Here is a 57,671-nt window from a genome sequence, read left to right as displayed (position 1 = left end):
CCGATAAACTTCGGTGAGTCAAACGCGCCGATATCCCCTTTACGGGCATTCACGAAATAGTCCGTGCTGCCGCGGTGGAACGTTTTGTCCGTCGACGGAATAAAGAAATGCTCGGTACGACCGGCCGACGCGCGCGCCAGGTCACCGCGATCTTCGATGATGGCGTCCAGCATCTGGCGATAGTGCGCGGTGATATTCTTCACGTAGCTCATATCTTTATAGCGCCCTTCAATCTTGAAGGAACGCACGCCCGCGTCGATCAGCGCGCCCAGGTTGGCGGTCTGGTCGTTATCCTTCATCGAGAGCAGGTGTTTTTCAAATGCCACCACGCGGCCCTGATCGTCTTTCAGGGTATACGGCAGACGGCAGGCCTGAGAGCAGTCGCCGCGGTTGGCGCTGCGGCCCGTCTGCGCGTGGGAAATATTGCACTGGCCGGAATAGGCCACGCACAGCGCGCCGTGGATGAAGAATTCAATCGTCGCGTCTGTCGCCTGGTGAATATCGCGGATTTGATTCAGGTTCAGCTCGCGCGCCAGAACGATCTGCGAAAAGCCGACGTCGGAGAGGAACTTCGCCTTCTCTACCGTGCGGATATCACACTGGGTACTGGCGTGCAGCTCAATGGGCGGAATATCCAGCTCCAGCACGCCCATATCCTGAACGATCAGGGCATCCACCCCGGCCTGATAGAGATCGGTAATCAGACGTTGCGCAGGCTCCAGCTCATCATCATGAAGAATGGTGTTCAGGGTGACGAACACCTTCGCCCCGAAACGGTGGGCGAACGGCACCAGCTCAGCAATATCGCTCAGGCTGTTGCTGGCGTTATGGCGGGCACCGAAGCCCGGGCCGCCAATGTAGACGGCATCTGCGCCATGAAGGATCGCTTCACGGGCAATGGCGGCGTCACGGGCCGGGCTTAAAAGTTCAAGATGATGGGATTGCAGGCGCATACTTCGTCGTTATCCGTTATGGTCAAAATGGCGGCTATTGTAGTCAGAAGTCTGCGTCAGCGAAACAGTTTTGCGTAGCCTCAGCGGGGATAATGAATGAGGGAGTGAAAATGCACCGTCCGGTCGCTGCTGTTGCGGTAGGCGTGCGGTTTATCGCCGGCAAAACGGACGCCGGAATCGGCAGAAATCGTCTGCCATTTGCCCTCGAGCTTCATCTCCAGCTCGCCGCTGACCACCACCACATGTTCAATCACCCCCGCCTCATGCGGCGTGGATTCACTCAGGGCGCCGGGGGCCAGGGTAATGGAGAAATAATCAAACCGGAGCGCCTCGTCCCACGGAAAGAGCGGCTTGACGACCATCGCCTGCTGCTGCGGGTCAAACACCGCCTGCCGGTCCGCCTCCGGCGTGATGAAGGCGGAAAACGGCACGTTCAGTCCCGTGGCAATTTTCCACAGCGTCGACACCGTGGGGCTGGATTCATTTCGCTCGATTTGCCCGAGCATGGCCTTTGATACGCCGGTTTCGTCCGCCAGTTTCGACAGGCTCCAGCCCCGTGCCTGGCGTAATGTTTTCAGTGTTGCTGCAAGGTGTTGTGTGATGTCCATATTTCCTCCTGACGACGAGCATACCACTTGTACGCTATAACGCACAGTGTTACCTTACCCCGGACGTTATAACGCACAACGGAGTTTTCATGCGCCCTTCCTCTCATCTTGTTCCGGTCGTACTGGCTGGATTTGTCGCCGTTCTCGTGGGTTACGCCAGCTCGGCCGCCATCATCTGGCAGGCCGCCGCCGCGGCTGGCGCCAGCGCGCAGCAGATCGCAGGCTGGATGACCGCACTGGGGATTGGGATGGGCGTCAGCACGCTGGTGCTTTCCTGGTGGTACAAAGCGCCCGTGCTGACCGCCTGGTCGACGCCCGGCGCGGCGCTGCTCGCCACCAGCCTGCACGGCGTCACGCTGGCGGAAACCATCGGCGTGTTCATCTTTGCCAACGCGCTAATTTTGCTCTGCGGCATCACCGGGCTTTTCGCCCGTCTGATGACGCTGATCCCCCATTCGCTTGCTGCCGCCATGCTCGCCGGGGTACTGCTGCAGTTTGGCCTGCACGCGTTTGCGCATCTTGAGGGGCACTTTCTGCTGTGCGGCAGCATGATTGCGGCATGGCTGATCGCAAAAGCGCTGTCGCCGCGCTATGCCATCGTGGTCACGCTGCTGGTGGGCGGTATCGTGGCCTGGGCCGGTGGTGACGTTGTCACGGATAAGCTCACCCTTTCTCTGGTGATGCCCGAATTTATTGCGCCTGACTTCACCTTCACCAGCCTGGTGAGTATTGGCTTGCCCTTCTTCCTCGTGACCATGGCCTCGCAAAATGCACCGGGTTTCGCCACCATGAAAGCCTCCGGCTACCCGCTGGCGGCCTCACCGCTCATCATCGTGACGGGTGGACTGGCGCTGCTGTTTTCTCCGTTTGGCGTCTTTTCTATCTGCATTGCGGCCATTACTGCCGCCATTTGTCAAAGCCCGGATGCACATCCGGACGCGGAAAAACGCTGGCTGGCAGCCATCGCAGCCGGCGGGTTTTATCTGCTGGCGGGAATTTTCGGTGGCTCCATTACCGGGCTGATGGCCGCCCTGCCGCTCAGCTGGATCCAGACGCTCGCCGGTCTGGCGCTGCTGGGCACCATCAGCGGGAGTTTATACCAGGCGCTGAGTCACGAAGCGGAGCGCGACGCGGCCATCGTCACGTTTCTGACGACCGCAAGCGGCGTCACGATCCTGGGCATCGGTTCGGCGTTCTGGGGGCTGGTGCTGGGCGGGGTATGTTACGCCCTGTTTTCACGCGCTCGCCGCGCGTAGCTGCGACGGCGTCATGCCCGTCGCGCTGCGAAAGCGGTTGCTGAAGTGGCTGGCGGAGTTAAAGCCGCAGGCCAGCGCAATGTCCGTCAGTGGCATGGAGGTATGCTGCACCAGCTCTTTCGCCTTGACAATTCGCCTGTGCATCACGTACTGGTGCGGCGCCAGCCCCGTCGACTGGCGGAACATGCGGGCAAAATGGTATTCGCTGAGGGCGGCCTGCGCCGCCAGCTCGGCCAGCGTCAGGGGCTGCCCCAGGTTCTCTTCGATAAAGGCGAGGACGTTGCGCAGCACGAACGGGGACAACCCTCCCGTAACGACCGGCAGCTTCCACTGCACGTTTGAGTAGTTTTGCAGCAGATGGGTCAGCAGCAGCGTGGAGGCCGTGCTCAGGGTGAGCTGGTTGGCGTGCTGCTGCCAGTCACAGCCCAGTAAAAACTGGCGATACAGCGTGGTGATCTTCGGGTCGCTGCCAAAAATACGCTCGTCCAGGGTCAGCGAAAGCGGCCGCTTATCCCAGATTTTTTCTCCCACGTCGCGCAGGTGTTCATCGGTGCAGTAGAGATGCACAAACGACAGGTCATCGCGGATATCCCACGTCGATTCGCTCTCTTTGGGCATCAGGCAGAAACGGTCCGGCCCCCCGCCGTTCTTCCAGCCGCCCGGCGTTTTTTGATAGCTTTCGTAGCCGTCCGCCACGTACAGGCTGAGGGTATGATGGTTGCTCTTTACGGTGATCGTGTCGTGCTTGTTGTACCACGCGGCCAGCTGAATACCCGAATTCAGCGAGACGGTTTCCCGCAGGACTGCATTCTGTTGGCAAAGCGTTTCAAAGGTATCGTAAGCGTGAGACATAACCGTTAGCGCGTGAAGAATCGGAATATCAGTCTAAGAAGAGTTGCCGCCCGTTGCCAGTCCCTCCAGAAGAAAAAAGCGCAAGATTTTGCAAGTCTGCCGCAAGCGGGTGAAAGCCCGTTACGCATCTCAGCGTCATACTGCGGGCTTCCGCGGTTTAAGAAGAGACAACTATGAACGCATTATTATACGGACTCGTGGTCATTATCTGGGGAACCACCTGGATTGCGATTTTCCTGCAGCAGGGCCCCGTCGCGGCGCCGGTGTCGATCTTCTGGCGCTTCGCCGTCGCCAGCCTCACCATGATGGTGGTGTTACTCGCCCTGCGTCGCCTGCGCACGCTGGCGCTTCGGGATCATCTTTTTTGCCTGCTTCAGGGATGCTGTGTTTTCTGCTTTAACTTCTGGTGTTTTTACACGGCAGCGGCCCATATCAATACCGGGCTGGAGTCGGTGATCTTCTCCATGGCGGTACTCTATAACGCCATTAACAGCTTTATTTTCTTCGGCCAGCGCCCGCCCGCGCGTTTCTGGACGGCGGCGGCGCTGGGGCTGGTCGGGATTGTCACCCTCTTCTGGGACGATCTGCTGGCCAGCGGCTGGAGCGCGTCACTCCTGACGGGCATTGGCCTTTCCGCACTCGGCACGTATGGGTTCTCGCTGGGTAATATGATCAGCATGCGCCATCAGCGCAGAGGCCTGGAAACCATGACCACCAACGCCTGGGCGATGCTCTATGGCACGCTGGTGATGGGCTGCATTGCGCTGTTCAGAGGCGATAGCTTTGTACCGGAATGGACGGTGAGCTATCTCGGCGCGCTGGTGTATCTGGCCCTGTTTGGCTCGGTGATTGCCTTTGGCGCCTACTTCACGCTGGTGGGACGTATTGGCCCGGGCAAAGCGGCCTACAGTACGCTGCTCTTCCCGCTGGTGGCGCTCTCCATCTCCACGGTCTATGAAGGCTACGTCTGGCATGTCAACGGTATCGTGGGATTAGTGCTGATTCTGGGAGGAAATATGGTGATGTTTACCAAACCGGAAACCTGGTTCAGACGCTTACGAATGGCATAAATAAAACGGCCTGCATTACGCAGGCCATTTTATTTTATTTCGCGGTCTTTTTCACATCAAACATGGTGGCGTCCGTCGCCATGTCATCAACAACCTGCTTCAGCGTCGCAAAGGTCATTGGTGTGTTTTCGTTATTCAGCTCTTTACCTTCGCCTTTACGTACCACCTTCATGACCGGTTTGTTGGTGGCCGCATCGATCAGCTCGCCTTCAAAGAAGAGATGCGTATCCATGGTGCGGTGTCCGGTTGCCATCTGCGTCCCGGCAACCACCAGCGCAACAGGCACCACTTCATAGAACTGAAGCCCCTCTTTCTGCGAACTCACCCCGGTAATCGCGCCTCGGAAAATCAGGCTGTGTTTACCCGGCGTGGTCACAACTGGCTTACGCGTACCAATCGCCGTTTTCATTTTGTTATTGGTGTAATTCAACAACTCATCAAGCGTTTTTTGCCCAATTTGCGTGGTGGGTTTTGGCGTTGGATAATAGGTAATTGGCGTCCAGAGAATGCTGTCGTAATTGGCTTCGTTATACGAAGGATCGACCCAACGCAGCGTTGGTTTTCCCGTCGCCGAGGTCGTTTGCTGTAAGCCTGAATAATCTTTTAAAAAGCCGGAGTATTGTTCCGGAGCGGCGACTTTTGAAGAACAGCCCGCCAACGCCAACAGACCAGTAAGCACTGCAACTTTAAAAAAAGTTTGAGTACGCATGATAGTTTTCCATGTTATCTGCAAGTATGCATTTGAAGTTATAGCAAAAGTCTGGCGGGTTTGTTGTGACAAAAAATGATGCCGGGAGCACAAATTGCAAAAAGATTGCCCGGACGCATGCCGGGCAGTGAAAAATTACTGATTTATATCCACTTGCCAGAACAGATGTTTGCCAAACGGGTCGATTTCATAGCCCTTCACCTCCTTGCGCACCGGTTCGAAAATCGTTGAATGCGCAATCATCACCGCAGGCATCTGGTCATGCATCATCTGCTGAGCCTGTTTATACAGCGCCACCCGTTTATCATGATCGGTTATCGATTTGGCTTCAGCAACGATCTTATCAAACGGCTTATAGCACCATTTCGCCGAATTTGATCCACCGTTTGCCGAGGTGCAGGTAAACAGCGGGCCGAAGAAGTTGTCAGGATCGCCCGTTGCGGTCGTCCAGCCCATCAGCGCAGCCTGATGTTCCCCGCCCTTCACACGCTTAAGGTATTCGCCCCACTCGTAGGTAACGATTTTGGTCTGTACGCCAATTTTCGCCCAGTCCGCCTGAATCATCTCCGCCATGCGTTTCGCATTCGGGTTATAGGGACGCTGGACCGGCATCGCCCATAAATCGATGCTGACGCCGCTGGCAAAGCCGGCCTCTTTCAGCAGCGCTTTGGCTTTTTCAGGATCGTAGTCGTAATCCTTAAGCTCGCTGTCGGCGCTCCAGACGCCCGGCGGCAGCAGGTTCTTTGCCGCCGTTCCGGTACCGTGGAACACCGCGTCAATAATGGCCGGTTTGTTGATGGCCATCGCCAGCGCCTGACGGACCTTCACGTTATCCAGCGGCGGCTTCTGCGTGTTGAACGCCAGGAAGCCGGTATTCAGCCCGGCTTTGCTCATCAGGTTGATATCTTTATTGGCCTTCATGCGCGGCAGATCGGCCGGGTTCGGGAACGGCATCACCTGACATTCGTTCTTCTCAATTTTGGCAAAACGCACGGAGGCATCCGGGGTGATGCTAAACACCAGCCTGTCCAGCTTCGATTTCCCCTGCCAGTAGTCGGCAAACGCCGTGAACAGGATCCGGGAATCCTTCTGATACTGCGCCAGCTTAAACGGCCCGGTGCCGATGGGCTCCATATCCACCTTCTCCGGCGTGCCCGCTTTCAGCATCGCGTCGGCATACTCCGCCGAAAGGATTGAGGCAAAATACCAGGCCAGATCGGCGACAAACGGCGCTTCCGGGTGCGCCAGGGTAAAGCGCACGGTGTGGTCATCGACTTTATCAATGGCGGTTATCAGGCTGCCGAACTCCAGGCTTTCGAAGTTGGAGTAGCTGCCGTTAGAGACGTTGTGGTAGGGATGATTCACGTCTTTCTGGCGCATAAACGAGAAGATCACGTCGTCGGCGTTAAAGTCGCGGGTCGGCGTGAAGGATTTATTGCTCTGGAACTTCACGCCCTGACGCAGATGGAAGGTGTAAACCTTGCCGTCGTCGCTCACCTCCCAGCGCTCCGCCAGGCTCGGCACCAGCTCCGTGGTGCCGGGTTTGAAATCGACCAGACGGTTATAGACCGGCACGGCGCTGGCGTCGACGCTGGTTCCCGAGGTGTATAGCTGAGGGTTAAAGTTTTCCGGCGATCCTTCGGAGCAATACACCAGCGTTTTCGCGGCGACGGCGGAACTGACCGTGAGCGCCGCAAGCGCCAGCGCAATAGTTGTGAGTTTGCTTGTCATCATTTATTCCTGTCTTTTTAATTCGACGGCTAATTAATTCTTTTGCCATTTCATAAATAACATTAAAGTGAAGTGGCAAACACCCGAAAAATAAATAAGGAACAAATCACTATGGGCTCGCCGCTTTCCAGACAATTAACGCACCGTTTTTTCCGCTATCTCGCGATCACCAGCCAGAGCGATCCCAGAGTCAAAACCCTGCCCTCAACGCCGGGCCAGCACGACATGGCGCGCGAGCTGGCGCAGGAGCTGGCACAGCTGGGGTTAGACGACATTGTGATTGATGAATTTGCCACGGTAACGGCGGTAAAAAAAGGCAACGTGCCCGGTGCGCCGCGCATCGGCTTTATTACCCATATTGATACCGTCGACGTGGGACTTTCACCGGATATTCATCCACAAATATTAACGTTTACCGGTGAAGATCTCTGTCTGAATAAAGAGAAAGACATCTGGCTGCGGGTAGAGGAGCACCCTGAAATTCTGGCTTATCCGAACGAGGAGATTATTTTCAGCGACGGAACCAGCGTATTGGGTGCCGATAATAAATCGGCGGTCACGGTGGTCATGACGGTGCTGGAAAACCTGACGGCGGAACATCAGCATGGGGATATCGTCGTGGCGTTTGTGCCTGACGAAGAGATCGGCCTGAACGGTGCAAAAGCGCTCGATCTTAAGCGCTTTGACGTCGACTTCGCCTGGACTATCGACTGCTGCGAGCTGGGGGAAATTGTCTACGAAAACTTTAATGCGGCAGCCGCTGAAATCCGCTTTACCGGCGTGACGGCGCATCCGATGTCCGCGAAAGGCGTGCTGGTGAATCCCCTGCTGATGGCGACTGACTACATCAGCCATTTTGACCGCCAGCAAACGCCCGAGTGCACCGAGGGACGTGAAGGCTATATCTGGTTTAACGGCATTCAGGCCGGACAGAACGAGGCCGTTCTTAAGGCCAATATCCGCGACTTTGACAAGGAGCGCTTTGCCGCGCGCAAGCAGCAGATTGCCGACGTGGCCGCGCTGATTGCCGCCCAATATCCGACGGCCAGCGTGGACTATCGCATTGAAGATACCTACAGCAATATCAGCAATGCGATTGGCGAAGACCGACGCGCCATCGATCTGATGTTCGAGGCGATGGAATCGCTCGGCATCACGCCGAAACCGACGCCGATGCGCGGCGGCACCGACGGCGCGGCGCTCTCGGCTAAAGGGCTACTCACCCCGAACTTCTTCACCGGGGCGCATAACTTCCACTCGAAGTTTGAATTCCTGCCGCTGTCGTCGTTTGAGGCGTCTTATAAGACTGCCCTGCAGATCTGCCTGCTCGCCGCCCGTTAAGCGGGCTTGCGTGCCAGCATCGTGGCAAAGCGCAGCTTGATGCGGTTGCCGTTTTCATCGGTGCGGTGCAGTTCGCCAACGTCTTCGTTGTATTTGAGCAACTGCCAGCCTTCATAGTAGTTGCTCAGCTCACCGCTCCTGAACGCAAACGGGAAGCCGACCGTGCAGGGGTAGTCTGCCGTATCCATGGCGGCAACGATCAGATTGTAACCGCCCGGCGTCGTGCAGCGCTGCATATTGGCGATAAGGCCCGGGATGGTTTTTGCCTCCAGGAACATCAGCACCACGGTGGAGAGAATAAAATCGTACTGGCCGTCAAAGCTCAGGTTGTTCAGATCCTTAATCACGGTATGCAGATTAGCGATCCCTTCTTCCGCCTTGATGCGCTCGATATTGTCGATGCTCATCGGGTTCTTGTCCCACGCGGTGACTTCGTAGCCGTTGGCTGCAAGATAAAGGCTGTTACGGCCGTTGCCGCAGCCCAGATCCAGCGTTTTACCGGGTTTCACGATCTCTGCGCTGTACAGCACTTCTGAATGGGTACGCGTTAAGCCATATTTCTCAGTGAAGTAATTCTCATCGACGGTCATTATTGTTCCTCGGATTGCATAAGCTGCGCTTTATCAGCACGAACCAGAAGTTTGCCCTGAAGCAGCAGAATCAATGTACGCACCAACAGCCACCCAATAATCGCGTTGGTGAAGATAAACAGCGGCACGGCAATGGCGTGAAAAAAGCCCGTCGGACTGCTTTGTCCCAGATGCAGACCCGTGGTTGCCAGGGCCGATACGCCAAAGGAAAAACTCCAGAATGAGGCATTGAACGGCTGGGACAAATACCATGGCATCAGGCGGAGCATAAATAGCAGCTGCAGCAGACCATAGCCGAACAGCATTTTCGCAAACGTATCTGCCTGACCGCCATTTACGCTGAACCAGGCGCTACATGCCACCAGCGCGGGCGCCAGTTGAATACCCAATGAAGTACGCAGTGCGGAGGGCAGTTCTCCTGCACTACGAAGACGCTGAAGAATAACCGGTTCCAGGCTGAGCCAGGAAAAGACGCCCGCGCCAAGGAAGACTAACCCTGCATCGTTGAAGCCCAAGGCACCGCATGCCATCGCGCTGATAAAATTATTCGCCACCGTAGGCAGATATAATCCAGGCGTGGTCGCCTCTTGCGGATGTTTCCCGCGCCATAACCCGGCGCTTTGCCAGGCGGAGTATGCAAGCTGCACCACCACGCCAATGCCAAACAATGCCAGTGACACCGCGCGAAACCAGGGGACAAAGCCGATGGCGACCAGCATCGTGGTGGCCGGGAAAAGGCTGACAAAACTGCTCATCACCGGGTGTCGCATCTCTGCCAGCACGCTGCGGGGGAAACGGATCGCACGCATCACAAACGCGACCGTTAAAAGAAACCAGCATATCACCGCAAGGGCTACGAGGCCCTCACCCGGCCAACGCGTCACTGGCCAGAGGGTGCTGGCGTATCGCCAGGCGAAACCCATCCCGATGATGCCAAGCACCATGCCAAAATACCCTGCGGGCAAGTTAAGTACCTGTTGGGGTTTGTTAAATTTATTCATTTATTTTAATTTTTAAAATGTATTTTAAATGCCATTTTAAGCGGTTTCTGCAGCGGATGCCAGCAAAACGAAAAGCCGAAAATTTGCTACGTTTAGTTGAGATGCTTACCAGAGATCAAACGATGAAAAAGTACCGGCTCAGCGATGAAACCCGCCTCTGGCAATGGAAAAACGGCGAAACCACCCACGCCGCCACGCTGCGGCAGATCATCGCCACGGCGGACTTTAACGACGTGACGGTCGGCACGAGAGGCGGCTGGATTGACGATGAGCGCGCCCTCGCACAGGACGGCGACTGCTGGATCTACGATGAAAACAGCGTGGTGTTCGCCGGGGCAACCGTATCCGGCAACGCGCGTCTTACCCTTCCATGCATCATTAGCCATGACGCGCATATCGGCGACAGCTGCTGGCTGGACGGCGCGGAGGTCAGTCACGGGGCGCGAATAAGTGACAATGTCACTATTCAGCAATCCTGCGTACGGGGCGAGTGCCATATCTACGGCGACGCGCGCGTGCTGCATCACAGCGTGGTCATTGCTGCCAAAGGGCTGACGCCGGACCATGAACAGATTCTGCAAATCTACGATAAGGCGACGGTGAGCCAGTCGCGCATTGTGCACCAGGCGCAAATCTACGGCGAGGCGATGGTTAATTTTGCCTTCGTTGAACACCGGGCCGAAGTCTTCGACAACGCGATCCTGGAGGGTAACGAACTCAACAACGTCTGGGTGTGCGACTGCGCGAAAGTCTACGGCAACGCCCGCGTGATAGCCGGTTTCGACGACGATGCCATCCCGACGGTGCGCTACAGCTCGCAGATTGCGGAGAATGCCGTGGTTGAAGGCAACTGCGTCATCAAGCATCACGTCCTGATTGGCGGTCAGGCATGGCTGCGCGGCGGGCCGATCATGCTGGATGATAAAGTGGTGATCCAGGGGCGCGCGCGAATCAGCGGGGACGTGCTTATCGAGCATCGGGTTGAAATCACCGACGATGCGGTCATAGAAGCGTTTGCTGGCGAGAGCATTCATCTGCGCGGCGAAAAAGTGATAAACGGCGACCAGCGCATCACCCGCACGCCGCTGCTGGGTGCGTTATAGGGTATAAATCCTGCCGTAGATATTCACGTCGTCAAAGCGGCCATTCAGGTATTCCGCTTCCCGCAGGCAGCCTTCCAGCGTAAAACCGTTGCGCACGGCAACGCTGTTGCTTTGCTGATTCGCCACCCGACACTTGATCACAAAACGGCGGATCTCACCGCGTTCAGCGTAGTAGCGCATAAACGCCTGCAGTGACTGAGAGAGAATGCCCTGACCCTGGTGGGCTTCATCCAGCCAGTAGCCGATGTAGCCGGCTTTGTTGGTCGGTTCAATCGTGTTGAACGACAGGACGCCAACCAGCGCATCATCCTTGAAGATCAGAAACATTTTGGCGTAGCCGCGCTGGTGAAGCATCTGGTTGCTCTGCACGTTGCGGCGGGTATCCTCTTCGCTGCCCACGTGCTGCGCCCAGTCAAAGGCTGTTTGCAGAAAGGCTCTGTTTTTAACAACGAGATTGTGCAGGTCGGCGGTGTAGCGCTCTTCGACGGCGCGAAGTTCGATATCCTGGGTGACGGGGATGATTTCTGAAGACATGGTGCCTCTCAATTGCCGGGTGGCGCTAGCGCTTACCCGGCCTACGTTTCGAAACTGTAGGCCGGGTAAGGCGAAGCCGCCACCCGGCACAATCCCACAAGGGTTAACGCATTACCCTGTCGTCAACGTACTGACGTTTATCCGGCGCCGGAGGGAAATACTGGTACAGCCAGGTTTCACTGATGGCGTCGCCCTGGCAGCGCAGGAACAGGCGCATATCCACCGGCTCCGTCGAATCCGACGTCGGGTACCAGTCAAACAGAATGCGATAGCCGTCAAACGGCTCAACGTAGAGGATCTCTACCTGCTTCGCTTCACCGCTGGAGAGCGTAATCACCGGCTCGATGCCTTTTGGCGCAGCGGCCTTCAGGTCGCCACCGACGAAGTCAATCGCAAAGCGACGGGCCCACACTTTCGGGTAGTTTTCCCCTGGAGCCCAGCCTTCCGGGAAGCCGCCCATGCCGGTGCGGGTCGCATAAACGTTCGCCAGCGGGGAGCGCACCGGCGGCATCGCGCTCCAGTAGAGACGATATTTGAAGTCCAGCTCGTCGCCTGCTTTGACGGCTTTTTCCGGCTGCCAGAAGCAGACCACGTTATCCAGCGTTTCACCGGTGGTCGGGATCTCCATCAGGCCAACCGCGCCTTTACCCCAGTCGTTACGCGGTTCCACCCACAGGCTTGGGCGTTTGTTATACCACCCCATCACGTCCTGATAGTGCGAGAAATCGCGATCGAGCTGCAGCAGCCCGAACCCTTTCGGGTTTTTATCCATATAGGCGTTGAACTGCAGCTTCTGCGGGTTGTTCAGCGGACGACAAATCCACTCCCCGTTGCCGCGCCACATCGCCAGGCGGTCGGAGTCGTGAATTTGCGGGTGAATGGTGTCGCACATGCGGCGTTCGTTATTGCCGCAGCTGAACATGCTGGTCATCGGCGCAATGCCGAGCTGCTTGATGTCCTTACGCGCATAGAGGTGGTTTTCCACCTCCATGATCACCTGGCTCTTCTCGCAGTGGATCACGAACTTATAGGCGCCGGTGATGCTCGGGCTATCCAGCAGCGTATAGACGGTAAAGGTGGTGTCGCCGGGCTTGACGGTTTCAAACCAGAAGGCGGTAAAGTCCGGGAACTCTTCCGGCGTGTCGGTAAAGGTGTCTACCGCCAGACCGCGGGCGGAAAGGCCGTACTGGTAGGTGTCGTCCACCGCACGGAAATAGCTGGCCCCCAGGAAAGAGACGATATCGCGACGCGCCAGCTCCGGCGCCTTAAACGCGCGGAAGCCCGCAAAGCCGAGATCGCTTTGCCCTTCCAGCTGTTTGGTATCCACGCCCGTTTCACCGTAGCTGAACAGCTCAGGACGGAAGTGGATCTCGCGCGCCATAGCGGTTGACTGGTCCAGCGAGAACATCCGCACGCGGCGGCGGAACCCCATTCCCATGTGGAAGAACTGCACGTCCAGCTGACGTCCTTCAATGTTGTTCCACAGAGACTGCTTTTCGTCGTAGCGAATGGCGTTGTACGCCTGCGGCGTCATGGTTGCCAGCGTCTCCGGCAGCGGACGCGGCGCGCCACCCCACGGGGTTTTCGCCAGGTCATGCGCCATGGATTGCAGTACGGAGAAGTCAAAACGACGGCTCTGGCCGTCAGCAATGTCAGAGTCGGCAGCGTATGCCGCTTTGGAAAACAGGGAAGCAAGGCCGGATGTGCCGCTCAGGGCTGCCACTGCCAGCGAGCCTTTTAGAAAACGTCTGCGATTCATGCCTGGAAAAACGTCCTTATGGTCGTGTGAATGTGTTCCGCGCTCGGCGAAATGACGGCAAGAAAGAACGCACAGCCTAAACAAAAATGGTTAAGAATCCAATTGTTGGCCGGTGATTATATGAACAAAGTGAGAAATATTTTCTGTCGACCAGAACGGCCCGAAAGTGGTGTAAAGAAAGCCTGGAAAATGTGTATAAAAATGCCCCGTCAGGACATCAGCTGACGGGGCCAATGAGGCGGTTATTTTACGCTGACATCGATACCCGGGAAGTACTTATCAGCGAGTTTGGCGATCGTGCCGTCGGCACGTACCTTATCAATTGCGGCATCAAGCTGCTTTTTGGTGGCCTCATCACCTTTGCGCAACCCAAAACCGATCCCACTGCCGAGGATGGTGTCGTCAGACACCGGTTTGCCGATGAAGCCAAACCCTTTTCCCTGCGGCTTGCTGAGGAAACCTGCCTGCCCGGCCGCGGACATGACCAGCGAGGCGTCGATACGGCCATTCAGCAGATCGCCCCAGGCCATATTCTGATCTTTATACGACACCACGGTGACACCCTGCTTTTCCCAGTGCTCTTTGGCATAGGTTTCCTGAATGGAGCCCTGCAGCACGCCGATGGTTTTCCCCTTCAGCCCTTCAGGCGTCGCCTCGACCGCCGTCCCGGCCTTGCCGACCAGCTGCGACGGAATACGGTAGATCGGCTGGGTAAAATCAATGCTCTTGCGGCGCTGCTCGGTGATATTCATCGCCGAGTTGATGGCGTCGAATTTCTTCGCCACCAGCCCCGGGATCAGCGCATCAAACGAGGTTTCCACCCAGCTGCACTTCAGCGCTGCCGCTTTGCAGATGGCATTCCCCAGCTCAACGTCAAACCCTTCCAGTTCGCCTGCCGCATTGCGGCTTTCAAACGGCGGATATTCGGCTTCCAGACCGTAACGCAGCTCGGACGCTGCGAAGGAGGAAAAGGTACACAGCAATCCCATGCCGACAACTAGCGCGCGTAATTTCATCTCAAACTCCTTAGCGTGGTTTAACCCGACACAGGGCCTGGGCACCTGCCCGTAACGTCGCCTCATCTTTCGCAAAAGAGAGACGAATCAATTTATTATCCGTACCGTCCGCATAAAACGCCGACAGCGGAATGGTGGCTACACCGTACTCAACGATCAGCCGTTTCACCAGCTCGCTGTCGCGCTCGTCGCTGAACTGGCTGTAGTCCGCCAGCATGAAGAACGAGCCGGCGCTTGGCAGCAGCGTAAACGGCGAATCGGCCAGCAGACTCTGCAGCAGATCGCGCTTGCGCTGGTAAAACGCCGACAGCGACAGCCAGGTTTGCGGGTCGACCATATGTTCAGCAAACGCGTGCTGCATTGGCGTATCGGCAGAGAACATTAAAAATTGATGGACTTTACAAATCTCGTCCATCAGTACCGCCGGTGCAACACAGTAACCCACGCGCCAGCCGGTGACGTGATAGGTTTTTCCGAAAGAAGAAATAATCACGCTACGCTCCGCCAGCTGCGGGTGCGTAGCCATCCCGTGGTGCGGCTCACCGTCAAACACCACGTGTTCGTACACTTCGTCAGACAAAATAATGATGTCAGTATTGCGGGTCAGCGCCGCCAGCTGCTGCAGATCGTCGGCGGAGAAGACCTGACCGCTCGGGTTGTGCGGCGTATTGATGATAATCATGCGCGTGCGCGGGGTGATCGCGGCGCGAACCTCGTCCCAGTTGACGGCAAAATCCGGCACGGTGAGCCTGATGGCAACCGGCGTTGCCCCCTGCAGGCGGACAATCGGCGCGTAGCTGTCAAATGACGGTTCAAAATAGATCACCTCATCGCCCGGATGCACCAGCCCGCTGATTGCCGAGTAGAGCCCTTCGCTGGCGCTGGCGGTCACCAGCACCTCGCGGCCCGGGTCATACTGCGTGCCGTAAAGCGTGGCAATTTTATCGGCAATGCGCTCTTTGAGCGTCTGCAGGCCGGTCATCGACGCATACTGGTTATGCCCTGCCTCCATCGCGCGGGTGACGCCCGCAACAAGCTTCGGGTCGCAGGAAAAATTCGGTGCGCCCTGAGAAAGGTTTATCGCGTTATGCTGCGCCGAGAGCTGGCCGATAACGGTAAAGATCGTGGTGCCCACATCGGGCAGTTTGGAGCGCGTTTGCACAGGCGTTTGTAAAGTCATCCTCTTTCCCTTCTCATGGACATTGCATAACTATTCAAACAACATCTCTGTTGTCGGGACAATCGAATTGTTGTCATAATAGCCATGAGAAAAATGCATAGCTGAGGTGTTTTCATGTCGCGCCGTTCGCTCCCGCTCAATGCCATCGACGCATTTTTAGTCACCGCGCGTCACCTGAATCTGACCCATGCTGCCGCAGAGCTTTGTCTGACGCAGGGGGCCGTGAGCCGCAAGATAGCCTCCCTTGAGGCCTGGTTTGGCTTTCCGCTTTTTGAACGCCACGCGCGCGGCCTGCGCCTCTCTTCACAGGGCTGCGCCCTGCTCCCGGAACTGCAGTCTGCGTTCGAACACTTGCTGACCGTGGCCGACCAGGCCCGCAGCCAGCAAACCGTGATCCGGCTCAAGGCGCCCACCTGCGCCATGCGCTGGCTGGTGCCGCGCCTGCTGGAGGTGGAGCGTGAGCAGCCGGATCTGCAGATCGCCCTGACCACCACCACCGATCATAACGTCAATTTCAAAACCGAATCTTACGACGCGGCCATCGTGTTCGGTACGCACATGAGCGCAGGCGACCTGCTGTTCGAAGAGGCGCTCACCCCGGTGATAAGCCCGGTGCGGGCGGGTGCAACGCTGGGATCGCTGACGTTCCTGCATCCGACAAGGGATAAAACAGACTGGTCGCTGTGGCTGACGAAACAGGAAGGTCCGGGCTTTGCCATGCACAAAAATCAACACTTCGACACGATGGATCTCGCCATCACGGCCGCCATTCAGGGGCTGGGCGTCGCCATTGCCGACGAAACGCTGGTGGCCGAAGATGTCCGCGCGGGAAGACTGATGCGGCCTTATGAAACCAGCATAAAAACCGGCGCGAGCTACCGGCTGGTGCTGCGCGAAACGCCAGGGGAGGAAAATGGGCTGGCGGCGTTTCGCGCCTGTTTGCTTAATCGAGGCTGACGTGGTGCTTCATCACCCGTTTGAAGAGGCTCATCCGGGCGCGCATAAAGCGGTTTTCAAGCCTGAAACCTGCATGTTTATTCACGCCAATGCGTAATAAAACGTCCCGCCCTTTACGGCATGCGGGCCAGTGCGTCGGCCCGGGCAGGATCTCGCGAGGTCCTGCGTCTCGCGCAAAGCTCACCCAGTAATCGGCCACCTGAGCAGCAAACTGCACATCCCGTTCGTTGACATACTGGCGTGAAGGCTCCACCTGGCCGAGGGTATCAAAGACGTAAGGCACTTCATTGCCGTGCCACGCGCCGTTGATATAGGTGGCATGTTCCGCTTCCGCGACATAGTCAAACCAGTAACGCCAGCATAATCCGCCGACGCGCTGCTGCGCCTGCATCACGACGTAGCCCATCGTGGTGAACGCCATGTCGCGGCACACCTGCCTGCCCAGCTCCTCATCGCCTTTGACGCCCGGATAGAGCAGCTTAATCAGCCCCAGCCCGAAGCGTCGCTCCCGGCGAAGCTTCTGGATTTGCCCGGCGAGATCGATGCCAAACACCGCCATCACGCTGGCCTCATCGCTGTTCGAGCCGATCATTACCGGCACGGGGTGCTGGCGAGCGGCGAAAAAGACGTCCAGCATCGCTTCAGGCAGAACGCAATCACCGACGATGGGGGCCGGAGCAATGTTCAGCGGCGCGGTGAGCGGCCAGAACGCCTCCGGCGGAATGGCGCGCAGTTGTTCGGCTGTCGCCTTTTCCAGGCCAAAATGGGCGGCCAGCGCCTCCCCTTTTTGCAACGCCTGCTCTCGCGGCGTGTCCGGCAAGGTGTACCCGCTTTGCACAATCGCCTTATGGAACAATCCTTCTGCAAGCGGGGAGGCCAGCAGAGAGAGCACGCTGCGCGCGCCCGCGGATTCGCCAAACAGGGTCACGTTAGCGGGGTCGCCACCAAATGCGGCGATATTGTCCCTTACCCATTCGAGGGCGGCGATCTGATCCAGCAGGGCAAAATTATGCACCACGCGATCTTCTTCGCCTTCCAGCGCGGGATGGGCAAAAAAGCCAAGATGACCGAGACGGTAGTTGATCGTCACCACAACCACGCCGCGCGTGGCCAGCGCTTTGCCGTTATAGGGCGGTAAGCCACCCGCACCGATGGTAAAGCCGCCGCCGTGCAGCCAGACCATAACCGGAAGCGGCCCGGCGCGCTCTGTGGGAGACCAGACGTTCAGATAGAGGCAGTCTTCCGAGAACTGACCGGGATCGCCCCCGCCCAGCTCCTGGCAATATTCGCTGCTTTGCCAGCTTGAGGCCGAAAAAGCGGTAGCCTCTCGAACGCCATCCCACGGCTCAGGATGCCGCGGGGAGCGCCAGCGCCACTCGCCAACGGGCGGTGCGGCATAAGGAATACCGCACCAGACGTGGACATTTTCATCGGTTAAACCAGACAGTGCGCCCTGGCGCATTTCAACCACAGGGGCGGAAGGATTTTGCATAACGACCTTATTTTTTCCATCACACCCCAGCAGAGTAACGCTTTCAGAGCAAACCGCAACGCTGTTTGCTGCGCGTTTCAGCCTCCTCATAGAGGGTAAATTCGTCATACACCGGGCAGCCGAGGGCCGCTTCAAACGCATCGCGGCTGGCGTTACCGTGGCTGCGGGCCTGGGTTTCATTCCCGAGATTGGACTGGAAAATCCCCGCGGCGCTGACCGGGAGGAAATCTTCGTAGGTGATCGGCTGTGCGACGACCCATCCGCGCTCGATCAGCGGCTGCGGATCGTCGCCCGGCCGGAACGCATGCCGATGCGCTTCACCCGCTGGCGTCAGACGGTAGCGGAAATACGCCAGCTCCTGACGGCGCATTAACAGTTCGCTATCAGGGAAGGCGCTAAAGATCTCCTGCAGATGCAGCTGGTGCGTCAGGTTATCTTTGCCGGTACCGGCCTGGGCAAGGAGGCTATCGTACAGTTCCCGGCCTTTCGGGGTCAGCGCCACGCCGCGCTGCTCAATCTCACCGAAGCGCGCGGTGTGGGTGCCTTTGTGTTCACCGGCAAACAGCACCGGCTCTTCCAGCGCCTTGAAACTGGTTTGACGCAGCAGGACGGGCACCTCGCGACGCGGCGGCCCTTCAATCAAAATTTTCGGCTCGATACCGTACTTCGGCATCAGCTCCTGCACCCGGTCAATATCCAGCGTACGCGGGGTCAGGTGGTTGATGTGGCAGCCCGGGAAGCAGACCACATCGGCGATCAGCCGGTGCTCGTTATGCAGCGCGAGATAAGTCTCCTGATCGACCGTCGCATGGCGGTGCCAGCGGAAGGTTTCCAGCGCTTCCTGCACAAACTCCTGCGCTTGCTCGACGGTAAACTGCCCTTCCGATTCATACAGATCGAGAAGCGCCAGACAGCGCGGGGTGAAGATGTTTCGGTGAGACAGAATTTCCGCCGCACGTTCGCGCAGCGCGACGTTTTCAATCAGCTCAAGGCGCAGCAGCGAAGTAAAGATGCGGAACGGATTACGGCACAGCGCCGCATCATCAATCGGCCGAAATGCCGTTGAGTGGACCGGCACCCCCGCCTGGGAGAGATCGTAATAGCTGACCGGGTACATCCCCATAATGGCAAACATACGGCGCAGGGTTGAAAGTTCTTGCGCACTGCCGACGCGAATAGCCCCGTGACGCTCGACGTTCAGACGCGCAAGCTCATCAGCGTTTGCCAGTTGTTCATGTAATAGTGGATCATTTTCCAGCACCGCCAGGTTTACGTCCGCTACCAGTTCAAGCAAGGTGCCGTACTGCGGAACTTCCTGCTGGTACATCGCCGACATAGCCTGCGAAAAGTGTTCCCGAATGTCATCAGCCGTGATGGTGTTCGCCATGATGTCATGCCTCCAGTGAATATTACCTGGAGTGTAGAGAAACCCGTACCTTCCGGGGGGAAAGATTTCTGATTTGTGATCTTAAGACGACAGTGGTCAAACCGTGTGCGACTGGCCTCTGAACAAGCCTTAACGAAACCGCCCTTTCGCGCCTGGCGCTTTTTATCCAGGATTTTCCTTATAATTATTTATGGTTTCGCTTTCTAGCTATAAAGGAGTATTTTTTATTTTCCCCTGGCTGCAAATCAACCAATTTGAGTGCGTCATTATTTTTATCCTCAGCTTTCAAATTTTTAGCTCAAAGTTAGGAATAATCTGAACAGTTGTTTACAAGTCCTTCCTGTCTATCCATATTTCCAACGCAAGCGAAGCGCAAATTTACAAATATTTAAAAATAACGCAACCGCAAATAGCAAAACGCATTTGACGGATCGCACACAGCGACTAGAGTTATTACTCGAACGACGAGTGATACGGAATATTTTCGTATCGTACTGACATAACCAATATATGACTATGAGGTTTAATATGGCAGAGCATCGTGGTGGTTCCGGTAATTTCGCTGAAGACCGTGAAAAAGCATCAGAAGCTGGACGTAAAGGTGGCCAGCACAGCGGTGGTAATTTTAAAAACGATCCGCAACGCGCATCTGAAGCGGGTAAGAAAGGGGGACAGAACAGTCACGGCGGAGGCCGTAAATCTGATAACTCCTGATCTTATTTAGTACTCTTTTAATAAAACCAGAGAGCATGCTGCGGGCTGAAAAGCTCGCAGTACCCTTTCTTTATTTTACCGGAGCGTAATAATTATGAATATGAAAAGTGTAGAGGATGTATTTATTCATCTTCTGTCGGATACCTACAGCGCAGAAAAGCAGCTTACCCGAGCGTTAAGCAAACTTGCCCGCGCCGCCTCCAGCGAGAAGCTGAGCGCCGCCTTTACCGCACACCTTGAAGAGACGCAAGGTCAGATCGAACGTATCGACCAGATCGTGGAACAGGAAGACGGCATCAAGCTCAAGCGCATGAAATGCGTCGCAATGGAAGGCTTAATTGAAGAAGCTAATGAAGTCATCGAAAGCACGGAAAAAAATGAAGTCCGTGATGCCGCCTTAATTGCCGCTGCGAAAAAAGTAGAGCATTACGAAATAGCCAGCTACGGTACCCTTGCCACTCTAGCAGAACAGCTCGGCTATAAAAAAGCCGTTAAGCTTCTTGCCGAAACGCTGGAAGAAGAGAAAGAGACCGACCTTAAACTCACCGACCTGGCCGTTGGCAATATTAACCAAAAAGCGCAGAAATGACGCGATAATACAGGTTAAATAAAATGAGCATCAGTCCCAGGACAATTAAACGGTGCCATTTAGCGGCAGCGATAATATGGTTCATTCTCGCTATCCCTTCCGTCATCTGGTGGAAGAACAGCGTGCTATGGGTCATTATCATCAGTATTTATGCCAATATTGTCGGCCATTTATCTGGCTACAGTGCCGCACGTGCCGATCAGGCTGCTGAAAGTGAGACCAAATAAGCGAACCCCTAATGAGGATACAATGATGAATCACGTAGAACACTACCATGACTGGCTACGCGATGCCCATGCAATGGAAAAGCAAGCCGAATCTATGCTGGAATCCATGGCCAGCCGTATCGATAATTATCCTGATGTTCGCGCCAGAATTGAGCAACATATTAATGAGACAAAACGGCAAATCACATTGCTGGAGGAAATCCTCGACCGTAATGATATTTCTCGTTCGGTCTTAAAAGACTCGATGAGCAAAATGGCGGCGCTGGGACAATCCATCGGCGGCATGTTCCCTTCTGACGAAATCGTGAAGGGCTCGATCAGCGGCTATGTTTTCGAACAGTTTGAAATCGCCTGCTATACCTCCCTGCTGGCGGCGGCCAAAAAAGCGGGTGACACCGCCTCGATACCCGCTATTGAGACGATCCTCGCCGAAGAGCGCGAAATGGCCGACTGGCTGATTCGTCATATCCCGCAAACGACGGAACAGTTCCTGCTGCGTTCAGACGCGTCGGGTGTCGAAGCGAAAAAATAACCCACAGGAGAGTGAGCATGTTTCGACACGTCAAACAGCTGCAATACACGGTTCGCGTCGCCGAACCGAATCCCGGCCTGGCCAACCTTTTACTGGAACAATTTGGCGGACCGCAGGGTGAACTGGCCGCCGCCTGCCGCTACTTTACGCAAGGGTTGAGCGATGACGATCCGGGCCGTAAAGACATGCTGATGGATATCGCGACCGAGGAGTTAAGCCACCTCGAAATCATCGGTACCCTGGTCGGTATGCTGAATAAAGGTGCCAAGGGCGCGCTGGCGGAAGGGGTGGAAAATGAGGCTGAGCTGTATCGCTCCATGACCGAAAACGGGAATGACAGCCACATCACCTCCCTGCTCTACGGCGGCGGAACCCCGCTAACCAACTCAGCGGGCGTACCCTGGACGGCGGCCTACGTCGACACCATTGGCGAGCCGACGGCGGATCTGCGTTCGAACGTGGCGGCCGAGGCCAGAGCCAAAATCATCTATGAACGGTTGATCAACGTGACTGACGATCCCGGCGTTAAAGATGCCCTGGCGTTTCTGATGACGCGTGAGGCGGCGCATCAGCTCTCCTTTGAGAAGGCGCTGCAGTCCATCCGTAATAATTTCCCGCCGGGTAAACTGCCGCCAATCGAGGAATTCACCAACAAGTACTACAATATGTCTGAAGGTGGAGAGGTTCGCGGAAGCTGGAACAGCGATAAACATTTCGATTACGTTGAGTCCCCCCAGCCTGCGGTGGATGGCGGCGATGGCAGTGCCAGCGTGACGCTCACAACCGAGCAGGCAACCCTGGTTAAGGCGATGTCTGCCCGCACGAAGTCCGATCCACATTCCGACCCGCTGACCGGTGCCGAGCTGGGTGCCGGTAAGACTAAACCGTAATCGGTTTGCCGGGCAGGCCTGACCTGCCCGGCAAGTCGCGTGCCCCATCGTCTCAGAGGTACGGACCATGTTCGAACTCGATGCGTTTCATCTGGCCAGAATTCAGTTCGCTTTTACCGTCTCGTTCCACATCCTGTTTCCTGCGATCACCATCGGTCTCGCCAGCTACCTGGTGGTGCTGGAGGGCATGTGGCTGCGCACCAAAAACGACGTCTGGCGATCGTTGTACCACTTCTGGCTAAAGATATTTGCCGTTAACTTCGGCATGGGCGTCGTTTCCGGGCTGGTGATGGCGTACCAGTTTGGCACCAACTGGAGCGGGTTCTCCCAGTTCGCGGGCAGCATTACCGGCCCGCTTCTGACCTACGAGGTATTAACCGCCTTCTTCCTGGAGGCCGGATTCCTCGGCGTTATGATGTTCGGCTGGAACAAGGTCGGCCCGGGGCTGCACTTCTTTTCGACCTGCATGGTGGCGCTCGGCACGCTGATGTCGACCTTCTGGATCCTCGCCTCCAACAGCTGGATGCATACGCCGCAGGGTTTCACTATCGAAAACGGGCAGGTTATCCCGCAGGACTGGCTGGCAATCGTCTTTAACCCCTCCTTCCCGTACCGTCTTATTCATATGGCTATCGCCGCGTTCCTGAGCAGCGCGCTGTTTGTCGGCGCGTCGGCCGCCTGGCACTTGCTCCGCGGTAACGATACGCCCGCCGTTCGCACCATGTTTTCGATGGCGATGTGGATGGCGCTGCTGGTCGCCCCTATCCAGGCGGTGGTGGGCGATATGCACGGCCTGAACACGCTTGAGCATCAGCCAGCCAAAATCGCCGCTATTGAGGGTCACTGGGAAAATCCGCCCGGCGAGGCCACCCCGCTGCTGCTGTTTGGTCTGCCGGATATGGAGGAAGAGCGCACCAAATACGGCCTGGAGATCCCCGCGCTCGGCAGCCTGATTCTGACGCACAGCCTGGATAAACAGGTCCCGGCCCTGAAAGACTTCCCGAAAGAGGATCGACCCAACTCGACCATCGTTTTCTGGTCGTTCCGCATTATGGTGGGGATGGGTCTGCTGATGATTACCCTCGGTCTGCTCAGCCTCTGGCTACGCTATCGCCATCGACTTTACCACTCGCGTCCGTTCCAGTGGTTTGCCCTCTGCATGGGGCCTGCGGGGCTGGTCGCGCTGCTTGCCGGCTGGGTGACCACCGAAGTAGGCCGTCAGCCGTGGGTTGTCTATGGCTACCTGCGCACCATCGACGCGGTATCGCTGCACAGCACCCTGCAGATGAGCATTAGCCTGCTGGCGTTCTTCGTCGTCTACTCATCCGTATTTGGCGTGGGCTATGTTTATCTCATCCGGCTGATTAAGAAAGGTCCTCAGCCCGTTGATACGCTGACGTCAAACACCTCGGGCACGCCTGCCCGTCCGCTGTCAGCCGCGGAGTCTGTTCCGGAAGAGGAGAGAATCTGATGGGCGTCGATATCTCAGTGATTTGGTTTGCCATCATCGTGTTTGCCACGCTGATGTATATCATTATGGATGGCTTCGATCTGGGGATTGGCCTGCTGTTTAACTTCGTGGGCGATGCCAAAGAGCGCGATGTGATGGTCAATAGCGTGGCGCCCGTCTGGGACGGCAACGAGACCTGGCTGGTGCTCGGCGGCGCTGGGCTGTTCGGCGCGTTTCCGCTGGCCTATGCGGTGATCATTGATGCGCTGACCATCCCCCTCACCGCGATGCTGATCGGCCTCATCTTTCGCGGCGTTGCCTTTGAGTTCCGCTTCAAAGCCACCCCTTCACACCGCAAATTCTGGGACTACTCCTTTGCCGGCGGCTCCCTGCTCGCCACCTTCAGCCAGGGCGTGGTGGTGGGCGCCGTGATCAACGGCTTTGACGTGGAGGGCCGACGTTTTGTCGGCTCTTCGCTGGACTGGCTCACGCCTTTCAACCTCTTCTGCGGCATCGGGCTGGTCGTCGCCTACACGCTGCTGGGCACCACCTGGCTCATCATGAAAAGCGAAGGCGCGCTGCAACAACGCATGCGCGAACTGACCCGCCACGTGCTGCTGGCGCTGATGGTGGTTATCGCGGTGGTCAGCGTCTGGACGCCGCTCGGCTGGCAGTACGTCGCCGACCGCTGGTTTACCCTGCCCAACTTCTTCTGGTTCCTGCCGGTTCCGCTGCTGGTCGGGATCTTCAGCGTGCTGATCTGGCGCCTGACCCGCAATCCGGCCAGCCACGCGCGCCCTTTCCTGCTGACGCTGGGGCTGATCTTCCTCGGGTTCAGCGGTCTGGGTATCAGCCTCTGGCCGAACATTCTTCCGCCGCGTATCACTCTGTGGGAGGCCGCGGCCCCGCCTGCCAGCCAGCTGTTTATGCTGGTTGGAACGTTACTGATTATTCCGGTGATCCTGGTGTACACCGCCTGGAGCTATTACGTGTTCCGGGGCAAGGTTTCGGATACTGAAGGCTATCACTGAGGCACGCTATGACGGACTGGCATACACGGGCCATTATTTACCAGATTGATACCGCACTCTTTTATGATTTGAACGGCGATGGCTGCGGGGACATCGCCGGGATAGCGGCCAAGCTGCGGTACATTCGCCGCATGGGGGCGACGGTTATCTGGATCACCCCGTTTTACCTCACGCCCTTTCTCGATGAAGGCTATGACGTCAGCGACCATCTCCAGGTGGATCCCCGCTTCGGAAAGCTGGCCGATATCATCGCCTTTATCGAACAGGCCCGCGAGCTGGGCATGCAGGTCATTATTGAACTGCTGATCCAGCACACCTCTGACGCGCATCCCTGGTTCCAGCAGGCCCGCCGTAACCCGGCGTCACCCTACCGGGATTACTACCTCTGGTCAGATAGTGACGACGACGATACGCCCCCCATGTTTCCCGGCGTGGAGGAGAGCATCTGGACCTGGGACGACGAAGCGGGACAATACTACCGGCACATGTTCTATCGCCACGAACCGGACCTGAACCTGACCTCGCCCGCGGTGCTGAAAGAGATCGAGAACATCATCCTCTTCTGGCTCAAGCTGGGCGTGTCGGGGTTCCGCCTGGATGCCGCCTCCCATCTGACCACGCAGGCGGGAAACGGTGATGAAAAAAAGGGGCTGTGGATCCTCGAACATATGCGCCGTCTGATTGAGGAGCATAATCCGGACGCGATCCTGCTGGGTGAAGTGGACGTCGAGGTGGAGGCCTATCAGGACTACTTTGGCAATAATGACCGCCTGAATCTGGTGCTCAATTTCTGGCTCAACAAGTATTTTTACGTCAGCCTGGCCCGCAAAAGCGCCCGTCCGCTGCGCAACGCGGTGAAGAAAATGATCGTCCCGCCCGATTCATGCTGTTTTGCCAACTGGCTGCGCAATCACGACGAGCTGGATCTGGAGGGCATCAGCCAGAAAGACAAACAGTTTGTCCTCGATACCTTCGCCCCTGATGAGGAGATGAACGTCTATCAGCGCGGGATCCGCCGCCGCCTGGCACCGATGCTCAACGGCGATCTGAAGCGGCTGGCGTTCTGCCACGCGGTACTCTTTTCCCTGCCCGGCGTTCCGGTGATGCGCTATGGCGATGAGATCGGCATGGGGGATGACCTCGATCTGGAGGAGCGCTACGCTGTGCGCACCCCCATGCAGTGGGCGGGATCGCAAGGCGGCGGTTTTTCGGCAGCCGACCCGGAAAAATTTATCGCGCCGATTATCGACCGCGGCCCTTACCGCTATCAAAAAATCAACGTCGCTGATTCGCTGCTCCACCGCAACTCGCTCCTGCACCGCATCATTGATATCGCCAATACCCGCTCGGAGTTCCCCGAAATTGCCGTTGCGCCCTTTCGGCTCCTCACGATCGATAGTGACGCGGTGCTGGGGATCTATTACGAGACCGAAGAACGCAGCATCCTGACCTTTGTTAACTTCAGTGACCAGCCGGTGCAGTTCACCGTGAAGGGGATCCGCAACACGACCTGGACCGCCTGTCTCGCGGACAAACGCTACGATGACGCGCTGGTTTGCGGTAAAACCGTCGAGCTCAGCCTTGGCGGCTACGGCTATCGCTGGTTCTGGACGCACCGCAGCGCGCTGCGCTGATTACGGTTTCCGGCGGGTTATCAAACGCGTCAACACAATACCCGCCACCGCAAGGGCCCCTAACGCCACTTTGCCCGGCATACCGGAGGTCACGGACGACGCGCGGGTTTTCGCTTCGTCAGTGAAACGGCCATGGATTTTGTGCAGATCGTTAACCGGCTGGTCGAGATAATCCCGGCGGTCCGGCGCGTTCAGATCGTCGGTCATCTGACCTTCCCAGGCTTTCTTCACCATCAGCCTGTCCAGAAAACCCGGGAAGAGGAACTGCCCGACAATCGACTGAATGGTGCTGCTGCCAACCCACAGCTCGCGCACCGGCTTTTGCGCCACCCTGAAGATGGCGCTGGCGGCGACTTCAGGCTCGAACACCGGCGGTACCGGCCGCATTGCCCACGCGAACTTGTTCCTTGCCCATTCGAACTGCGGCGTATTGAGCCCCGGCATCTGCACCATCGAAAGCTGAACCCGGCTGTTCTCATGCATCAGCTCGGTGCGCACCGCATCGGTAAACCCGCGGATCGCCGCTTTGGCCCCGCAGTAGGCGGACTGCAGGGGAATGGAACGGTAGGCCAGCGCGGACCCTACCTGAATAATCACGCCCCTGTCGCGCGGTACCATAAGCTCAAGCGCCGCGCGGGTGCCGTTCACGTAGCCGAGGTATGTCACCTCGGTCACGCGCCGAAACTCGTCCGGCGTAAGGGTACGAAACGGTGCCAGCACGGCCCCCATGGCGTTGTTGACCCAGACATCAATCGCACCGAGGCGATACTCAATCTCGTTAGCCGCATCCACCACCGCCTGACTGTCGGCGACGTCCGCCTGCACGGCGTGCGCATTCACGCCGAAGCGGCGCAGCTCTTCCTGGGTGGAGTGCAGGCTGGCTTCATCACGGGCGATGAGGCCCACATCGTAACCTGCTTTTGCGAAGCGCAGCGCCGTGGCTTTTCCCACGCCCGCCGTCCCACCGGTAATCACTATGACAGCCATAGAACCTCCACGTGAACTCAACCGTTATTTCCGTCCGACAATGTTGTTACCAGCTCTGCCAGCGAAAAATGCACCGCTTTTTCCACCACGTCCTGACAGTCTCCGGAGAAAAGCACGGTACGGGTTTTCGTCTCGCCACGTATGTTCCACGCAAAACAGACCGTCCCCGCCGCCGTGCCGTCGTCGCCCCCTTCCGGGCCAGCGTATCCGCTGATGGCGATGCTAATATCCGCCTGGGCAATGTCGCGGATGCTGGCGGCCATCTCGGTCACCGTCTGTTCGCTGACGGCGGTATAGCGCGCCAGCGTTTCAGGATGCACGCCGAGGATCCGCGCTTTCGCGGCATCGCTGAACACCACCAGCCCGACATCATAAAAATCGGCCGTGTTCTCTTCAGCGCAGAGCGCCACCGAGAGCTTTCCCCCGGTGCAGGATTCCGCCGTGGTTAAGCGCAGCCCGGCATCGGTTAACTTGCTCGCCAGTTTTTTTGTCAGTTCACCGACGGTGTAATGGTTATCGTGCAAAAGATTGCTCATCTTGCCGCCTCTTATTTCTCAAAAGGAATGATTGAAATATGTCCATTGCGCTCAAGTATGGCATATTTAATTTGGCTTATTTCGGTAATGCCATTATTCTGACGCGCGGAAATCAGAATATCATCGCAAGAGACATCGACCTTTTTGAGTTTATCCGCCAGGGGAACGCCGTTTTCCACCAGAATCACGGGAGTGCCGTCCAGAATATTCTCTACCGGAGAAAAATACTTTTTCATAAGGCCAAAAATAATATCCACTACCACCAGGGTGGTAATCGTAATCATCGCGCCGGTGACGGAAAAATCCTGCCCCAGAAGCGCCTGCTGCGTGGCTTCACTAATTATCAGGAGAAGAATGAGATCAAAGCTGGTCATCTGCAGCAACGCGCGTCGCCCGGCCACTTTAAATACCACCACGAGGAACAGATAAATAGCCAGCGCACGAAAGACCATATCCATATCAGCCTCCTACGGGTAAATAAATTGCCAGAGGGTGATCTCCGGCTCGTTGTTTACGCGGATGACCGAGTTCCATTTACCGGCTCGGGACGGTGTGGTAAAGAGTAATACCGAAAAGTTATCTGTCTTTTTCAGGTTGTGATAAACAAAATAGAGGCTGTTTCCGTGGCTGAACATGGCGTCCGGCTGGGGCCAGACGCTGCCTGGATCATACGCCTCGCTACTCTCGCTGGTGACGCTGAGGGTATAGGTCCCCTCCGTTTTCACCGGAAACGCAAGCTGCATCCGTGTCTCCGTCTCCCGCCGCCCGAAGCGCTCATAGTTTATGGTCAGCGACTTAGCGGAATTTGTTTTTACCGTATCGCTGACTATTCCGCTTGAAAACAGACCGGCAATGGCGGCAACGATAATACCTAACAGAACAATAAACCCCACCTGACGAAACGCGTATTCAAACGTCAGCAAGCGATATCTTTCCTCAATCCCGGGTAACTTTTCATTTTCTTGCTTCATGGCCATCGTCACCGTTTCGCTTATTATCCGAAAATTTTGATTTCTAACGCGAATGTTTTTAGGACTTATCACATTTGCCACATAAAGGAATAGCAACAATACTTAATAAGTCAAGACACCCAAAATGAAGGATATCCGATGAAATTATCGCTTATTTCCGCTTTTTTGATATTTCTGGTTCCGGCCGCATGGGCAGATAATAACGGCGGGTTACAAAAAGGTGAAGCCCCGCCGCCGCCCCACGCCCTGGATAGCGGATATCGCGGAACCGATGACGCGCGTATTATGACCATCGATCAGGCAAAACAACTGCACGACGGTGCGACCATTTCATTACGCGGTAATCTTATTGACGGTAGCGGCGATAAGTTTGTATTTCAGGATAAAACCGGAAAAATCGACGTTATTATTCCCCAGGCAGTCTTCGACGGCAGAACGGTAAAACCCGACCAGATGATCAGCATCAACGGTTCGCTTGATAAAAAATCATCTCCTGCCGTCGTCCGTGTCGATCGTTTGCAGAAATAATTCAGCGAAGCGTTAACGCTGCAGTTATCCATCAAATCTCACCCCTTGGCTTAAGGAGTCAGCTATGAGTGATACCCAACAACGTACGAACGCTTACCCGCAGCCCCCGTTCCCGGAACAGCCGCAAACGCCACCGGGACTGGCATCCGAAATGCAACCTGTACCCGACCACGGGGAAACCAGCTACAAAGGGCATGGCCGCCTGGCCGGTAAAAAAGCGCTGATCACCGGCGGTGACTCGGGTATCGGTCGCGCAGTGGCCATCGCCTATGCCCGTGAAGGTGCAGACGTGGCCATTAACTACCTGCCTGAAGAGGAAAAAGACGCCGCGGAGGTCATCGACCTGATCAAAGCCGAAGGCCGGAATGCCGTCGCGCTACCGGGGGACGTTCGGGACGAAACCTTCTGCCAGAATCTGGTCGAAGAAGCCGTCTCGAAGCTGGGCGGGCTGGATATTCTGGTCAATAACGCCGGTCGTCAGCAGTTCCGTGAATCCCTTGAAGAGCTGACCACCGAAGATTTTGACGCGACGTTTAAAACCAACGTCTATGCCCCCTTCTGGATCACGAAGGCGGCGCTGCGCCACCTGAAAGCCTCGTCCGTTATCATTAATACCTCCTCCGTTCAGGCCGTGAAGCCGAGCCCGGTGCTGCTGGACTACGCCCAGACCAAAGCCTGCCTGGCGGTATTTACCAAATCCTTAGCCAAGCAGCTGGGTCCGAAAGGCATTCGCGTCAACGCGGTCGCCCCTGGCCCTTACTGGACGGTGCTGCAATCCAGCGGCGGCCAGCCGATGGAAAAAGTGAAGGAGTTTGGCGGCGATACCCCGCTGGGACGTCCGGGTCAGCCCGTCGAGATTGCCCCGCTGTACGTCACGCTGGCCTCGGATGAATGTTCATTTACCTCCGGCCAGGTATGGTGTTCTGACGGCGGTGACGGCGTGATCTAACCCCTTAACCCTCCCTCTCTGCAATGAGCAATAAATGAACAAGGATGTTCACATTTCTTTCCCTGCCGAAAAACATGTTGTAACTCAAACAGATCAAATGTTAAAAATATTTTGCTATCAAGTTATCAAAATTAAACAACTTAGCTTGTCACCCGCATCGCTCTGTTTTTAACATCGCCTATGGAAAAAAATGGTCTGTTCAGTCAGCGCATACGCTTGCGCCATTTGCATACATTTGTGGCCGTCGCTCAACAGGGAACGCTGGGGCGTGCGGCTGAAACTCTTAACCTGAGCCAGCCTGCGCTCTCGAAAACCCTCAACGAGCTTGAACAGCTGACCGGCGCCCGTCTTTTTGACCGGGGTCGGCTGGGGGCGCAGCTTACCATCGTGGGCGAACAGTTCCTTACGCATGCCGTTAAGGTGCTGGATGCGCTCAATACCGCAGGCCAGTCGCTGCATCGAAAAGAAGAACACACCAGCGAGGTCGTCCGCGTTGGGGCCCTGCCCACCGCCGCGCTGGGCATTCTTCCGCCGGTGATTGGCCAGTTCCACAAGCAGCAACGGCATACCACGATCCAGGTTGCCACCATGAATAACACCATGCTGCTTGCGGGGCTGAAATCGGGCGAGCTGGATATCGGGATTGGCCGCATGTCCGACCCTGAACTGATGGGCGGTCTCAATTACGAGCTGCTGTTCCTGGAATCCCTGAAGCTGGTGGTTCGTCCCGATCATCCGCTGCTGCAGGACACGGTGACGTTAAGCCGTGTCATGGAGTGGCCGGTGGTGGTGTGCCCGAAAGGGACCGTCCCACGTCAGACCGCCGAAACCTTGCTGCAAATGCAGGGGTGTACGCTGCCCTCAGGGTGTATCGAAACGCTGTCAGCCTCGCTTTCACGCCAGCTCACCCTCGACTATGACTACGTCTGGTTCGTTCCCTCCGGCGCGGTAAAAGATGATTTGCGCCAGGGCACGCTGACCGCTCTCCCCGTAACGGCCCCCGGCGCCGGTGAACCTATCGGCATTTTGACCCGGGTAGATACCCCGCTTTCCTCGGGCGCGCAGACGCTGCTGAGCGCCATCCGTAAATCGATGCCGGTTTAATACCCCTCACCCTAACCCTCTCCCCTAAAGGGGCGAGGGAACAGACCTGCGCGTTAATCAAATAATGCGAAATCATTCATTAACAATTGCGTAAAACAATTTAACAGTTTTATCATAGCCGTGAATTCACCAAATGGTTCACAAGCGGTTTGATAAAAACGAATTCACCCGTACTAATCATCAATCCCACCGCATTTATTACCCAACTGGTACATACCCGACACGGCGGCGGGATCTAAAGGAGAGAGAAATGGCATTTGGCAGCGCGCCACGTGGAATACCGCGTATTCTGCAGTGGCTTCTTGCCGGACTGATGATGCTCATCGGTCTGGCGGTCGGCGGGTTGGGCTTTAAGCTCGCCACCGTAGGCGGGAGTAGTTACTTCCTGATAATGGGCGTGGCAATGGTGATTGCCGCGATCCTGATTTTCCTCAACCGCACCAGCGGGATCCTGCTTTACGGCATCGCGTTTATTGCCTCGCTGTTCTGGGCGGTAAGCGATGCGGGCTGGGATTTCTGGCCGCTCTTCTCCCGCCTGTTTACCTTTGCCGTGCTGGCGTTCCTGTGCGCCATCGTCTGGCCCTTCCTGCGCGCGGCAAACCACACTGCACCAAACAAAGCCCCCGCTTTTGGCGTCGCGGCGCTGCTCGCGGTGGCCATGCTGGTCAGCCTCGGCTGGATGTTTAAGCCGCAAACCCTTGTGGCAGCGAACGAGCCCGTGCCGGTGAAACCCGTCGCACCCGGCGAGCAGCAAAAGAACTGGGAGCACTGGGGCAACACCACCCACGGCGACCGCTTCGCCGCGCTGGACCAGATTAACAAGCAAAACGTCAGCTCGCTGAAAGTCGCGTGGGTTGCGCACACCGGCGATATTCCGCAGAGCAACGGCTCGGGTGCGGAAGATCAGAACACGCCGCTGCAGGTTGGCGACACGCTGTTTGTCTGTACGCCGTACAGTAAAGTGCTGGCGCTGGACGTGGATTCCGGTAAAGAAAAATGGCGTTATGATTCGAAAGCCACCGCGCCGAACTGGCAGCGCTGCCGCGGTCTGGGCTACTTTGAAGATCATGCAAACGTGACAGCGTCACAGACCGGAACATCGCCAGCGGCATGCCCTCGCCGCCTGTTCCTGCCCACCACCGACGCCCGTCTGATTGCCATCAACGCGGATAACGGCAAGGTCTGCGACGACTTTGGCGACCATGGCACCGTGGATCTGAGCGTCGGCATGGGTGAGATTAAGCCCGGATATTATCAGCAGACCTCCACGCCGCTGGTAGCCGGAAACGTCGTTGTCGTCGGCGGTCGCGTCGCGGATAACTACTCGACCGGCGAGCCGCCGGGCGTGGTCCGCGCCTACGACGTTCACACCGGTAAGCTGGCCTGGGCGTGGGATCCGGGTAATCCGAACCTGACCGGCCTGCCGCCGGAAGGCCAGACCTACACCCGCGGTACGCCGAACGTCTGGTCTGCGATGTCCTACGACGCCAAACTGAACCTGATCTACCTGCCAACCGGCAACGCCACGCCAGACTTCTGGGCGGGCGAGCGTACCGCGCTGGACGATAAGTACAGTTCCTCCATCGTCGCCGTCGACGCGGCCACCGGCCAGGTCCGCTGGCATTTCCAGACCACCCATCACGACCTGTGGGACTTTGACCTGCCTTCCCAGCCTCTGCTGTACGACCTGCCTGACGGCAAGGGCGGCACCACGCCTGTGCTGGTGCAGACCAGCAAGCAGGGCATGATCTTCATGCTTAACCGCGAAACCGGCAAGCCGGTGGCGAAGGTCGAGGAACGCCCTGTCCCGGCGGGTAACGTTGAAGGTGAACGCTACTCCCCAACCCAGCCGTACTCTGTTGGCATGCCGATGATTGGCAACCAGACGCTGACCGAGTCCGACATGTGGGGCGCGACGCCAGTCGACCTGCTGCTGTGCCGCATTCAGTTTAAAGAGATGCGTCATCAGGGCGTCTTCACCCCTCCGGGTCTCGACCGTTCCCTGCAGTTCCCCGGCTCACTCGGCGGGATGAACTGGGGCAGCGTCTCCGTTGACCCGAACAACAGCCTGATGTTCGTCAACGATATGCGTTTGGGTCTGGCAAACTACATGGTGCCGCGCGCGAACGTGGCGAAAGATGCCAGCGGCATCGAGATGGGGATTGTCCCGATGGACGGCACGCCGTTCGGCGCGATGCGCGAGCGCTTCCTGTCGCCGCTGGGCATTCCGTGCCAGAAGCCGCCGTTTGGCACCATGTCGGCGGTTGACCTGAAAACCGGCAAGCTGGTGTGGCAGGTTCCTGTTGGTACGGTGGAAGATACCGGCCCGCTGGGCATTCGCATGCACATGCCAATCCCAATCGGCATGCCGACGCTTGGGGCATCGCTCTCGACCCAGTCTGGCCTGCTGTTCTTTGCCGGCACCCAGGATTTCTACCTGCGCGCGTTTGATACCGCCACCGGGAAAGAGATCTGGAAAGACCGCCTGCCGGTCGGCAGCCAGTCCGGCCCGATGACCTACGTGTCGCCAAAAACCGGTAAGCAGTACATCATCATTAACGCCGGTGGCGCCCGCCAGTCGCCGGATCGCGGTGATTACGTTATCGCGTACGCGTTACCTGATAAGAAATAACCGATGAAAAAAGGGACCTTTTGGTCCCTTTTTTTTGCCCGGTGGCGCTTCGCTTACGCGGGCCTACAAATACAAGTAGGTCGGGTAAGGCGAAGCCGCCACCCGACAAAACACGCGACTCAGAACGTCTCCCAGTTATCCCCGAAAACCGTCGCCGCCGGGCGCAACGGTACGTTCTGCGCCACCGGTGCAGCCGTCACCGCGCGGTTCGGCTTCGCACCGCTCAACCGAAACGCCCCAACCGCCTCGGTCAGACGCGCGCCCTGTTCTTCCAGAGACGCCGCCGCCGCGGAGGCTTCTTCCACCAGCGAGGCGTTCTGCTGGGTCACTTTATCCATCTCCGAAATCGCCTGGCTCACCTGGACGATACCGCGACTCTGCTCATCGGACGCCGCGGCAATCTCCAGCATGATGTCGGTGACGCGCTTCACCGCGTCGACGATCTCATTCATGGTGTTACCGGCGGCAACAACTTCACCGGACCCCTGATCGATCAGCGAAACCGATTCGTTGATCAGGCTTTCGATCTCTTTTGCGGCATTCGCACTGCGGCTTGCCAGGGTGCGCACTTCACTGGCCACCACGGCAAATCCGCGCCCCTGTTCACCCGCCCGCGCCGCTTCTACCGCCGCGTTAAGCGCCAGGATATTGGTCTGGAAGGCAATGCTGTTAATCACGGCGGTGATTTCAGAGATCTTCTTCGAGCTGCTGGAGATATTGCCCATGGTTTTCACCACGCCGGAGACCATCTGGCCGCCGCGGGTGGCTTTCCCGGAGGCATCTTCCGCCAGCTTGCTGGCATGATGGGCGTTATCCGCGTTCTGCTTCACCGTCGCAGTAAGCTGTTCCATGCTGGCGGCGGTCTGCTCGATGGCGGCAGCCTGCTGCTCGGTGCGGGAAGAGAGATCGGTGTTACCGGCAGAGATCTCGCTGGTGCCGCGGTAAATCTCCTCCGCCCCCTGACGCACGGTGCCGACCGTTTTTTCAAGCGAGTGCTGCATGGTTTGCAGATCCCGCGTCAGGCGGCCAATTTCGCTGCGCCCGGCCACGTCGTCCGGCATCGTCAGGTCGCCCTTAGCGATATTCTCGATACGTTTCGCTGCCCGCTGCAGCGGATTGATTACCGTGCGGCGCAGCACGACAAAGGTCATCGCCGTCAGCACCAGCGCCAGCGCAAACGCGCCCACCATAAACATCAGGCCCAGCTGCGTGCGGCTGTGCGCCTGCGCCGTTAGCGCATTGGCACGGTCGGTACGGATCTTAACCGCCTTCAGCAGTACGGCGTTGTACGCGTCATCCAGCGGACGCGCCGTTTCGTTTTCGTGATTGATGATCGCCTCGAACATGCCGTTTTTGGCGAATTTGACCATCGGCTGCATGCCCGCGATATAGGCGTCATACCGGGTCTTAAGCTCCGCATCCAGCGCTGCGCCCTCGGCGGTGCGCACGGCGCGATTCATGTAGGCGGTAAAGCTCTCCTGGGACTGCTTAATGCGTGTTTCCGCCTCGCTGATGTTCTGCTTCATCGCGTCCATCTCCGCGATACGGCTTGCCGCACCGGCGTGGATCAGATTGATACGCGCGGTTCGCAGATGGTTTGAGCTGTTCGACAGCCCCATACGCACCTGAATTTCGGATGTGACATCCTGCTGATCGTTATCGGCCTGCAGCAGGAAATACCCTGCCAGACCCGAGCTCAAGGCAAACAGAAGAATAATGCCACCGAGAATGGAGGAAAACAGCGGAACCAGCCTGATGTGATGCAAGAAGCCCAGCTTGCGCTGCGCCAGCATCGAAGTAGTGTTGTCCATGACCGTCGACTCTCTTGTAGGTAAGATGCGTAAAAACACGCCTGTTAAATAGTCATCGGCACGGCAGAGATTTAGATTACGGCTAAAAACGCCGCACTGGTCACACTTTAGAGAAGATTATTAAAGAAATGCCAGCGGCGAAAAACCGCTGGCAGAAGAGTTACTTGTCGCCGAAATGGATAACGGTACGGATGGATTTTCCTTCGTGCATCAGATCAAACGCCTCGTTGATCTGCTCCAGCGGTAAGCGGTGGGTAATGAACGGATCGAGCTGAATCTTGCCGACCATGGCATCTTCAACCATACCCGGAAGCTGGGTACGCCCCTTCACGCCGCCAAACGCAGAACCGCGCCATACGCGCCCGGTGACCAGCTGGAATGGACGGGTTTTAATCTCCTGACCCGCACCGGCCACGCCAATGATGATGCTCTCGCCCCAGCCTTTGTGGCAGCACTCCAGCGCGGAACGCATCACGTTGACGTTGCCGATACACTCGAAGCTGAAGTCCACGCCGCCGTCGGTCATCTCAACGATGACGTCCTGAATCGGCTTCTCGTGATCTTTCGGGTTCACGAAATCGGTCGCGCCCATTTCTCCCGCCAGCCTGAATTTCTCCGGGTTGGTATCGACCGCGATGATACGGCCGGCCTTCGCCTGCACCGCGCCCTGGATCACCGCCAGACCAATGCCGCCGAGACCGAACACCGCCACGGTATCGCCCTCTTTGACTTTTGCGGTGTTATGCACCGCGCCAATACCGGTGGTCACGCCGCAGCCCAGCAGGCAGACTTTATCCAGCGGCGCCTGCGGGTTCACCTTCGCCAGCGAGATCTCCGCGCAAACGGTGTATTCGCTGAAGGTGCTGGTGCCCATGTAGTGATAAACCGGCTCGCCGTTGTAGGAGAAACGGGTCGTCCCGTCGGGCATCAGCCCTTTCCCCTGGGTGGCGCGAACGGCCTGGCAGAGGTTAGTTTTGCCGGATTTACAGAACTTACACTCGCCACATTCCGCGGTGTACAACGGGATCACGTGATCGCCCGGCTTCAGGCTGGTCACGCCCTCGCCCACTTCTACTACAATCCCGCCGCCTTCATGGCCGAGCACCGCCGGGAAGACGCCTTCCGGGTCGTCGCCCGAGAGCGTAAACGCATCGGTATGACATACGCCGGTATGGGTGATTTTGATCAGCACTTCGCCTTTTTTCGGCGGTGCCACGTCAATTTCAACGATTTTGAGCGGCTGGCCGGGGCCAAATGCAACTGCAGCGCGAGATTTCATATGTCTTCCCTTCTTGTCAGGTATGTGGATTTATTTTAGATAAGAGCGCAGTAAATGGCCGACTTCCGCCATGCGAACGGCACGCTGATCCGGCGTGGTTTCCCCCGCTACCAGCTCATCTTTGAGGTGAATTTCAACCATTTCGCCCATCAGGCCATTGGCAGCCCCGCGCACGGCGGCAATTTGCTGCAGGATGGCCAGACAGGGGTCGCCCGACTCCAGCGCGCGTTCCAGGGCATCAACCTGGCCCCGAATGCGGCGGACGCGGGTAAGAATACGTTTTTTATCTTCGGGTGAATGCGGCATACGCCCTCCTGATACTATAGGGGGGTATGGTACCTATTTTGTTACCGCTGTGTAAACCTAAAGATGAGAGGGTTGAGGTTTTGTACAAAACTCGGGGGAGGCATTGAATACGCCAGATAACGAAGCAAAATAAAAAAGCGTAAAGTCTCATCCTGATAAGCCGATAAAAACAGGGTCTTTTTTTAATATAGGGATATTACATGCGTAAACTCATCTCCTCCATTGGGCTCATAGCAGGTATGGCTGTAGCCACACCCGCGGTTCACGCCAGCACGTTGACACAAACGTTGACCCGCTGCGACTCAACCTTTTTCAACGAGATTTATCATCAGCGAGCCAAACTCAGCCGCGTAGCCCCCTTAACGCTCAACAAGCGTTCGCAGGCCTGGTTCAAAGCCCCTGAAGACGGCAATCGCACCATCTGGTTTGCTCAACCGCTGCATGAATTAAATCTGACGGTATCGGGATATTACCTGCAAACCAGCAATCTCGATGAAATCAATTACGGTAAGTACTATTACTGGGGACTCATTTTCAAAGAGTCGCAAGAAGAAGTGATGTCCAGGCTTGATCATTTGTCCTGGAAAAAGGCGGGAGATGATTATGTTTCTCAGACGATGATTAAAATCAACCCAAACAGTGACTGGGAAGACAACGCGCAGGCGGTGTCAGGTATTGCTCCGGCAAAAGAAAGTACCGAAAAGCTGTTAATGCTCAGCAAAAGCAAAGACGGGACATTATTGCTCTGTACCGTTCAGGGAAATGTAACGCCTGACATGCTGACGACATTACGACCTGATTTATCCGCAGGGGATGCGAAATGAAAAAGCTAACATGGCTGGTATTAGTTATGCTGACAGGTTGTACCGGGACAAGTAAACCCCAGCCCCAGTCTACCCCCAAGCCACCGGCAGGCGTCATAAAAATCCTTGAAGATAAAAGAATTGCTTCGTATATCGATTTTCGGGTGATTTCAACTTATCAGGGTAACGACCGCTTACGCCGCTTTTATTTCATCAATAACTACGCCGAGCAGACACTCATTATAAAAAACCCTCCCGTCTACATAGCGAGCTCACGGGCAATCGACGTGATTAACTGCGACAAAAACCAGCGTGCCGTTATGGCGCGAACCTATTTTTCGAAACCGTTCGCGGAAGGCGATGTCGTACATGTGACACAGGATGTGGGACAATGGGAAAGTTACCCGAAAGACTCTCTTTTTGGGATAATAGCGGAAAGCATGTGCAGTATTCCCGTTGAAAAACTCAAGCCAGAGCCAGCGAAAGATAATCGAAAACCGTTACTGGATGAATAAAATCTTCCGGACCTAAGCTTCTATGGACAGACTCACTCTGCTCTACATGAAAGCGCGGGTTGGGCTGTCCGCTAACAAATAGCCTACCGTCCCCTGACAGCCTGCGCCAGCATCTGCAGTTCCTCCTTCAGCCAGCGGGTCGCGCCCCGCTGGCCGCTGCGTTTATGCGAGTAAATTTTCACTTCAAACGTGCGTATCGGAAACGGTAACGCAAAAATCCTGAGATCCGCTGTCTTAATCAGCTTCTCCGCGGCATAGCGGGGGATCGCCATCAGCAGGTCGCTTTCCGCTACGATAAACGGTGCGCTGAGCATCGACGGCGTTTTGATCGCGATTTGTCGGGTATAGCCCAGCTGCTCAAGCCGTACGTCAAGAACGCCCTGCTTCTCATTCCATGGCGTCACCACCAAGTGTCGGGCCGCGAGATACTCCTCCAGCGTGAGACGCGTCTGGCGCGCGTTGCTGATGACCACATACTCATCTTCAAACCAGTCGATCTCTTCCAGCTCCGGGTGCCGGATATCATCCTGAGTGCAGAACCCCAGCGCGAGATCCACTTCACCCGCCAGCAGTTCCGTCAGCGCCGGGCTGTGCGGCAGATAGCGCAATTCGAAACGCAAACCCGGGGCCGCAAGCTGCAGCCTGTGCATCAGAGCCGGGAAAATGCACAGCGCGGTAAAGTCCGTTATCGCAATTTGTAAGCACTCCGAACTGCTGGCTGCATCAAAATCCGGCTGCGGAGTCAGCTCATGATTCAGGAACGACAGTGCGGAAGCAATGGAAGGCGCGAGCTGAGAAGCATACACGCTGGGGGACATGCGGTGCCCTTCGCGGAAGAACAGCGGGTCATTCAGGGTGGCACGCAGACGCGACAGCGCATGGCTGAGCGCGGATGTGCTCATCGCCAGCTCGTCAGCGGCCAGCCGAACGGAGAGGTGGCGGTAAATCGCGTCGAAAACGGGCAGCAGGTTTAAATCAAGACGTCTCAGGGCCGGATGCATAATATTCATCATTTGTTGATTTCATTGCACTTAATTCTTCAGACAATACGCCGTATGCTTAACGCCATCAATCAAGACGCACGCTAAAAAGCAGGAAAAACAATGAGCATCACCCTTCGTCAGGCACGCCCCGAAGATGCGGCAGCCATTTACGCCATGATTTATGAGCTGGCGGTGTATGAAAAAGCCCCGGAAGAAGTGGTTACCACGCCTGAGGAGATCCGGGAAACGCTCTTTGGCGCAGGTACTAAAACCGAAGCGCTGATCGCGGAGTGTGAAGGCAAGATCGCCGGCTATGCCGTGTTCTTCACCAGCTATTCAACCTGGCTTGGCCGCAACGGGATTTATATGGAAGATCTGTATGTTTCCCCAGCTTATCGCGGCCTGGGGGCGGGAAAAGCACTGCTGAAACATATCGCCCAGCTCGCCGTACAACGGCAGTGCGGTCGCCTTGAATGGAGCGTGCTGGACTGGAACCAGCCCGCCATCGATTTTTATCTGAGCATTGGCGCGCTGCCGCAGTCCGAATGGGTGCGCTACCGTCTTGACGGAGAAGCGTTGCTCAAATTTGCCGAGTAGCGGCACGTCATACCCGAGAAGATCCCGCCCCGCGGGATCGCGCTTTCCTGCGTCGATCCCGTCTCAACAGATTATGAATTTATGCTACCCTTCCATAAATTTCATAAACATAGTGCAGAACGCCATGACGACAGCCCCTTTTATCCGCCCTCAACTCACCCTGCCAAACGGCGCTGACAAACTGCTGCTGCACTCCTGCTGCGCCCCCTGCTCCGGTGAAGTGATGGAGGCTATCCAGGCGTCGGGCATTGAGTACACCATTTTCTTCTATAACCCCAATATCCATCCGCAAAAGGAATACCTCATTCGTAAGGAGGAAAATATTCGCTTTGCGGAAAAACACGGCGTGCCGTTTGTTGATGCCGATTACGACACCGATAACTGGTTTGAGCGCGCAAAAGGTATGGAATGGGAACCCGAGCGCGGCGTCCGCTGCACCATGTGCTTCGATATGCGTTTCGAGCGTACGGCGCTCTATGCGGCAGAAAATGGATTCAGCGTCATCAGCAGCTCGCTGGGGATCTCCCGCTGGAAGAACATGCAGCAGATAAATGACTGCGGCCAGCGTGCGGCGGCGCGCTATCCGGGTATGGTGTACTGGGACTATAACTGGCGTAAACAGGGCGGCTCCTCGCGCATGATTGAGATCAGCAAGCGGGAACAGTTTTACCAGCAGGAATACTGCGGCTGCGTTTATTCGCTCAGGGACAGTAACCTGCACCGTAAGTCACAGGGCCGCCCGCTGATCCGCATTGGGAAACTGTTTTACGGTCAGGATGACAATGAGAAATAACGGGTTCCGGGTATAGAGATATATCCGAAAACCGCCCTTTCAGGTGCCGAATTTAGCCTTTCGTCTGCCGTATCCACAAAGAGCGGCTATCCTTTAACTATCAACAAAAGGAGGCAAAAATGTCTGATTTCGGTACTGATAAAAACACCCAGTTTGCTGAAGACAAAGCAAAAAATAAATTTGATGAACTTGCAGGTTCAGCGCAGCAGCAGTTTGGTGAATTCGTTGATTCACCAAAACATCAGGTTAAAGGTGCTGCTAAAAAATATGCCGCTCAGGCCAGCGATGCCGTTTCCGATGTCACTGAAGCCGTCAGAAACAATCCCCTCACCGGCCTCGTTGCCGCGGGTGCAATCGGTATAGTTCTCGGCTTGTTGCTGGGCCGGAAATAACCCAGGGCCCTTCGGGGCTTTATTTTTTCTTAACTAAACAACCTGACCATGCGGTCTAACTCCTCCTCTTTCACGGCACGCGATAAATAATATCCCTGAAAGTTCTTGATGCCCAGCTCGACTAATTTCGCAAACTTTTCTTCACTATCAACCCCCTCTGCAATACAGTCCGTTCCGGTCATGTCGCTGTAAACCTGTATCGCTTTAATCAAATTATAGTCATTGTCGTTTGCCACAAAATGCTCAACGATGTCCCGATCCAGCTTAAGCCCATCGAAATGCACCTGGCGCACCGGGAACATGGTTTGATGGTTAGAGAAGCAGTCATCCAGGAACAATCGACACCCCGTATTGCGTAAATGCCGCATGGTTTCAGGGATCCTTTTGTCCTTCGTCACGTCAATATCTTCTGCAAATTCAAAAACCAGCTTTTCAGCCCACTGCGGTTTGAGCAGCATGCCGATGGCTTTCCGTGCCATATCAGGCAAAGCATTCCCGGACGCCAGACGAGGCGGAATATTCACTGAAAAATAGTATTTCCCGTTATACTTATTAATACCTGAAACGGCGGCATGGATGACCAACGCCGTAATTTTCAGCCAGATTTCATGATTGGAAACATCCGTTAAAAAACTGGCAGGCTTGACAATTTTACCGTTTTTATTCCAGCGAATCAGGATTTCAAACCCAACCCCTTTTTTATCTCGATCGGTAATAATCTGATATGCCGGGAATATTTCCCGATTACGTAACGCATTAAAAATTTCGGCTTCTTTTTCCGTGAACCCCACTTTTTGACGCAGGTGTTTATCAGGTTTATCTGCTTTAAAATTGTGCGGATCGTGTAACCAGCGCTTAATTAAACGTAATTTAAGCACACCTTCCTTTCGGTGGGTATAAACCGTTTTATTCGATAACCCCATTCTATCGCACATTTCCTTTACGGACATACCACGATAGAAATTTAATAAAACGTCAATCTCTCTTCTTGTTAACCACTTTAGATTTTCTTCAGAGCCAATATCCATGTAGCGTTCGCGTAATACACGGGAACGATCCTTAAAGCTTTTGTAATGGGTATTAAAACAGCCTACTATGTCCGAAACGCTGGCAACGCGAATCAATGATAATTGATAACTGTTATTTAAAAGACTGCCCAGCGTGCGGTACAGCCAGCCGTCAGGAATATCACCATACAGGGTGACATGCCGAATAACGGGGAGTGCATTGAGTACCGAGGCCAGTCGCTTCAGGCTTTCCAGGAGATTGACGACACCTTTCCCGAGGAACACCACGATATGGGCATCCTGATTTTTAAGGATATTTTCAACATCCTGTTGGGAGGCCTCATCTCCGTTAAAGTGAATTTGGGAAGCGTGGATCCCGTACTTATTGAGGATCGAACAATACCCCTGAAATGTGAAGCCGCAGGCTGAGATGACAAATTTATGTTCATCGCAAACCCCATTTTTGAGAGACATTTTTTGGGTCATAACCTGCTCCTGGGCACCAAAGCGCCATTTCTGTTTGAGTATGCGTAAAATCTATTGCATCTGTTGCGTAGTATAATTTTACAGTAGCACCCAGGGTTAAGAAACTGTTATCAGTCTAATTCACCGGAACATCTTTGCGTTAATCACAAACGTTTAACTATACTTTTCTTTTCAAATAACCACGGCAAATGTTTTATTCTCAGGGTATAATGAAAATTCCGAAAAAGAAGACTGGACACTTCATCTATCGGCTCATTCAAATACGAGAAAAATGCTATGGATAATCATATCTCATCCAGGGCCTTGCTACATCGAAGGGATGTCATAAAGAGCAATCCACGATTCGGTGAGGCAATATTAGAGCACTACACAATTAATGACACCATCTACAAAAAACAACCTTTGTTCTACAAGACAATGCTACAGGAATCACGGTTCAACATTATCCTCTCCATGTGCTGTTTTATTTTTGGCAATCAGGCCGAGTCAGTTTCTGAAATTAAAGAGTTATGTTCTCGCTATAAGATAGCCAGCCCCAACAGCGTTATTGCGATCATTACGATACTCAGAACCACCGAGCGCATCAGGACCTGGCGCTGTACGGAAGACAGACGAAAGACGAGAATCGCGCCAACCGAAAAAGGCCTGAATGAACTAAAGCGTTATATGTCCGGCGCTTTTTTGCCCGTCAGTATTCTTTATCCGACATTTAATATTAATGTAAACCTGCTGGACAATGATATTTTGAGAAGTAACTTCTTCCGCCGCGCGGCAGAATATCTTTTTCGGGGATTAACGTTCAGAAAGGTTTTGCCTGAAGTAGGATTATTTATTGATAAAGATGGTGGCCGTATGATTATGCTTTATCTTTACCTGCAGGCTATGAAAAACAAATCCACCCATGGTGCCGTTATTGACTATTCAGCCAGCACGCTCGCAAAAGAATTTTTTGTATCGCGCATCCACGTCAACCGGATTATCAAATCAGCTCAGGAGGCAGGCTATCTGAAAGATCGGGGTGATGGTCGGCTATCGGTCTATCCGGCGTTTATCGAACTCGTCGAAAATTATGCCGGATTATATTTTGCGTATGTCACGCATTACATCAACGTGGTTCCTAAAGAGCGACGCCACCTTCACAACGTGACGTCAACCGTATAATCCATCAGGCGTTCGGTGTTCCGAACGCCCTTCACCTATCGTTCCCGCAGCGCCTCTTTTGCCTTGTTCAGCGGTTTCAACAGATAATCCAGAATGGTTTTGCTGCCGGTTTTAATGTCTACGGTAGCAATCATGCCCGGAAAGACCGGGAATTCCTGACCTTGCTTATTGGTCAGATGGTTACTGTCGGTACGAATATAGACGCGATAGTAATAAACATCTCTTTTCACCTCATCCTGCAGGGTGTCCGGTGAAATCATGGTCACTTCCCCTTCCAGCCCGCCGTAAATGGAGTAGTCATAGGCCGTCACTTTCACCAGCGCCTTCTGGCCAGGATGGATAAACGCCACATCGCGCGGCGAAATTTTCGCCTCAATCACCATCTGATCGTCAAGCGGAACCAGACTCATCAGCTTGCCGTTCGGCGGGATGACGCCGCCCACGGTCGTGACGTCAATATCCTTTACGATCCCGCGAACCGGCGCATTGAAAGTCAGTCGGGTCAGGGAGTCTTCCCGACCCTTCATCACCGAACGCTGGGCTTCAATCTCCGCATTGGCTTTCGCCAGCTCTTCACGGGCGCGGACGTAATACTGGTTTTTCATCTCGGTGATTTTATTCTCAAGCTCATTTTTTTGACGCTCAAGACGCAGCACCTCCACCTTGCTGGCCGCCCCCTGGGTCACCAGCGGACGGGTCAACGACAGCTCGCGTTGCACCAGCTCGGCACCCTGACGTAAACCAGCCAGCCCCTTTTCAAGGCTCTCGCGACGGGACTGATAGAGCGCCGTTTCCTGCTTAACCAGCTCAACGTCGTCATCCAGCTCCTCGGGAAACGTCAGCTCCGTGTCGTTAACTTCGGCCTTCAGGCGTGCCGCCGTGGCCAGCGCCGCATTCAGACGCGACTCGCTCTCCAGCACGCTCGACTCGGTTTTTGTCCGATCAAGCTGCGCGAGCTGCTGGCCGCGCTCGACGATGTCGCCTTCGCGCACCATCAGGCTGTGGATAATGCCGCCTTCCAGGGACTGGATGACCTGCTCATGAGAAGACGGTATCACCTTACCGCTGCCGGTCGTCACCTCATCAAGATGGAACAGGCTCGCCCAGGCGATAAACGCCGCCAGCAGGGCGAACAGCGACCATGCCACCAGCGTGGCGCGCGGAAGGCGCGGCTCTTTCAGTCGGCTATTAAAACGGGAGAAATCATTCATGCTGCGCCCTCCTCTGCAACCGCCGCCGGTTTCATGGTCACGGTGCGCTGTGCTGTCTTTTGCGGCGCCATGCCGTGCTGGTGCAGGATGGCGTCGCGCGGGCCGTCCATCACCACCTTGCCGTTTTCCAGCACGATGATGCGGTCGACCAGGTCCAGAATCGGCAGGCGATGCGTGGCCACCACCAGCGTCCGGCGTTTACCCAGCCATGTGTGAAGATGCTGAATAAACTGCTTTTCGCTCATTTCGTCCAGCCAGGCGGTAGGCTCGTCCAGCAGCAGGATAGTCGGCGAGGTGATCAGGGCGCGCGCCAGCAAAAGCGCCTGTCGCTGACCGCCGGAGAGGCCCGTTCCGCCCTCGTTGATGACAGTGTTCAACCCCATTTTCTGTTTGCGCACAAACTCCAGCGCGCCGCTGTTGACCAGCGCCTGGTGAATCTCATCGTCGGTCGCCAGCGGGTTACCCATCAGGATGTTGTCCCGCACGGAGCCAAAGAACAGACGGGCCTGCTGGCTCAGCAGCTGCATGTCGCGACGCACGTCGGCCGGGTCGAGATGGTTAAGGGCAATATCATCCAGCAGAATGCTGCCCTGCTGCGGCTCCTGCATGCCCGCCAGAAGCTGTAGGAGCGTGCTTTTGCCGGAGCCATTGCGCCCGAGCACCGCCACGCGTTCTCCGGCGCGGATCTGCAGCTTGCTGATGTTGAGCACGGTGAGTTTCTCTTCCTCGTCGTAATAAAACCCGACGTCCTCAAGCGCATAGTCGCCGCGCAGGTGGGCTTTGTGCACCTTCTTGCCGTGCTGCGGATCGTCAATCGGCCGCTGCATCAGGTCGTCCAGCCCCTTGCGGGCCACTTTTGCCGACTGCCAGCGCGAGAGCACGCCTGAGATCTGCGACAGCGGCGCAATGGTCCGCGACGCCAGAATCGAGGTGCCCACCAGCGCACCGGTGTTCATGTCGCCGCTGATGACCAGATAACAGCCCACCAGCAGCACTACCGCATAAACAATGGACTGCACCTCCTGGGTCCAGGTGAGCAGCAGGCCCGTCAGCCAGCGCTGCTTCATGCCGACGCTGGCGGCAACGTCGTTGGTGTTATTCCACTGATTCTGGAAACGCTGCTCGGCGCGCATCAGCTTGATGTCTTCAATGCCCTGCACCGCTTCCACCAGCGTGGCGTTGCGAATGGCGGATTCACGCATCCCTTCGCTGGAGAGTTTTCCCAGCGGGCGCTGCACCAGCAGGCCCGGAATAAGCAGCAGCGGCACGGCGAGCAGAACCACCAGCACCAGCGGACCGCCAATCATCCACAGAATGAAGACGAACAGCAGGAAGAACGGCAGATCGGAGAGGGCCGCAATGGTCGTCGAGGTGATCAGCTCGCGCACCGACTCCAGCTCGCGAATCTGCGCGATAAACGATCCGGTTGATTTCGAGCGTGCGCCGTTTTTAATCCGCAGCGCGTGGGCAAAGACGCGTTCAGAGATGCGCAGATCGGCACGCTTCCCCACCACGTCAGAAATGTGCACGCGCAGCATGCGCATGATGAATTCGAACACGATGGCAATCATCACGCCGCCGAACAGCACCCACAGCGTGGCTTCTGACTGCGACGGTACCACCCTGTCGTAGACCTGCATGGAGAAGACCATGCCGGAAAGCGCCAGCACGTTGGCGACCAGCGCCACCAGCATAATGTCGCCGTAGCGTCGCCAGTCCTTCAGCGCCAGCTGCCAGAACCAGTTTTTTTCATACGGTTTGATGTAGTCATCCACGCGGGCATCCGGCGTGGACTCGAGCGGGCGCAGCACCATCAGGCCCTTTAATCGCGACCCGAGCGCCTCGCGCGTTAGCGTCGTCTCCAGGCCGCCGTCGCCGCTGAACTGCAGGCTGACGTTGCCTTCGTTGTCCATGCGGTTGATCACCGCAATCTGCCCGCCGGTAAATTCCGCCAGCAGCGGCAGACGCCACGGATCGAGGGATGCCGCTTCCGCCGCCACCACGCGCATCCCCAGCCCAAGCTGGCGCGCCATCTCCTCCAGCACCAGCTGGCGCGGCGACTGGCTTTCATGGTTAATCGTGACCCGAACGTGCTCCACCGAAAAGTCCAGCCGGTAGTGCTTCGCGATGATGAGCATGCCCTGCAGCCAGGGTTCGTACTGTGGATGTGTCTTCATAATCTCCGGGGTAACGCAATTCGTCTAAAGAAACGCCAAAAGGCCGCGGGGATTGCTCCCCGCGGCGTTGTTTTACGCAATTAACAGTTGATGGTTCGCCAGCAGCGTCGCCAGATCCGTCTGCACGCCGTTCAGCGTCACCAGGGTGGTTGGCGAGAACTGACCGCCGGTACCGTCCAGGTCAACCTGGATCTCGGTATTGCTGCCGTTCTGCACCACGCGGATGTAATCGCTGATATTGCCCGCGCTGCTGTCCAGCGTGGCCACGCCGTTCACGTAGCTCGCCGAGCCCGTGCCGGTATAGCCGCTGCCGGAAAGCAGATCGCGCAGGTCAATACGATCCGTGTCCGCCGTCCCTTCCCAGGTGCCGACCGTAAAGCCGTTCACCACGTCGTGACCGTTACCGCCCGTGGCATCCGAGGCGTTGATCAGCTTGTAGAGCAGCGTATCGTGACCGCCGCTGCCGATGTTGAAGGTGTCGTTTCCGCCGCGACCTTCGAACCGGTTATCACCGCTGTTGCCGGTGATGACGTCGTCGTAATCCGAGCCGTTAATCCCTTCGATGTTCAGCAGACGCGTGGTGCCGAAGCCGGTGTCCTGCGCGGTTGAGAGGCGCAGGTCAACGGTCACGCCAGAGGTCGCATTGCGGTAATCCACCACGTCCATCCCGCCGGTGTTGCTCCAGGTGTCATGGTCGGAATGGGTAGTCCAGCCGCCGGAACCGTTGTAGGTATACGTGCCATTTTCGGCGATAAAGGTGTCGTTATACCCGGTTCCGGTAATGGTTCCGCTGTGGCCGCCGGTGGCCGCTTCGGCCGTCAGGACGTAGCCCTCTTTGCCGTTGCCCGCCTCCAGACCGCTCCAGGTGACGTTATCCGACACGCCGTTGGTGATCTTCAGGATCTCGGCCGAATAGGTTTCATTCGGATCCAGCCCGTAGAAGCTCACCAGCGCGGACGTATCGTTCGACCCGATACCGGACTGGGCGTTGATGATCTGCGAGGCCACCAGCACGCCCGCGGCGTTGTACAGGTTGACCGTATTGCCGTAGTAGGCGTTGATGCCCTCGCTGTCGACAATGTGCAGATGCATCGCGGTGCCGTCAGCAATGGTTTTGCTGTTTTGCACCAGCACCACCTTGCCGTTCTGCTGAGAGACCAGCAGGTCCTGCGCACCGTCCCAGTTATAGTCCACTGCCGCCACGCCGGTGGCGTAAGCAATGCCGGACGCCAGCTGGCTGGCGGTCCAGGTGGAGCCGTAGCCGTTGTTGGTGAACAGCGTCGCCGTCTGCGAGCCGCCGTAGGTGCTGAGCTTGACGATGTCCATCTGCCCGTCACCGTTCCAGTCCACCGCCACCGACAGATAGCCCGCCGCTGCGTTAGAGGCCTCCACCGCGCTCTTGGTGGCCGAGAGCTTCCCGGTACCGTCGTTGTAGTAGATCACCCCGCCGTTGTTGTTGTAGCTGCTGCCCAGGTACAGATCCATGTAGCCATCGCCGTTGAAGTCCGCCCACGTCATAGACGCCGCCGTGGTGGTATTCGAGGCGTTGGGTACAAACACGTTCGTCAGGTTCTGACCGATGGAGAGCGTGCCATTGCCGTTGTTGTTGATCACGGTTAACGAGTACGCGCCGCTGCGGTTGGTGTGCTGAACCACATCCACGGTGCCGTCATTGTTAATATCGACGCCGGAGATTTCACGCATGGTGGTGAACTGTCCCCAGAACCCCGCGCCGCCGTAGGTGCCGTCAGGCGAGAGTACCCCGTTTTTGTTGATCAGATAGGTAATGGAGTCCGCGCCGGAGTCACCGTACGCCAGGTCCAGATACCCATCCCCGGTTTTATCGTAGGCAATCACGCCGCCGAACCAGATGGTGGTGCCCATTGCCAGCTGGCTGGCGTTATAGGTGCTGCCATCGTAGGTCCACATCACCTGCGTTGACCCGGCGTAGGTATTTTCCGTCGCGAAAATGTCCTGCGTGCCGTTACGGTCAAAGTCGGCGGCGGTCTGGCTCACCACGTAGTAGTTACGGGTGTTAGTCAGCGTATTGCCGGCATAGGTCGAGCTATCGCTGCTGGAGTAAGACTGGCCGTTAGCGATGATATTCCACAGACCGCTGCTGTTCATGCCGAGGGTCATGGTGGAGTTGTTGCTGTTCCCCGCCGTGGTTGCCCAGTCGGTGTTCACCGAGGTGGTATCAATCACCAGGCTGCCGGTCGCCGTACCGGTGGTATTGCCGTTACCCGCGCTGCTCTTCACCTGCGCGGTCACGCTGTAGCTCGCCACGCTCAGCGCATCGCCGTCCGGGATCTGCAGATACCAGGTGTTGTGATCCGGGTCGACCACCACCGCACCGCCCGTCTGGGAGGTGTAGGTTTTGCCGTTCACCGTCACCACCAGGTATTCACCGTTCACCAGGTCAGCGGAGACGGTACCGCTGACGATCGGCGTGGTATCCGACGTGGTCTGCGCGGTAATCGCCGCCGTGGTGGTCGGAATGCTGGTATCGACGTTCAGCACAAAGCCGTCCGATTCCGTGTAGTTTCCGGCCCTGTCGGTGACGCGCACGATGTAGGTGTGATTCCCGTCGCTCAGGCCGTTGTCCTGGAAGGACCAGCTTGCGCTGCCGTTCATGGTCACCTGGCCGAGCAGAACCCCGTCACGGTAAAGCTGCACGATCTCGCCGTCGTCCGGGGCGCGGTTCAGCGTCCCGTTGATCAGCGGCGAGTTATCGTCCGTTGCCACCGCGCTGCCAAAGGTGCCCTGACGCTCGCCTTCGCCGTCGGTATAGCTCACGACCGTACCGACCGTGGTCGGCGGCGTGGTGTCTACCGTGACGACCTGAGACGCGGTGGAACCCACGTTGCCCGCCTGGTCGATAATCCGCACCAGGTAGGTGTAGTCTCCGTCAGGCAGATCGCGGGTATCGGTGTAGCTCCAGCGCTGGTTGGTGACCGTGGCGTCTGACCAGGTATTCCCGCCGTCGAGGCTGATCTGCACGCGCTCGTCGCTTGCCAGCGCGCTGCCCAGCGAACCGTTGAGGGTCAGCGTGGTGTCCATGGTGATGAAATCACTCCCGGACTGGCCGGTATCGTCGCTGATGCTGTCGATGGTGATGCCGTACTGCGGCGCCTGCGTGTCCACCGTCACCGCCTGCGAGGTGGTGGCCCCGACGTTACCCGCCTGGTCAACCACCCGCACCTGATAGTTATGGCTGCCGTCGGTCAGGGCACGCGTATCGCTGTAGCTCCACTGGGTGCCGCTGACGGTGGCGTACACCCAGGTCGTGCCGCCGTCCATGCTCACCTGCACGTACTCGCCCGCGCCGAGTTCAGCGCCGAGCGTTCCGTGCAGGGTGTACGAGGTCGAACTGGTCAGGAAGTCGTTATTGTCGAAGCCGGTATCCACGGTGATGTTATCCACCGACACCGTGATCGCCGCATCCGGAGCAATCGTATCGACGGTCACCTGCTGATGGGCGCTGGCCCCCACGTTACCGGCGGCATCCACCACGCGGACGTAATAGTCATAGGTCTGGTTACCCAGCGTGCGGCTATCGACGTAGTACCAGCTGTTGCCGGTGACAATCACGTTCTGCCAGGTGACGCCGCCGTCGATGCTGATCTGGGCGTATTCGCCGTCGGCCAGCGTCGCGCCGAGCGAGCCGTGCAGCGTCAGGGACGTGTCGCGAGTGATAAAGTCGCTGCTGCTCAGGCCGGTATCGTCGCTGATGCTGTCGATGGCGATCGTTTTGCTGGCGTCCGGTGCAACCGTATCAATGGTCACGACCTGAGAGGCGGTGGCGCTGATGTTGCCCGCATCGTCAATCACGCGCAGCTGGTAGTTGTAATCCCCGTCGGCCAGCGTGCGCCCATCGACATACGTCCAGCTCAGGCCGCTGACGCTGACGTCGATCCAGGTGACGCCGCCGTCAAGGCTGATCTGCGCGTGGTCGCCGCTGCCCAGCGACGCGCCGAGCGTGCCTTTAAGGCTGATCTGGTTGTCGCTGGTGATAAAGTCGCTGCCGGACAGGCCGGTATCCTGCGTAATGGAATCCACGGTAATGGTGGTTGCCGCAGGCTTCGTCAGGTCAATCACCACGTCCTGGCTGTCCGTGGCCCCCACGTTGCCCGCGTTATCAATCACGCGGACCTGGTACTGATACGTCCCGTCCGTCAGGGTGCGGCCATCGGCGTAGCGCCAGGTGGTGCCGGTCACGGTCAGGTCGATCCAGGTGACCCCGCCGTCGAGGCTGATCTGCGCCTTCTCGTTATTGCCGAGCTGCGCGGTCAGCGAGCCGTTGACGACGACCTGGCTGTCGTTGGTGATGAAATCCGTTGCGCTCAGGCCGGTGTCGTTTTGCAGCGAATCAATGCTGATCCCCATCGACGGCGCGGTGAGATCCACCGTGACGGTATGGTTATCGCTGGCGCTGTTGCCGATGGTGTTGTTCACCTGGGCGTTAATCACGTACGAGCCGCCGTCTGCCAGCGCGGCCACGTCAGCGCTGCTGACCGTGTAGCTCCAGGTGCCGTCCTTCTGGACGGTTGCCGCATAGGTTTTGCCGTTCAGCGTGAGGGTCACCGTCTGGCCTGCAGGCGCGTTGGTGGTACCGCTGACGACCAGCGGCGTGCCGTGCTCGGCGGCGTTGACGATGTCGTCCTGCGCAAAGGTGTTAATGGTGATGGTTGGAACATCGCCGTTCAGCGTCACGTCGTGCGTTGCGCTGCCCGGGTTGCCCGCCCTGTCGCTTACCGACGCGGTGATGGTGTACTCCCCGTCGCTCAGGCCGAGGAAATCACGGCCCGGCACGAAGACCGACCACGATCCGTCCGCCCCGACGGTCGCCTGATAGCTGTGCCCGTTGAAGGAGACGGTCACCGTCTGGCCCTGTTCCGCCGTGGTGGTGCCGCGGATGGTCTGGCCCGCCAGCTGCTCCGCGTTGTTGACGATATCGTCATCGGCCACGGTGCTGATGGTCACGGTTGGCGCGACGGTATCCACCGTTAAGGTGTGCGTGGTCTGGCCGCTGTTACCGGCTTTGTCGTTGACCGAGGCGGTGACCGTCAGCGCGCCCTGGCTCAGGGCGGCCAGGTCGGCTGCCGGCACGTCGAGCGTCCAGGTGCCGTCGCTGCCGACAAGCGCAGTGTAGGTTTTTCCTCCCAGCGTCACGGTAACGGTCTGCCCCGCCTCCGCGCTGGAAGATCCGTGCACGGTCAGCGGCTGCTGCGCTTCCGCGGCGTTCAGCATGTCGTCAACCGACAGCGTCCCAATGCTCACCACCGGCGCAGTGGTATCCACGCTGATGCCGTGCGTTGCCGACGCGCTGTTGCCCGCGCTGTCCTGTGCCGACACCGACACCTGATAGCGTGCGCCATCGGCCAGAGCACCCACGTCGGCGGCCGGTACGGTGGTCGTCCAGGTGCCGTCGCTCTGGATCGTAGCCGTATAGGTCTTGCCGTTCAGGGTCACGGTGACCTGGGTCCCGCTGGCGAACTGCGCGCTGGAACCGTTAATCACCAGTGACGAACCGGCTTCAGCCGCGTTGATGACATCGTCACCGCTAACGGTGTTCACCGTCAGCGCCACGGAGGCGGTGTTGACCACCACGTCATGGGTCTGGGTGCTGCTGTTACCCGCGCTGTCGGTAATGGTCGCGCTGAGGGTCACGGTGCCGTCGGTCAGCGCGGAAATCACGCTGGCCGGAACGCCCACGCTCCAGTTGCCGCTGGCGTCAACGGTGGTGGTGTACTGGTACGAACCGAGGGTGATAACCACTTTATCCCCGACGTTCGCGCCGGTTGCCGACCCGCTGACGATCTGCGCCTGGCCGTGCTCCACGCTGTTAATCACGTCATCGCCCGCCACCACGTTAAAGCTGACGGTCGGCGGCGTGGTATCAAGCGTAATCGTCTTACCCGCGCTGCCCGGGTTCCCCGCCGCGTCGCTCACGCTCACCTGCACGGTGTAGCCGCTATCCGCCAGTGCGGTCAGATCGCTGCCCGGCACGTTCACGCTCCAGACGCCGCCCTGCTGCACCTGCGCGGTATAGCTCTTACCGCCCAGCGTCACGGTGACCGTCTGCCCGGCTTCCGCCGTGGTGGTGCCGGAGATGGCAACGCCCGCAGCCGCTTCGCTGCCGTTAATCACGTTATCGCCTGCGACCGTATCAATGGTCACGGTTGGCGCCGTCGCGTCCACGCTGTACTCCCGGCCCGCCGACGCGATGTTGCCGTGCGCGTTGGTGACGCTCACCTGCACGCTGGCGTCACCGTCTTTCAGGCCCGCGAGATCCGCGGACGGCACGGTGGCCGTCCAGTTACCGTCGGCATCCACCTTAGCGGTGTACGTCTTGCCGCCGAAGGTAACGGTAACGGTCTGGTTTTCCTCCACGTTAGACGTGCTGCCGGAGAGCACCAGATCCGCGCCTTTTTCCGCCGCGTTAATCACGTCATCGGTGGCAATCGCATCGATGCTGATAGCCACCGCCGCCAGATCGACGGTCACGTCATGGCTGATGGTCACCGGGTTGCCCGCCGCGTTCTGGCCTGCCACGATCACGGTGACCGTACCTGCTGCGAAGGCCGCGACGTCTGCCGCCGGGATCGCCGCGCTCCAGGAACCGTCTGCCAGCACGGAGGCCGCATAGGTTTTGCCATTGACGGTCACGGTGAGCGTTGTGCCTGCCGCCAGCCCGTCGCTGGTGCCGGAGACGATCAGGTTTTGAGTATGTTCGATGCTGTTGATCACATCGTCGTCCGCTACCGTATCGACGCGCAGGCCCGGCAGGCTGGCGTCTATAACGATTTCACGCTCGCCCGTTCCCGTGTTGCCGTGGCCGTTGGTCACAGTCGCAGACACCGTCAGGTCGCCGTTGCCCAGCGCCGTCAGGACGGATTCCGGTACGTTCACGGACCAGGTCAGATCGCTCTGCACTGTTGCGGTGTAGGTGTTGCCGCCAATGGTCACAGTGACGGTATTGCCCGCCTCCGCGTTCGCGACCTTGCCGCTGAGGGTCTGGCCCGCGGCCACTTCCGCCGCGTTGATGACGTTATCGCCCGCCACGGTGTTGATGGTGACGGTTGGCAGCGCGGTATCCAGCAGCAGGTTCGCGGTGTTGCTCACGCTGTTGCCCACGCCGTTGGTGGCGCTCGCGCTCAGGGTGTAATTCGCTTCGCCCAGACCCGCCAGATCCGCCGCCGGAACGGTCAGGCTCCAGGTGCCGTCTGCCGCCGTCGTGGCCGTGTAGTTTTTGCCGTTCAGGGTCACGGCCACCACGGTGCCTTCTGCCAGGTTGGCGCTGGTGCCGCTGACGCGCAGATCCTGACCCTTCTCTACCGCGTTCAGCACGTTGTCATCGCTGATGGCGTTGAAGCTGACCGAAGGCAGACCGGTATCGACGGTCACGTTATGCGTGCCGGTGCCGGTATTGCCCGCCGCGTCGGTAACCGATGCCGTGACGGTCACGGTGCCGTCGCTGAGGCCGGAAATCACGCTCGCCGGGACGCCCACGCTCCAATTCCCCGCCGCGTCCAGCACGGTTGTGTACGTCTGACCGCCGATGGTGACGGTCACCTTATCGCCCGCGGCCGCGCCGGTGGCGGTGCCGCTGATGATATGCGCCTGGCTGTGTTCTGCGAGGTTAATGACATCGTCGCCCGCCACGGTATTGATGGTCACCACAGGAACGGTCACGTCCACCGTCAGGTTGTGATCAACGGACGCCGGGTTACCCGCCTTGTCGCTGACGCTTGCGGTAACGGTCACGCTGCCGTCCGTCAGGGCCGCAACATCGGACGCCGGAACGTTCAGCGTCCAGCTGCCGTCCGCGCTGACGGTGGTGGTGTAGTCTTTGCCGTTCAGCGACACGGTGACCGTCTGGCCCGCTTCGGCGGTGCTGGTGCCGGACACGGTCAGTTCGCTCTTCGCTTCAGCGGCATTCAGAATGTCGTCCGTCGCTAGGGTGTTAATCGTGACGGTCGGCGCGGTGGCATCCACGCTGTACTCACGTCCCGCCGAGGCGCTGTTGCCGTTCACGTTGGTGACGCTCACCTGCACGCTGGCATCGCCGTCCTTCAGGCCAGCCAGATCCGCAGACGGTACGGTCCAGGTCCAGCTGCCGCTGTCGTCTACTGTCGCACTATAGATTTTGCCGTTCAGGCTGATGGTCACGGTCTGCCCGGCTTCCACGTTGATGGTCGCACCGGACAGCACCAGATCCGCGCCCTTCTCCGCCGCGTTGATCACGTCGTCGATCGCAATCGGATTGATGCTGGTGGCAACGGTCGCCAGATCTACCGTCACATCGTGGCTGATGGTAATCGGGTTACCCGCTGAGCTGTCGCCGGTAACGCTGATTTTGACGGTACCTTCCGGCCACGCGCTCACGTCCGCTGATGGAACAGCCGCGCTCCAGCTGCCGTCCGCCAGCACCGTGGCCGCATAGTCTTTACCGTTGATGGTGACGGTCAGGGCCGTACCCGGTGCCAGCCCGTCGCTGGAGCCGGTGACAATGAGGTTCTGCGCATGCTCAATGCTGTTGACCACGTTGTCGCCCGCCACGGTATCGACGCGCAGACCAGGCAGGTTAGCGTCGATAGCGATCTCGCGCTCGCCGGTGCCGGTGTTGCCGTGGCCGTTGGTGACGGTCGCCGTCACGCTCAGGCTGCCGTTACCCAGCGCCGTCAGCATGTCAGACGGCACGTTGACAGACCAGGTCAGATCGTTCTGCACCGTTGCGGTGTAGCTGTTGCCGCCAATGGTCACGGTCACGGTATTGCCCGCTTCGGCATTCGCCACGGTGCCGCTCAGGGTCTGGCCTGCGGCCACTTCCGCCGCATTAATGACGTTATCGCCCGCCACGGTGTTGATGGTGACCGTTGGCAGCGCGGTGTCCACCAGCAGGTTCGCGGTGTTGCTCACGCTGTTGCCCACGCCGTTGGTGGCGGTCGCGTTCAGGGTGTAGTTGGCCTGACCCAGACCGGCCAGATCCACCGCCGGAACCGTCAGGCTCCAGGTACCGTCTGCCGCCGTCGTCGCCGTGTAGTTTTTGCCGTTCAGGGTCACGGTCACCACGGTGCCTTCCGCCAGGTTGGCGCTGGTGCCGCTCACGCTCAGATCCTGACCTTTTTCCACCGCGTTCAGCACGTTATCGTCGCTGATGGCGTTGAAGCTGACCGAAGGCAGCCCCGTATCGACGGTGACGTTATGGCTGCCGGTGCCGGTGTTGCCCGCCGCGTCGGTGACCGACGCCGTGACGGTCACGGTGCCGTCGCTGAGGCCGGAAATCACGCTCGCCGGGACGCCCACGCTCCAGTTCCCCGCCGCGTCCAGCACGGTGGTGTAGGTCTGGCCGCCAATGGTGACGGTCACCTTATCGCCCGCGGCCGCGCCGGTGGCGGTGCCGCTGATAACGTGTGCCTGACTGTGTTCAGCCACGTTAATCACATCGTCACCCGCGATGGTGTTGATAGTGACAGCTGGGACGGTCACATCCACCGTCAGGTTGTGGTCCACGGACGCCGGGTTACCCGCCTTGTCGCTGACCGATGCGGTCACGGTGACGCTGCCGTCGGTTAATCCTGCCAGATCGGCCGCCGGAACGTTCAGCGTCCAGCTGCCGTCTGCGCTGACGGTGGTGGTGTAGTCTTTGCCGTTCAGCGACACGGTGACCGTCTGGCCCGCTTCGGCGGTGGTGGTACCGGAAACCGTCAGATCGCTCTTCGCTTCGGCGGCGTTCAGAATATCATCCGTCGCCAGGGTGTTAATCGTGACGGTCGGCGCGGTGGCATCCACGCTGTACTCACGTCCCGCCGAGGCGCTGTTGCCGTTCACGTT

At 57.4% G+C, this 57,671-nt stretch carries 48 protein-coding genes (1 of these 48 running past the window's edge); 23 read left to right on the top strand and 25 right to left on the bottom strand.

What is annotated here, in order from left to right:
* Both C6A40_RS12850 and C6A40_RS12845 read right to left on the bottom strand, forming a co-directional pair.
* Window positions 1-953: the beginning of a peptidase U32 family protein gene (locus tag C6A40_RS12850; protein WP_025911165.1), read on the bottom strand. The gene continues 1,012 nt to the left of window position 1, outside the view; only the first 953 of its 1,965 coding nucleotides appear in the window; it begins with the start codon at window positions 951-953; the stop codon falls past the left edge of the window.
* Between the two features lie 80 nt (window positions 954-1,033).
* The gene (locus C6A40_RS12845; RefSeq protein WP_008502254.1) at window positions 1,034-1,561 is read right to left on the bottom strand and encodes a helix-turn-helix domain-containing protein; all 528 of its coding nucleotides are present in this window, start codon (window positions 1,559-1,561) and stop codon (window positions 1,034-1,036) included.
* An 89-nt stretch (window positions 1,562-1,650) separates the two neighbouring features.
* Here C6A40_RS12845 and C6A40_RS12840 point away from each other — a divergent pair, with 89 nt between their 5' ends.
* Window positions 1,651-2,817 carry a benzoate/H(+) symporter BenE family transporter gene (locus tag C6A40_RS12840; protein ID WP_045335801.1) on the top strand — a complete coding sequence of 389 codons (1,167 nt, stop codon included), beginning with the start codon at window positions 1,651-1,653 and terminating at the stop codon, window positions 2,815-2,817.
* Here C6A40_RS12840 and C6A40_RS12835 read toward each other — a convergent pair.
* Complete coding sequence (locus C6A40_RS12835) at window positions 2,797-3,669, bottom strand: helix-turn-helix domain-containing protein (RefSeq protein WP_045335803.1); 873 nt, start codon at window positions 3,667-3,669, stop codon at window positions 2,797-2,799. The two genes, C6A40_RS12840 and C6A40_RS12835, sit on opposite strands and share 21 nt — an antisense overlap.
* A 173-nt stretch (window positions 3,670-3,842) precedes the next feature.
* Here C6A40_RS12835 and C6A40_RS12830 point away from each other — a divergent pair, with 173 nt between their 5' ends.
* The gene (locus tag C6A40_RS12830; protein WP_008502257.1) at window positions 3,843-4,739 is read left to right on the top strand and encodes a DMT family transporter; all 897 of its coding nucleotides are present in this window, start codon (window positions 3,843-3,845) and stop codon (window positions 4,737-4,739) included.
* A 34-nt stretch (window positions 4,740-4,773) separates the two neighbouring features.
* Here the strand turns inward: C6A40_RS12830 and C6A40_RS12825 are convergent, their stop codons facing one another.
* Window positions 4,774-5,448, bottom strand: coding sequence for a DUF3313 domain-containing protein (locus tag C6A40_RS12825; protein WP_008502258.1), 675 nt, complete (start codon window positions 5,446-5,448; stop codon window positions 4,774-4,776).
* Between the two features lie 135 nt (window positions 5,449-5,583).
* The gene (locus C6A40_RS12820) at window positions 5,584-7,179 is read right to left on the bottom strand and encodes an ABC transporter substrate-binding protein (protein WP_032663535.1); all 1,596 of its coding nucleotides are present in this window, start codon (window positions 7,177-7,179) and stop codon (window positions 5,584-5,586) included.
* Window positions 7,180-7,290: 111 nt separating this feature from the next.
* Between C6A40_RS12820 and pepT the strand changes: the two genes are divergently transcribed.
* Window positions 7,291-8,520, top strand: coding sequence for a peptidase T (gene pepT, locus C6A40_RS12815; protein ID WP_045335805.1), 1,230 nt, complete (start codon window positions 7,291-7,293; stop codon window positions 8,518-8,520).
* Here pepT and tehB read toward each other — a convergent pair.
* Window positions 8,517-9,110, bottom strand: a complete 594-nt coding sequence (gene tehB, locus C6A40_RS12810) for a tellurite resistance methyltransferase TehB (protein ID WP_045335807.1) — start codon at window positions 9,108-9,110, stop codon at window positions 8,517-8,519. The two genes, pepT and tehB, sit on opposite strands and share 4 nt — an antisense overlap.
* Window positions 9,110-10,111 (bottom strand): dicarboxylate transporter/tellurite-resistance protein TehA, encoded by a 1,002-nt coding sequence (gene tehA, locus C6A40_RS12805; RefSeq protein ID WP_045335809.1) that lies wholly within the window; start codon window positions 10,109-10,111, stop codon window positions 9,110-9,112. Before tehA ends, tehB begins: the two co-directional genes overlap by 1 nt.
* A gap of 122 nt (window positions 10,112-10,233) precedes the next feature.
* On the opposite strand from tehA, the gene ydcK reads away from it, so the two are divergent.
* Window positions 10,234-11,214, top strand: a complete 981-nt coding sequence (ydcK, locus tag C6A40_RS12800) for a YdcK family protein (RefSeq protein ID WP_045335810.1) — start codon at window positions 10,234-10,236, stop codon at window positions 11,212-11,214.
* On the opposite strand, the gene rimL is transcribed toward ydcK, so the two are convergent.
* From rimL to C6A40_RS12780, 4 genes are all read right to left on the bottom strand, one after another.
* Window positions 11,209-11,748, bottom strand: coding sequence for a 50S ribosomal protein L7/L12-serine acetyltransferase (gene rimL, locus C6A40_RS12795; protein ID WP_032651826.1), 540 nt, complete (start codon window positions 11,746-11,748; stop codon window positions 11,209-11,211). The genes ydcK and rimL overlap by 6 nt on opposite strands.
* Before the next feature lie 103 nt (window positions 11,749-11,851).
* Window positions 11,852-13,507, bottom strand: coding sequence for a glucan biosynthesis protein D (locus C6A40_RS12790; protein ID WP_023292446.1), 1,656 nt, complete (start codon window positions 13,505-13,507; stop codon window positions 11,852-11,854).
* A gap of 242 nt (window positions 13,508-13,749) precedes the next feature.
* A complete protein-coding gene (locus C6A40_RS12785; protein ID WP_021242531.1) occupies window positions 13,750-14,523 on the bottom strand; it encodes a transporter substrate-binding domain-containing protein in 774 nt (257 codons plus the stop codon).
* A 10-nt stretch (window positions 14,524-14,533) separates the two neighbouring features.
* Window positions 14,534-15,703: a pyridoxal phosphate-dependent aminotransferase gene (locus C6A40_RS12780; protein ID WP_021242532.1), complete on the bottom strand. Its 1,170-nt coding sequence runs from the start codon at window positions 15,701-15,703 to the stop codon at window positions 14,534-14,536.
* A gap of 114 nt (window positions 15,704-15,817) precedes the next feature.
* Between C6A40_RS12780 and C6A40_RS12775 the strand changes: the two genes are divergently transcribed.
* Window positions 15,818-16,660 (top strand): LysR family transcriptional regulator, encoded by an 843-nt coding sequence (locus C6A40_RS12775; protein ID WP_023327445.1) that lies wholly within the window; start codon window positions 15,818-15,820, stop codon window positions 16,658-16,660.
* On the opposite strand, the gene C6A40_RS12770 is transcribed toward C6A40_RS12775, so the two are convergent.
* Window positions 16,647-18,152: a carboxylesterase/lipase family protein gene (locus C6A40_RS12770; protein ID WP_045335815.1), complete on the bottom strand. Its 1,506-nt coding sequence runs from the start codon at window positions 18,150-18,152 to the stop codon at window positions 16,647-16,649. The two genes, C6A40_RS12775 and C6A40_RS12770, sit on opposite strands and share 14 nt — an antisense overlap.
* 43 nt (window positions 18,153-18,195) lie before the next feature.
* The gene (gene hglS / locus C6A40_RS12765) at window positions 18,196-19,539 is read right to left on the bottom strand and encodes a 2-oxoadipate dioxygenase/decarboxylase HglS (RefSeq protein ID WP_008502270.1); all 1,344 of its coding nucleotides are present in this window, start codon (window positions 19,537-19,539) and stop codon (window positions 18,196-18,198) included.
* A gap of 528 nt (window positions 19,540-20,067) precedes the next feature.
* Between hglS and C6A40_RS12760 the strand changes: the two genes are divergently transcribed.
* The 8 genes from C6A40_RS12760 (at window position 20,068) to C6A40_RS12725 (ending at window position 26,606) form a co-directional block, all read left to right on the top strand.
* Window positions 20,068-20,253 carry a general stress protein gene (locus tag C6A40_RS12760; RefSeq protein WP_004150795.1) on the top strand — a complete coding sequence of 62 codons (186 nt, stop codon included), beginning with the start codon at window positions 20,068-20,070 and terminating at the stop codon, window positions 20,251-20,253.
* 94 nt (window positions 20,254-20,347) lie between these two features.
* Window positions 20,348-20,842: a YciE/YciF ferroxidase family protein gene (locus C6A40_RS12755; RefSeq protein WP_114191291.1), complete on the top strand. Its 495-nt coding sequence runs from the start codon at window positions 20,348-20,350 to the stop codon at window positions 20,840-20,842.
* Window positions 20,843-20,865: 23 nt separating this feature from the next.
* Window positions 20,866-21,069, top strand: a complete 204-nt coding sequence (locus tag C6A40_RS12750; protein ID WP_008502273.1) for a hypothetical protein — start codon at window positions 20,866-20,868, stop codon at window positions 21,067-21,069.
* A gap of 25 nt (window positions 21,070-21,094) precedes the next feature.
* A complete protein-coding gene (locus C6A40_RS12745) occupies window positions 21,095-21,601 on the top strand; it encodes a ferritin-like domain-containing protein (RefSeq protein ID WP_014883791.1) in 507 nt (168 codons plus the stop codon).
* Between the two features lie 17 nt (window positions 21,602-21,618).
* Window positions 21,619-22,491: a manganese catalase family protein gene (locus tag C6A40_RS12740; protein ID WP_008502274.1), complete on the top strand. Its 873-nt coding sequence runs from the start codon at window positions 21,619-21,621 to the stop codon at window positions 22,489-22,491.
* A 67-nt stretch (window positions 22,492-22,558) separates the two neighbouring features.
* Window positions 22,559-23,962, top strand: a complete 1,404-nt coding sequence (locus C6A40_RS12735) for a cytochrome ubiquinol oxidase subunit I (protein ID WP_021242535.1) — start codon at window positions 22,559-22,561, stop codon at window positions 23,960-23,962.
* Window positions 23,962-24,972 (top strand): cytochrome d ubiquinol oxidase subunit II, encoded by a 1,011-nt coding sequence (gene cydB, locus C6A40_RS12730; RefSeq protein WP_045335818.1) that lies wholly within the window; start codon window positions 23,962-23,964, stop codon window positions 24,970-24,972. The genes C6A40_RS12735 and cydB overlap by 1 nt, the downstream gene beginning before the upstream one ends.
* An 8-nt stretch (window positions 24,973-24,980) precedes the next feature.
* A complete protein-coding gene (locus C6A40_RS12725; protein WP_045335820.1) occupies window positions 24,981-26,606 on the top strand; it encodes an alpha-amylase family protein in 1,626 nt (541 codons plus the stop codon).
* Here the strand turns inward: C6A40_RS12725 and C6A40_RS12720 are convergent, their stop codons facing one another.
* Genes C6A40_RS12720 through C6A40_RS12705 form a run of 4 tightly spaced genes read right to left on the bottom strand, consistent with a single transcriptional unit; the run spans window position 26,607 to window position 29,100 of the window.
* Window positions 26,607-27,593 (bottom strand): SDR family oxidoreductase, encoded by a 987-nt coding sequence (locus tag C6A40_RS12720; RefSeq protein ID WP_044596403.1) that lies wholly within the window; start codon window positions 27,591-27,593, stop codon window positions 26,607-26,609. It lies immediately after the preceding gene.
* A 17-nt stretch (window positions 27,594-27,610) separates the two neighbouring features.
* Window positions 27,611-28,129 carry a 2-oxo-tetronate isomerase gene (locus tag C6A40_RS12715; protein WP_045335822.1) on the bottom strand — a complete coding sequence of 173 codons (519 nt, stop codon included), beginning with the start codon at window positions 28,127-28,129 and terminating at the stop codon, window positions 27,611-27,613.
* An 11-nt stretch (window positions 28,130-28,140) separates the two neighbouring features.
* A complete protein-coding gene (locus tag C6A40_RS12710) occupies window positions 28,141-28,587 on the bottom strand; it encodes a DUF421 domain-containing protein (protein WP_045335824.1) in 447 nt (148 codons plus the stop codon).
* A 9-nt stretch (window positions 28,588-28,596) separates the two neighbouring features.
* Window positions 28,597-29,100 (bottom strand): hypothetical protein, encoded by a 504-nt coding sequence (locus C6A40_RS12705; RefSeq protein ID WP_045336173.1) that lies wholly within the window; start codon window positions 29,098-29,100, stop codon window positions 28,597-28,599.
* A gap of 138 nt (window positions 29,101-29,238) precedes the next feature.
* Between C6A40_RS12705 and C6A40_RS12700 the strand changes: the two genes are divergently transcribed.
* The 4 genes from C6A40_RS12700 to C6A40_RS12685 all read left to right on the top strand — a co-directional run bounded on the left by C6A40_RS12700 (window position 29,239) and on the right by C6A40_RS12685 (window position 34,313).
* Window positions 29,239-29,628, top strand: a complete 390-nt coding sequence (locus tag C6A40_RS12700) for a YdeI family stress tolerance OB fold protein (protein WP_008502282.1) — start codon at window positions 29,239-29,241, stop codon at window positions 29,626-29,628.
* Between the two features lie 64 nt (window positions 29,629-29,692).
* On the top strand, window positions 29,693-30,577 hold the full coding sequence (locus tag C6A40_RS12695) for an SDR family oxidoreductase (protein WP_021242539.1): 885 nt from the start codon (window positions 29,693-29,695) through the stop codon (window positions 30,575-30,577).
* 180 nt (window positions 30,578-30,757) lie between these two features.
* Window positions 30,758-31,681, top strand: a complete 924-nt coding sequence (locus C6A40_RS12690) for a LysR substrate-binding domain-containing protein (RefSeq protein WP_045335826.1) — start codon at window positions 30,758-30,760, stop codon at window positions 31,679-31,681.
* A gap of 250 nt (window positions 31,682-31,931) precedes the next feature.
* Window positions 31,932-34,313 (top strand): glucose/quinate/shikimate family membrane-bound PQQ-dependent dehydrogenase, encoded by a 2,382-nt coding sequence (locus C6A40_RS12685; RefSeq protein WP_045335828.1) that lies wholly within the window; start codon window positions 31,932-31,934, stop codon window positions 34,311-34,313.
* A gap of 119 nt (window positions 34,314-34,432) precedes the next feature.
* Here the strand turns inward: C6A40_RS12685 and C6A40_RS12680 are convergent, their stop codons facing one another.
* From C6A40_RS12680 to C6A40_RS12670, 3 genes are all read right to left on the bottom strand, one after another.
* The gene (locus C6A40_RS12680) at window positions 34,433-36,124 is read right to left on the bottom strand and encodes a methyl-accepting chemotaxis protein (RefSeq protein ID WP_114191290.1); all 1,692 of its coding nucleotides are present in this window, start codon (window positions 36,122-36,124) and stop codon (window positions 34,433-34,435) included.
* Between the two features lie 160 nt (window positions 36,125-36,284).
* The gene (locus C6A40_RS12675; RefSeq protein ID WP_021242543.1) at window positions 36,285-37,403 is read right to left on the bottom strand and encodes an S-(hydroxymethyl)glutathione dehydrogenase/class III alcohol dehydrogenase; all 1,119 of its coding nucleotides are present in this window, start codon (window positions 37,401-37,403) and stop codon (window positions 36,285-36,287) included.
* 30 nt (window positions 37,404-37,433) lie between these two features.
* Complete coding sequence (locus C6A40_RS12670; RefSeq protein ID WP_021242544.1) at window positions 37,434-37,709, bottom strand: metal/formaldehyde-sensitive transcriptional repressor; 276 nt, start codon at window positions 37,707-37,709, stop codon at window positions 37,434-37,436.
* Between the two features lie 200 nt (window positions 37,710-37,909).
* Here C6A40_RS12670 and C6A40_RS12665 point away from each other — a divergent pair, with 200 nt between their 5' ends.
* Window positions 37,910-38,533, top strand: a complete 624-nt coding sequence (locus C6A40_RS12665; protein WP_045335832.1) for a hypothetical protein — start codon at window positions 37,910-37,912, stop codon at window positions 38,531-38,533.
* On the top strand, window positions 38,530-39,027 hold the full coding sequence (locus C6A40_RS12660) for a surface-adhesin E family protein (RefSeq protein WP_239991049.1): 498 nt from the start codon (window positions 38,530-38,532) through the stop codon (window positions 39,025-39,027). The genes C6A40_RS12665 and C6A40_RS12660 overlap by 4 nt, the downstream gene beginning before the upstream one ends.
* An 83-nt stretch (window positions 39,028-39,110) precedes the next feature.
* On the opposite strand, the gene C6A40_RS12655 is transcribed toward C6A40_RS12660, so the two are convergent.
* Complete coding sequence (locus C6A40_RS12655; protein WP_045335834.1) at window positions 39,111-40,040, bottom strand: LysR family transcriptional regulator; 930 nt, start codon at window positions 40,038-40,040, stop codon at window positions 39,111-39,113.
* A gap of 90 nt (window positions 40,041-40,130) precedes the next feature.
* Between C6A40_RS12655 and C6A40_RS12650 the strand changes: the two genes are divergently transcribed.
* The 3 genes from C6A40_RS12650 (at window position 40,131) to C6A40_RS12640 (ending at window position 41,792) form a co-directional block, all read left to right on the top strand.
* The gene (locus tag C6A40_RS12650) at window positions 40,131-40,607 is read left to right on the top strand and encodes a GNAT family N-acetyltransferase (RefSeq protein WP_008502292.1); all 477 of its coding nucleotides are present in this window, start codon (window positions 40,131-40,133) and stop codon (window positions 40,605-40,607) included.
* Between the two features lie 124 nt (window positions 40,608-40,731).
* Window positions 40,732-41,400: an epoxyqueuosine reductase QueH gene (locus C6A40_RS12645; protein ID WP_008502293.1), complete on the top strand. Its 669-nt coding sequence runs from the start codon at window positions 40,732-40,734 to the stop codon at window positions 41,398-41,400.
* A 119-nt stretch (window positions 41,401-41,519) separates the two neighbouring features.
* Window positions 41,520-41,792 carry a DUF883 family protein gene (locus C6A40_RS12640; protein WP_008502294.1) on the top strand — a complete coding sequence of 91 codons (273 nt, stop codon included), beginning with the start codon at window positions 41,520-41,522 and terminating at the stop codon, window positions 41,790-41,792.
* Between the two features lie 29 nt (window positions 41,793-41,821).
* On the opposite strand, the gene C6A40_RS12635 is transcribed toward C6A40_RS12640, so the two are convergent.
* Window positions 41,822-43,285 (bottom strand): EAL domain-containing protein, encoded by a 1,464-nt coding sequence (locus tag C6A40_RS12635; protein WP_045335836.1) that lies wholly within the window; start codon window positions 43,283-43,285, stop codon window positions 41,822-41,824.
* Window positions 43,286-43,561: 276 nt separating this feature from the next.
* Here C6A40_RS12635 and C6A40_RS12630 point away from each other — a divergent pair, with 276 nt between their 5' ends.
* Window positions 43,562-44,446, top strand: coding sequence for a MarR family transcriptional regulator (locus tag C6A40_RS12630; protein ID WP_114191289.1), 885 nt, complete (start codon window positions 43,562-43,564; stop codon window positions 44,444-44,446).
* Between the two features lie 35 nt (window positions 44,447-44,481).
* On the opposite strand, the gene C6A40_RS12625 is transcribed toward C6A40_RS12630, so the two are convergent.
* The 3 genes from C6A40_RS12625 to C6A40_RS12615 form a co-directional block, all read right to left on the bottom strand.
* Window positions 44,482-45,657: an HlyD family type I secretion periplasmic adaptor subunit gene (locus tag C6A40_RS12625; RefSeq protein ID WP_008502297.1), complete on the bottom strand. Its 1,176-nt coding sequence runs from the start codon at window positions 45,655-45,657 to the stop codon at window positions 44,482-44,484.
* Window positions 45,654-47,834, bottom strand: coding sequence for a type I secretion system permease/ATPase (locus tag C6A40_RS12620; RefSeq protein WP_114191288.1), 2,181 nt, complete (start codon window positions 47,832-47,834; stop codon window positions 45,654-45,656). Before C6A40_RS12620 ends, C6A40_RS12625 begins: the two co-directional genes overlap by 4 nt.
* A gap of 72 nt (window positions 47,835-47,906) precedes the next feature.
* A partial coding sequence (locus C6A40_RS12615) for an Ig-like domain-containing protein (RefSeq protein WP_114191287.1) occupies window positions 47,907-57,671 on the bottom strand: 9,765 nt, incomplete at its 5' end.

It is taken from the genome of Enterobacter sp. GER_MD16_1505_Eko_090 (assembly GCF_003331015.1).
Classification (GTDB): Bacteria; Pseudomonadota; Gammaproteobacteria; order Enterobacterales; family Enterobacteriaceae; genus Enterobacter; species Enterobacter roggenkampii.
This window is presented reverse-complemented; position numbering and strand designations above follow the sequence as displayed.

Coding starts and splice junctions, on each gene's coding strand:
- C6A40_RS12845 (WP_008502254.1), bottom strand. CDS start 1,561: ATGGACATCACACAACACCTTGCAGCAACACTGAAAACATTACGCCAG.
- C6A40_RS12840 (WP_045335801.1), top strand. CDS start 1,651: ATGCGCCCTTCCTCTCATCTTGTTCCGGTCGTACTGGCTGGATTTGTC.
- C6A40_RS12835 (WP_045335803.1), bottom strand. CDS start 3,669: ATGTCTCACGCTTACGATACCTTTGAAACGCTTTGCCAACAGAATGCA.
- C6A40_RS12830 (WP_008502257.1), top strand. CDS start 3,843: ATGAACGCATTATTATACGGACTCGTGGTCATTATCTGGGGAACCACC.
- C6A40_RS12825 (WP_008502258.1), bottom strand. CDS start 5,448: ATGCGTACTCAAACTTTTTTTAAAGTTGCAGTGCTTACTGGTCTGTTG.
- C6A40_RS12820 (WP_032663535.1), bottom strand. CDS start 7,179: ATGACAAGCAAACTCACAACTATTGCGCTGGCGCTTGCGGCGCTCACG.
- pepT (WP_045335805.1), top strand. CDS start 7,291: ATGGGCTCGCCGCTTTCCAGACAATTAACGCACCGTTTTTTCCGCTAT.
- tehB (WP_045335807.1), bottom strand. CDS start 9,110: ATGACCGTCGATGAGAATTACTTCACTGAGAAATATGGCTTAACGCGT.
- tehA (WP_045335809.1), bottom strand. CDS start 10,111: ATGAATAAATTTAACAAACCCCAACAGGTACTTAACTTGCCCGCAGGG.
- ydcK (WP_045335810.1), top strand. CDS start 10,234: ATGAAAAAGTACCGGCTCAGCGATGAAACCCGCCTCTGGCAATGGAAA.
- rimL (WP_032651826.1), bottom strand. CDS start 11,748: ATGTCTTCAGAAATCATCCCCGTCACCCAGGATATCGAACTTCGCGCC.
- C6A40_RS12790 (WP_023292446.1), bottom strand. CDS start 13,507: ATGAATCGCAGACGTTTTCTAAAAGGCTCGCTGGCAGTGGCAGCCCTG.
- C6A40_RS12785 (WP_021242531.1), bottom strand. CDS start 14,523: ATGAAATTACGCGCGCTAGTTGTCGGCATGGGATTGCTGTGTACCTTT.
- C6A40_RS12780 (WP_021242532.1), bottom strand. CDS start 15,703: ATGACTTTACAAACGCCTGTGCAAACGCGCTCCAAACTGCCCGATGTG.
- C6A40_RS12775 (WP_023327445.1), top strand. CDS start 15,818: ATGTCGCGCCGTTCGCTCCCGCTCAATGCCATCGACGCATTTTTAGTC.
- C6A40_RS12770 (WP_045335815.1), bottom strand. CDS start 18,152: ATGCAAAATCCTTCCGCCCCTGTGGTTGAAATGCGCCAGGGCGCACTG.
- hglS (WP_008502270.1), bottom strand. CDS start 19,539: ATGGCGAACACCATCACGGCTGATGACATTCGGGAACACTTTTCGCAG.
- C6A40_RS12760 (WP_004150795.1), top strand. CDS start 20,068: ATGGCAGAGCATCGTGGTGGTTCCGGTAATTTCGCTGAAGACCGTGAA.
- C6A40_RS12755 (WP_114191291.1), top strand. CDS start 20,348: ATGAATATGAAAAGTGTAGAGGATGTATTTATTCATCTTCTGTCGGAT.
- C6A40_RS12750 (WP_008502273.1), top strand. CDS start 20,866: ATGAGCATCAGTCCCAGGACAATTAAACGGTGCCATTTAGCGGCAGCG.
- C6A40_RS12745 (WP_014883791.1), top strand. CDS start 21,095: ATGAATCACGTAGAACACTACCATGACTGGCTACGCGATGCCCATGCA.
- C6A40_RS12740 (WP_008502274.1), top strand. CDS start 21,619: ATGTTTCGACACGTCAAACAGCTGCAATACACGGTTCGCGTCGCCGAA.
- C6A40_RS12735 (WP_021242535.1), top strand. CDS start 22,559: ATGTTCGAACTCGATGCGTTTCATCTGGCCAGAATTCAGTTCGCTTTT.
- cydB (WP_045335818.1), top strand. CDS start 23,962: ATGGGCGTCGATATCTCAGTGATTTGGTTTGCCATCATCGTGTTTGCC.
- C6A40_RS12725 (WP_045335820.1), top strand. CDS start 24,981: ATGACGGACTGGCATACACGGGCCATTATTTACCAGATTGATACCGCA.
- C6A40_RS12720 (WP_044596403.1), bottom strand. CDS start 27,593: ATGGCTGTCATAGTGATTACCGGTGGGACGGCGGGCGTGGGAAAAGCC.
- C6A40_RS12715 (WP_045335822.1), bottom strand. CDS start 28,129: ATGAGCAATCTTTTGCACGATAACCATTACACCGTCGGTGAACTGACA.
- C6A40_RS12710 (WP_045335824.1), bottom strand. CDS start 28,587: ATGGATATGGTCTTTCGTGCGCTGGCTATTTATCTGTTCCTCGTGGTG.
- C6A40_RS12705 (WP_045336173.1), bottom strand. CDS start 29,100: ATGAAGCAAGAAAATGAAAAGTTACCCGGGATTGAGGAAAGATATCGC.
- C6A40_RS12700 (WP_008502282.1), top strand. CDS start 29,239: ATGAAATTATCGCTTATTTCCGCTTTTTTGATATTTCTGGTTCCGGCC.
- C6A40_RS12695 (WP_021242539.1), top strand. CDS start 29,693: ATGAGTGATACCCAACAACGTACGAACGCTTACCCGCAGCCCCCGTTC.
- C6A40_RS12690 (WP_045335826.1), top strand. CDS start 30,758: ATGGAAAAAAATGGTCTGTTCAGTCAGCGCATACGCTTGCGCCATTTG.
- C6A40_RS12685 (WP_045335828.1), top strand. CDS start 31,932: ATGGCATTTGGCAGCGCGCCACGTGGAATACCGCGTATTCTGCAGTGG.
- C6A40_RS12680 (WP_114191290.1), bottom strand. CDS start 36,124: ATGGACAACACTACTTCGATGCTGGCGCAGCGCAAGCTGGGCTTCTTG.
- C6A40_RS12675 (WP_021242543.1), bottom strand. CDS start 37,403: ATGAAATCTCGCGCTGCAGTTGCATTTGGCCCCGGCCAGCCGCTCAAA.
- C6A40_RS12670 (WP_021242544.1), bottom strand. CDS start 37,709: ATGCCGCATTCACCCGAAGATAAAAAACGTATTCTTACCCGCGTCCGC.
- C6A40_RS12665 (WP_045335832.1), top strand. CDS start 37,910: ATGCGTAAACTCATCTCCTCCATTGGGCTCATAGCAGGTATGGCTGTA.
- C6A40_RS12660 (WP_239991049.1), top strand. CDS start 38,530: ATGAAAAAGCTAACATGGCTGGTATTAGTTATGCTGACAGGTTGTACC.
- C6A40_RS12655 (WP_045335834.1), bottom strand. CDS start 40,040: ATGATGAATATTATGCATCCGGCCCTGAGACGTCTTGATTTAAACCTG.
- C6A40_RS12650 (WP_008502292.1), top strand. CDS start 40,131: ATGAGCATCACCCTTCGTCAGGCACGCCCCGAAGATGCGGCAGCCATT.
- C6A40_RS12645 (WP_008502293.1), top strand. CDS start 40,732: ATGACGACAGCCCCTTTTATCCGCCCTCAACTCACCCTGCCAAACGGC.
- C6A40_RS12640 (WP_008502294.1), top strand. CDS start 41,520: ATGTCTGATTTCGGTACTGATAAAAACACCCAGTTTGCTGAAGACAAA.
- C6A40_RS12635 (WP_045335836.1), bottom strand. CDS start 43,285: ATGACCCAAAAAATGTCTCTCAAAAATGGGGTTTGCGATGAACATAAA.
- C6A40_RS12630 (WP_114191289.1), top strand. CDS start 43,562: ATGGATAATCATATCTCATCCAGGGCCTTGCTACATCGAAGGGATGTC.
- C6A40_RS12625 (WP_008502297.1), bottom strand. CDS start 45,657: ATGAATGATTTCTCCCGTTTTAATAGCCGACTGAAAGAGCCGCGCCTT.
- C6A40_RS12620 (WP_114191288.1), bottom strand. CDS start 47,834: ATGAAGACACATCCACAGTACGAACCCTGGCTGCAGGGCATGCTCATC.